Annotated in this window: 56 protein-coding genes (1 of these 56 only partly in view); 31 read left to right on the plus strand and 25 right to left on the minus strand. The window is 72.9% G+C overall.

Annotated elements, in window-relative coordinates; genetic code table 11:
- Positions 1-412: 412 nt before the first annotated feature.
- From A8711_RS10585 to A8711_RS10595, 3 genes are read right to left on the minus strand one after another with little or no spacing between them, the layout of a single operon-like run.
- A complete protein-coding gene (locus A8711_RS10585) occupies positions 413-1,639 on the minus strand; it encodes a hypothetical protein (protein WP_069088103.1) in 1,227 nt (408 codons plus the stop codon).
- 52 nt (positions 1,640-1,691) lie between these two features.
- Complete coding sequence (locus A8711_RS10590; protein WP_069088104.1) at positions 1,692-3,350, minus strand: GTPase; 1,659 nt, start codon at positions 3,348-3,350, stop codon at positions 1,692-1,694.
- A gap of 17 nt (positions 3,351-3,367) precedes the next feature.
- Entirely contained in the window at positions 3,368-5,185 is a 1,818-nt protein-coding gene (locus tag A8711_RS10595) for an ABC transporter (protein WP_069088105.1), read from the minus strand.
- A 211-nt stretch (positions 5,186-5,396) separates the two neighbouring features.
- On the opposite strand from A8711_RS10595, the gene dnaK reads away from it, so the two are divergent.
- From dnaK to A8711_RS10620, 5 genes are all read left to right on the plus strand, one after another.
- Positions 5,397-7,268: a molecular chaperone DnaK gene (gene dnaK, locus A8711_RS10600; protein ID WP_043327583.1), complete on the plus strand. Its 1,872-nt coding sequence runs from the start codon at positions 5,397-5,399 to the stop codon at positions 7,266-7,268.
- Positions 7,269-7,316: 48 nt separating this feature from the next.
- Positions 7,317-8,051: a nucleotide exchange factor GrpE gene (gene grpE, locus A8711_RS10605; protein WP_043327582.1), complete on the plus strand. Its 735-nt coding sequence runs from the start codon at positions 7,317-7,319 to the stop codon at positions 8,049-8,051.
- A 79-nt stretch (positions 8,052-8,130) separates the two neighbouring features.
- Positions 8,131-9,312, plus strand: a complete 1,182-nt coding sequence (gene dnaJ, locus A8711_RS10610; RefSeq protein WP_064447963.1) for a molecular chaperone DnaJ — start codon at positions 8,131-8,133, stop codon at positions 9,310-9,312.
- 24 nt (positions 9,313-9,336) lie between these two features.
- Positions 9,337-9,777, plus strand: coding sequence for a heat shock protein transcriptional repressor HspR (locus A8711_RS10615; protein WP_030500539.1), 441 nt, complete (start codon positions 9,337-9,339; stop codon positions 9,775-9,777).
- A 186-nt stretch (positions 9,778-9,963) separates the two neighbouring features.
- Positions 9,964-10,170 carry a hypothetical protein gene (locus A8711_RS10620; protein ID WP_043327580.1) on the plus strand — a complete coding sequence of 69 codons (207 nt, stop codon included), beginning with the start codon at positions 9,964-9,966 and terminating at the stop codon, positions 10,168-10,170.
- Between the two features lie 70 nt (positions 10,171-10,240).
- Here the strand turns inward: A8711_RS10620 and A8711_RS10625 are convergent, their stop codons facing one another.
- The 4 genes from A8711_RS10625 to A8711_RS10640 form a co-directional block, all read right to left on the minus strand.
- Positions 10,241-10,669 (minus strand): hypothetical protein, encoded by a 429-nt coding sequence (locus A8711_RS10625; protein ID WP_030500541.1) that lies wholly within the window; start codon positions 10,667-10,669, stop codon positions 10,241-10,243.
- 164 nt (positions 10,670-10,833) lie between these two features.
- Positions 10,834-12,051, minus strand: coding sequence for a cation:proton antiporter (locus A8711_RS10630; RefSeq protein ID WP_069088106.1), 1,218 nt, complete (start codon positions 12,049-12,051; stop codon positions 10,834-10,836).
- A 5-nt stretch (positions 12,052-12,056) separates the two neighbouring features.
- Entirely contained in the window at positions 12,057-12,557 is a 501-nt protein-coding gene (locus A8711_RS10635) for a cation:proton antiporter regulatory subunit (protein WP_043327578.1), read from the minus strand.
- Positions 12,558-12,629: 72 nt separating this feature from the next.
- A complete protein-coding gene (locus A8711_RS10640) occupies positions 12,630-12,848 on the minus strand; it encodes a winged helix-turn-helix domain-containing protein (protein WP_030500544.1) in 219 nt (72 codons plus the stop codon).
- Between the two features lie 205 nt (positions 12,849-13,053).
- Here A8711_RS10640 and A8711_RS10645 point away from each other — a divergent pair, with 205 nt between their 5' ends.
- The 16 genes from A8711_RS10645 (at position 13,054) to A8711_RS10720 (ending at position 25,984) form a co-directional block, all read left to right on the plus strand.
- Entirely contained in the window at positions 13,054-13,371 is a 318-nt protein-coding gene (locus tag A8711_RS10645; protein ID WP_083296982.1) for a DivIVA domain-containing protein, read from the plus strand.
- Positions 13,368-13,622 carry a hypothetical protein gene (locus tag A8711_RS10650; protein WP_069088107.1) on the plus strand — a complete coding sequence of 85 codons (255 nt, stop codon included), beginning with the start codon at positions 13,368-13,370 and terminating at the stop codon, positions 13,620-13,622. Before A8711_RS10645 ends, A8711_RS10650 begins: the two co-directional genes overlap by 4 nt.
- 159 nt (positions 13,623-13,781) lie before the next feature.
- Positions 13,782-16,373, plus strand: a complete 2,592-nt coding sequence (clpB, locus tag A8711_RS10655; RefSeq protein WP_069088108.1) for an ATP-dependent chaperone ClpB — start codon at positions 13,782-13,784, stop codon at positions 16,371-16,373.
- A 164-nt stretch (positions 16,374-16,537) separates the two neighbouring features.
- Positions 16,538-16,912: a hypothetical protein gene (locus A8711_RS10660; RefSeq protein WP_069088109.1), complete on the plus strand. Its 375-nt coding sequence runs from the start codon at positions 16,538-16,540 to the stop codon at positions 16,910-16,912.
- Between the two features lie 85 nt (positions 16,913-16,997).
- The gene (locus A8711_RS10665) at positions 16,998-17,636 is read left to right on the plus strand and encodes a DUF4178 domain-containing protein (protein WP_043330769.1); all 639 of its coding nucleotides are present in this window, start codon (positions 16,998-17,000) and stop codon (positions 17,634-17,636) included.
- Position 17,637: 1 nt separating this feature from the next.
- Positions 17,638-18,132 carry a DUF2617 family protein gene (locus tag A8711_RS10670; protein ID WP_069088110.1) on the plus strand — a complete coding sequence of 165 codons (495 nt, stop codon included), beginning with the start codon at positions 17,638-17,640 and terminating at the stop codon, positions 18,130-18,132.
- On the plus strand, positions 18,129-18,554 hold the full coding sequence (locus A8711_RS10675; RefSeq protein WP_043327572.1) for a DUF4247 domain-containing protein: 426 nt from the start codon (positions 18,129-18,131) through the stop codon (positions 18,552-18,554). The genes A8711_RS10670 and A8711_RS10675 overlap by 4 nt, the downstream gene beginning before the upstream one ends.
- 31 nt (positions 18,555-18,585) lie before the next feature.
- A complete protein-coding gene (locus A8711_RS10680; protein WP_043327571.1) occupies positions 18,586-19,008 on the plus strand; it encodes a DUF350 domain-containing protein in 423 nt (140 codons plus the stop codon).
- The gene (locus tag A8711_RS10685; RefSeq protein WP_069088111.1) at positions 19,008-19,781 is read left to right on the plus strand and encodes a hypothetical protein; all 774 of its coding nucleotides are present in this window, start codon (positions 19,008-19,010) and stop codon (positions 19,779-19,781) included. The genes A8711_RS10680 and A8711_RS10685 overlap by 1 nt, the downstream gene beginning before the upstream one ends.
- A complete protein-coding gene (locus A8711_RS10690; protein WP_069088112.1) occupies positions 19,778-21,346 on the plus strand; it encodes a polyamine aminopropyltransferase in 1,569 nt (522 codons plus the stop codon). Before A8711_RS10685 ends, A8711_RS10690 begins: the two co-directional genes overlap by 4 nt.
- A gap of 64 nt (positions 21,347-21,410) precedes the next feature.
- Positions 21,411-22,409, plus strand: coding sequence for a hypothetical protein (locus A8711_RS10695; protein WP_043330768.1), 999 nt, complete (start codon positions 21,411-21,413; stop codon positions 22,407-22,409).
- 68 nt (positions 22,410-22,477) lie between these two features.
- Complete coding sequence (locus A8711_RS10700; RefSeq protein WP_069088113.1) at positions 22,478-23,251, plus strand: hypothetical protein; 774 nt, start codon at positions 22,478-22,480, stop codon at positions 23,249-23,251.
- 71 nt (positions 23,252-23,322) lie between these two features.
- Positions 23,323-24,060 carry a hypothetical protein gene (locus A8711_RS10705; RefSeq protein ID WP_069088114.1) on the plus strand — a complete coding sequence of 246 codons (738 nt, stop codon included), beginning with the start codon at positions 23,323-23,325 and terminating at the stop codon, positions 24,058-24,060.
- Complete coding sequence (locus A8711_RS10710; protein WP_069088115.1) at positions 24,057-24,866, plus strand: SDR family oxidoreductase; 810 nt, start codon at positions 24,057-24,059, stop codon at positions 24,864-24,866. The genes A8711_RS10705 and A8711_RS10710 overlap by 4 nt, the downstream gene beginning before the upstream one ends.
- Positions 24,867-25,009: 143 nt before the next feature.
- Positions 25,010-25,549 carry an orotate phosphoribosyltransferase gene (gene pyrE / locus A8711_RS10715; protein ID WP_043327566.1) on the plus strand — a complete coding sequence of 180 codons (540 nt, stop codon included), beginning with the start codon at positions 25,010-25,012 and terminating at the stop codon, positions 25,547-25,549.
- Between the two features lie 57 nt (positions 25,550-25,606).
- A complete protein-coding gene (locus A8711_RS10720; protein WP_007454255.1) occupies positions 25,607-25,984 on the plus strand; it encodes a helix-turn-helix transcriptional regulator in 378 nt (125 codons plus the stop codon).
- A 173-nt stretch (positions 25,985-26,157) separates the two neighbouring features.
- Here A8711_RS10720 and A8711_RS10725 read toward each other — a convergent pair whose 3' ends face one another.
- From A8711_RS10725 to A8711_RS10740, 4 genes are all read right to left on the minus strand, one after another.
- Positions 26,158-26,997, minus strand: a complete 840-nt coding sequence (locus A8711_RS10725; RefSeq protein ID WP_043327565.1) for a DedA family protein — start codon at positions 26,995-26,997, stop codon at positions 26,158-26,160.
- 23 nt (positions 26,998-27,020) lie between these two features.
- A complete protein-coding gene (locus tag A8711_RS10730) occupies positions 27,021-29,537 on the minus strand; it encodes a polynucleotide kinase-phosphatase (protein WP_069088116.1) in 2,517 nt (838 codons plus the stop codon).
- Complete coding sequence (locus A8711_RS10735) at positions 29,534-31,000, minus strand: 3' terminal RNA ribose 2'-O-methyltransferase Hen1 (RefSeq protein ID WP_069088117.1); 1,467 nt, start codon at positions 30,998-31,000, stop codon at positions 29,534-29,536. The genes A8711_RS10730 and A8711_RS10735 overlap by 4 nt, the downstream gene beginning before the upstream one ends.
- Before the next feature lie 216 nt (positions 31,001-31,216).
- Positions 31,217-32,791: an LPXTG cell wall anchor domain-containing protein gene (locus tag A8711_RS10740; protein ID WP_069088118.1), complete on the minus strand. Its 1,575-nt coding sequence runs from the start codon at positions 32,789-32,791 to the stop codon at positions 31,217-31,219.
- Positions 32,792-32,958: 167 nt separating this feature from the next.
- On the opposite strand from A8711_RS10740, the gene A8711_RS10745 reads away from it, so the two are divergent.
- Complete coding sequence (locus A8711_RS10745) at positions 32,959-33,441, plus strand: SigE family RNA polymerase sigma factor (RefSeq protein ID WP_043327561.1); 483 nt, start codon at positions 32,959-32,961, stop codon at positions 33,439-33,441.
- Positions 33,441-34,487, plus strand: coding sequence for an LCP family protein (locus A8711_RS10750; protein WP_069088119.1), 1,047 nt, complete (start codon positions 33,441-33,443; stop codon positions 34,485-34,487). Before A8711_RS10745 ends, A8711_RS10750 begins: the two co-directional genes overlap by 1 nt.
- Before the next feature lie 13 nt (positions 34,488-34,500).
- On the opposite strand, the gene A8711_RS10755 is transcribed toward A8711_RS10750, so the two are convergent.
- Positions 34,501-34,710 (minus strand): hypothetical protein, encoded by a 210-nt coding sequence (locus A8711_RS10755; protein ID WP_030500565.1) that lies wholly within the window; start codon positions 34,708-34,710, stop codon positions 34,501-34,503.
- A 136-nt stretch (positions 34,711-34,846) separates the two neighbouring features.
- Here A8711_RS10755 and A8711_RS10760 point away from each other — a divergent pair, with 136 nt between their 5' ends.
- Positions 34,847-35,230 (plus strand): phage holin family protein, encoded by a 384-nt coding sequence (locus A8711_RS10760; protein WP_069088120.1) that lies wholly within the window; start codon positions 34,847-34,849, stop codon positions 35,228-35,230.
- 162 nt (positions 35,231-35,392) lie between these two features.
- The gene (gene fbaA, locus A8711_RS10765; protein ID WP_069088121.1) at positions 35,393-36,415 is read left to right on the plus strand and encodes a class II fructose-bisphosphate aldolase; all 1,023 of its coding nucleotides are present in this window, start codon (positions 35,393-35,395) and stop codon (positions 36,413-36,415) included.
- 92 nt (positions 36,416-36,507) lie between these two features.
- Here the strand turns inward: fbaA and A8711_RS10770 are convergent, their stop codons facing one another.
- Complete coding sequence (locus tag A8711_RS10770; RefSeq protein ID WP_210869622.1) at positions 36,508-37,719, minus strand: LOG family protein; 1,212 nt, start codon at positions 37,717-37,719, stop codon at positions 36,508-36,510.
- A 262-nt stretch (positions 37,720-37,981) separates the two neighbouring features.
- On the opposite strand from A8711_RS10770, the gene A8711_RS10775 reads away from it, so the two are divergent.
- Positions 37,982-38,410, plus strand: coding sequence for a DUF3151 domain-containing protein (locus tag A8711_RS10775; RefSeq protein WP_043327556.1), 429 nt, complete (start codon positions 37,982-37,984; stop codon positions 38,408-38,410).
- 51 nt (positions 38,411-38,461) lie between these two features.
- On the opposite strand, the gene A8711_RS10780 is transcribed toward A8711_RS10775, so the two are convergent.
- Positions 38,462-40,546 (minus strand): chromosome partitioning protein, encoded by a 2,085-nt coding sequence (locus tag A8711_RS10780; protein WP_069088122.1) that lies wholly within the window; start codon positions 40,544-40,546, stop codon positions 38,462-38,464.
- 74 nt (positions 40,547-40,620) lie between these two features.
- Positions 40,621-41,619: a diacylglycerol kinase family protein gene (locus tag A8711_RS10785; RefSeq protein ID WP_064447946.1), complete on the minus strand. Its 999-nt coding sequence runs from the start codon at positions 41,617-41,619 to the stop codon at positions 40,621-40,623.
- A 122-nt stretch (positions 41,620-41,741) separates the two neighbouring features.
- Here A8711_RS10785 and A8711_RS10790 point away from each other — a divergent pair, with 122 nt between their 5' ends.
- From A8711_RS10790 to purD, 3 genes are all read left to right on the plus strand, one after another.
- On the plus strand, positions 41,742-43,031 hold the full coding sequence (locus A8711_RS10790) for an adenylosuccinate synthase (RefSeq protein ID WP_043327554.1): 1,290 nt from the start codon (positions 41,742-41,744) through the stop codon (positions 43,029-43,031).
- A gap of 175 nt (positions 43,032-43,206) precedes the next feature.
- On the plus strand, positions 43,207-44,142 hold the full coding sequence (locus tag A8711_RS10795; protein ID WP_069088123.1) for a type IV toxin-antitoxin system AbiEi family antitoxin domain-containing protein: 936 nt from the start codon (positions 43,207-43,209) through the stop codon (positions 44,140-44,142).
- Positions 44,143-44,233: 91 nt separating this feature from the next.
- A complete protein-coding gene (purD, locus tag A8711_RS10800) occupies positions 44,234-45,481 on the plus strand; it encodes a phosphoribosylamine--glycine ligase (RefSeq protein ID WP_069088124.1) in 1,248 nt (415 codons plus the stop codon).
- Between the two features lie 44 nt (positions 45,482-45,525).
- Here the strand turns inward: purD and A8711_RS10805 are convergent, their stop codons facing one another.
- From A8711_RS10805 to A8711_RS10815, 3 genes are all read right to left on the minus strand, one after another.
- The gene (locus A8711_RS10805; RefSeq protein ID WP_069088125.1) at positions 45,526-47,091 is read right to left on the minus strand and encodes an AMP-binding protein; all 1,566 of its coding nucleotides are present in this window, start codon (positions 47,089-47,091) and stop codon (positions 45,526-45,528) included.
- Positions 47,092-47,258: 167 nt separating this feature from the next.
- Positions 47,259-48,473, minus strand: a complete 1,215-nt coding sequence (locus A8711_RS10810; protein WP_064447943.1) for an acyl-CoA dehydrogenase family protein — start codon at positions 48,471-48,473, stop codon at positions 47,259-47,261.
- 1 nt (position 48,474) lies between these two features.
- Positions 48,475-48,927, minus strand: a complete 453-nt coding sequence (locus A8711_RS10815) for an SCP2 sterol-binding domain-containing protein (protein WP_043327552.1) — start codon at positions 48,925-48,927, stop codon at positions 48,475-48,477.
- Between the two features lie 78 nt (positions 48,928-49,005).
- Between A8711_RS10815 and A8711_RS10820 the strand changes: the two genes are divergently transcribed.
- Entirely contained in the window at positions 49,006-49,644 is a 639-nt protein-coding gene (locus tag A8711_RS10820; protein ID WP_030500578.1) for a TetR/AcrR family transcriptional regulator, read from the plus strand.
- A 45-nt stretch (positions 49,645-49,689) separates the two neighbouring features.
- Here the strand turns inward: A8711_RS10820 and A8711_RS10825 are convergent, their stop codons facing one another.
- From A8711_RS10825 to A8711_RS10855, 7 genes are all read right to left on the minus strand, one after another.
- Complete coding sequence (locus tag A8711_RS10825) at positions 49,690-50,313, minus strand: DedA family protein (protein ID WP_043327550.1); 624 nt, start codon at positions 50,311-50,313, stop codon at positions 49,690-49,692.
- A 24-nt stretch (positions 50,314-50,337) separates the two neighbouring features.
- Complete coding sequence (locus A8711_RS10830) at positions 50,338-51,597, minus strand: adenylosuccinate synthetase (RefSeq protein ID WP_069088126.1); 1,260 nt, start codon at positions 51,595-51,597, stop codon at positions 50,338-50,340.
- Entirely contained in the window at positions 51,594-52,553 is a 960-nt protein-coding gene (locus A8711_RS10835) for a hypothetical protein (RefSeq protein WP_069088127.1), read from the minus strand. The genes A8711_RS10830 and A8711_RS10835 overlap by 4 nt, the downstream gene beginning before the upstream one ends.
- A 10-nt stretch (positions 52,554-52,563) precedes the next feature.
- Positions 52,564-53,547: a serine/threonine protein kinase gene (locus A8711_RS10840; protein WP_069088128.1), complete on the minus strand. Its 984-nt coding sequence runs from the start codon at positions 53,545-53,547 to the stop codon at positions 52,564-52,566.
- A complete protein-coding gene (locus A8711_RS10845) occupies positions 53,544-54,302 on the minus strand; it encodes an NUDIX domain-containing protein (protein WP_176722790.1) in 759 nt (252 codons plus the stop codon). Before A8711_RS10845 ends, A8711_RS10840 begins: the two co-directional genes overlap by 4 nt.
- Positions 54,303-54,382: 80 nt before the next feature.
- Positions 54,383-55,450: a MaoC/PaaZ C-terminal domain-containing protein gene (locus A8711_RS10850; RefSeq protein ID WP_255365608.1), complete on the minus strand. Its 1,068-nt coding sequence runs from the start codon at positions 55,448-55,450 to the stop codon at positions 54,383-54,385.
- On the minus strand, positions 55,450-56,808 hold the full coding sequence (locus A8711_RS10855; RefSeq protein WP_069088130.1) for a 3-oxoacyl-ACP reductase: 1,359 nt from the start codon (positions 56,806-56,808) through the stop codon (positions 55,450-55,452). The genes A8711_RS10850 and A8711_RS10855 overlap by 1 nt, the downstream gene beginning before the upstream one ends.
- A 55-nt stretch (positions 56,809-56,863) precedes the next feature.
- Here A8711_RS10855 and A8711_RS10860 point away from each other — a divergent pair, with 55 nt between their 5' ends.
- On the plus strand, positions 56,864-57,054 hold the 5' end (the start) of the coding sequence (locus A8711_RS10860; protein WP_069088131.1) for an acetyl-CoA C-acetyltransferase. Its footprint extends 1,102 nt past the window's final position; 191 of the gene's 1,293 nt are visible here — the first part of the coding sequence; it begins with the start codon at positions 56,864-56,866; its stop codon lies off the right edge, out of view.

Consider the following 57,054-nt stretch of genomic DNA (forward strand, 5'->3'; position numbering starts at 1 on the left):
GAGGGCGCAGGCTGCATGATCAACACCATTACGGGGTGGTGGTGTGGTTCCGGCCGGTCCGATGCAGCCACCTCGCCGAGGTGGTGTGGATCAACCGAGGTCCGGCTGGTCAGGGCATCGGCAGGCGCATGATCGACACCACTTCGCCGTGCTGGTGTCGATCAAGGAGGTTCGGGGAGGCCCCTCGCGCGGGGCACCCAGGGCCGCATGATCGACACCGTAACGCCGTGCTGGTGTGGTTCCGGCCGGTTTGATACAACCACCTCGCCGGGGTGGTGTGGATCAACGAGGGGCGGGGCCACCGAGGGCCGGCGCCCGCATGATCGACACCAGTATGGCGTAGTGGTGTGGTTCTGGCCGGGGTGATGCCGCCACCTCGCCGAGGTGGTGTCGATCATGCGTGTGCGACTGCCTAGGCCGGGTCGTCGGTCAGGCGGTGACGGTTCGCCTCGATCCAGGCGTTGAGCGCCTCCGGGTCGTCCGGGTCCACGCCGTCCGCCATCAGCTGGGCGACCGCCGCGGTGGCCGGGCTGCGCCGCTCACCGGTGCTGTAGAGCCGCGCGAACTCCGGGACCATCTCGGTGATCGCCTCGTCCGTCCGGGCGGACGCCGACTGCGACAGCCCGCGCTGCCGGGCCGCGTACGCCGCCCAGGCGCGCAGCACCCGGGGCAGCATCGCCGCGTCGTCCATGTCCAGCACGGCCCGGCGGTGCACCCAGTCGAGCAGGAACAGCTCGGCGACCATCGGGCTCCACCGCATCGGGTCGGCGTCCGGGAAGCTGGCCGCGTGGTCGAGCAGCAGGCCGAGGCAGAAGTGCAGCGAGGCCAGCTCGCCGTCGGCGACCTCGGGCAGGCCGAACCGGGACGCCTCGGGCGAGTCGAGGAATGCGCGTATCAGGCGGGTGCGCTCCTCGTCGGTGGGCGGCGGCACGACCGCCGGACCGGCCGGCGGGGTCGGCCCGGGCAGCGCGGCCAGCCGTGCGCCCACGAGCGCCCGGTCGGTGGCGAGCGAGCCCTGTGCGGGCAGCTCGGCGAGGTCGTCGGTGACCGCCAGGTGGCGGCTCACCTCGGCGTGCATCCGGGCCGGGTCCTCGGTACGGAACCAGGTGAACTCGTCCTCGGTGCAGATCTCCCGGGCCTGCTCCACGATCCGGGCCGCCGGGCCGCCGACGAAGACGTCCTTGGTGATGCCGATGTTGTGGTCGACCAGCGCCACCAGCGCGTGCTCGGGCCCGCCCTGTTCCTCGTCGTCGTACGCGAACGTGGCGAGGTAGGACGTCTGGTCGCCGTACACGTCGCCGTACGCCCAGGCGCCTGTGACGTGCACCCGGCCGAGCTGGCCGGCCCACGTCGGGGCGTACGCGCCGGGCCGGACCCGGGCGGCGCCCTCGGCGTTGGGCACCAGGGCGGCGAAGACGGCGCGCAGTGTGGTCGCGGCGGCGCTGCGCCGCCGGGACGTGGCGGCGAGGAAGCCGGTGACGAACTCGCGGACGGCCTGTTCCCGGTCGTGCTCCGCGACGGCGTAGACGCTGCCCAGCAACGCGGCGCCGAGCATCTCCGCGTCCAGGGCCGAGTCGAGCCTCGTCACGTCGCGCGCGGCGTGCAGAACCGCGTCGTAGGGGGTCTGTGGCGTGGCCATGCATCGACCCTACGCCGCGCGGGCCGCCCCCACACCGGTCAGCGCGCCGGGTTCAGCGCCGCACGGCTTCGCGCAGCGCCTCCCGGGCCGTGCCGTAGCGGGTCAGCACCGCCCACACCGGGTCCAGCACGTACTTCTCGCCGACGCTGCCCACCGACGTGAGCAGGCGTCGCTCGGCCCGCGCCCGGGCCCGGCGGGCCGCCCACCCGACCACCGGCCGGGTCAGCGCCGCGATCAGCAGCCCGGCCAGCAGGCCACCGAGCAGCAGGACCGTCGGCCACGGCACCACGCCGAGCGTGGGGTGTTCCAGCGGGGGCAGGCCGAGCAGGCGCACCGCGTACCCGAGGAGCAGCCAGACCAGGCCGGCCAGCGCGGCCAGGGTGACCACCCACTGGAGCACGCCGACCACCCGCCACCAGGCCGGCCGGCGGTCCATGCCCAGGTCGGTCGCGGCGACCGCGTGGTCGAGCGCGCCCGGCAGGTCGGCCTGCCGGGACCGGGCCGCCGCGGTCACCGCGGCCGGCCACGGCGCCGGCAGACCGGCGCCGTTCCGGTCGGCCACCGCGCGGATCGCCAGCGTCAGCGCCGAGCGCTGCGTGGCTGTCGGATCGGGTACGGAGGTGGCCGCGACCAGGCTCTCCGCCGGCGCGTCCGGGTCCCGCCCGGGCAGGTGCAGCCGGCGCAGCGGGTCGGGTCGTAGCTTGCGCCAGCTCCGCAGCAGCGGCCAGCCGGTGTTGCTGACGGCCCGGTGCCGGTACGCCCCCTCGACCGCCGCCGCCACAGTCGGCACCCCGGCCGCCCCGGCCAGCGCCCGGTTCAGCTCCTGTGCCGAGGCGTCGCCGGGTTTGCTGCTCGGCGGTTCCGGCCCGACGAGCGGTTCGAGATCGGCCACCACGGCGTCCACGTCGCCGGAGAGCCGGCGCAGGGCGGCCTGCCGTTCGGCGACCGTACGCTCCAGCTCGGCCCGCAGGCCGCTCAGCCCGTTCGGGTCGACCGCTACCGTGGGCAGCAGCGGCACCCCGCCCAGCCCGTCCTCGTCGAGCAGCCGGCGCAGATCCTCGAGGACCTTGGGCAGCTCGGTCGGGTGCAGCCGGTCGGCCTGGTTGAGCACCACGACCGTGACGTCCTTGTGCCTGTGGAACTCGCGCAGATAGCTGGTGTGGATCACGCGGTCGGCGTACTTCTGCGGGTCGACCACCCAGACCACCAGGTCGACCAGGCCCAGCAGGCGGTCGACCTCCAGCCGGTGACCGTGCTGCACCGAGTCGAAGTCGGGCAGGTCGAGCAGGACGAGGCCGTGCAGCGTCGACTCGTCGTCGGCGTCCAGCGGGCTCTCCCGGACGAACCGGTGCCGGGGCAGCACGCCGATCCAGTCGAGCAGCCGGACCGCGCCGTCCAGCGGACCCCACACGCAGGCGTGCGCGACGCCGGTGGTCGGCCGGCGCACCCCGACCGGGGAGAGGTCGAGCCGGGCCAGCGAGTTGAACAGGCTCGACTTGCCGCTGCCGGTCGCGCCGGCCAGCGCGACCACCGTGTGCCGGCCGGAGAGGGCGAGCCGGTCACCGGCCCGCTCGACCACCGTGTGCGCGGCGACCAGTTGAGCGTCGGGCACATCGCCGTCCACCGCGGAAAGGAACCGCTGGATCGCCTGGAGGCGCTCGATCAGCACGTCCGGGTCGACCCGCTGCTCGCCGCGCAGCGCGTCCCGCATCCGTCCGACGACGTTACTCACTGGCGTCCGTCCTGCTCGGGGCTCGGAAACAGACCACTCCGGTGCCGGGCCCGCTCGACCTCCAGGGCGGCCCAGCGCAGCGCCGCTCCCGCGTTGTCGGCCGGGCGCTCGGCCTCGGTGCGGGCCAGGAAGCGCTCGGCCTCCTCGGCCAGCAGCTTGCCGGTCCGGTCGAGCAGGTCGATCCGGGCCTTGCGGGCCAGGTTCCGCACCGCCTGGTCGCCGAAGATCGCCTGGAGCACGGTCTGCCCGGCGACCGCCGTGCCGGTGCCGGCGGCGACCTCCAGCCCGGTGGGGATGAACGCGGTGGAGGCGAACACGCCGATCATGACGGCGAGGCCGGTGGCGTTCACCGCGTACGCCGCGGTGCGGGCCACGAACCGCCGGTCGCCGCCCTCGACCCGGACCAGTTCCAGCACGCCGCGCTGCCAGTCGCGGACCAGCTGCTCGGCCCGCTCCGGCAGGTCGGCCGAGGCGTGGGCCAGGTCCGGCTCCAGCAGCGCCGCGCCGGCCGGGTGCGCCTTCCAACCGGTGTACGCGTTCTCCGCCGCCTCGGCGGCCACGCCGCGCAGCAGCGTGACGAGCTGCGACTCGATCGCGGTACGCAGTTCCGCGGCGGGCGCGGGCCGCCCGGTGACCGCCGCGACGACCCGGTCCCGCAGCCGGCCGATGCGTGCCTCCAGGCCCCGGAAGAACTCGCCGGTGCCGATGAACTCCTGCCAGCGGGCCAGCACCTCGCCGCGCAGCAGCCGGCCGTCCCGGAGCCCCTGGTCGACGCTCCGCTCGGCGCCCCGGTACGCGGCCCGTACCCGTTCGTCCAGCGCGTCGGCCGCGGTGCACTGCTCGTCGGCGGCCTCGGCGAGCGCCTCCACCACCGGGTGCAGCGCGGCCAGCGCGCCGTCGAGCGTCTGCCGGACCACCGCGGCGCGGGCGTCGGCGTCGGCGGCGAGCCGGGCGAACCAGTCACTGAGCGGGGCGGTGATCCGGTCCGGCAGCAGCCCCTGCCCGTCCACCCAGGTCTCCGGCAGCACGAACAGCGGCGCGGCGCCCAGCTCCTGCTCGGCGAGCATCTCGGACAGGTGGGCGGCGACCTCGTCGGCGGCCTCCGGGGGGACCCGGTCCAGCACCATCGCCACTGCGGTGCCCCGGGCGCGGGCGCTGCGCAGCAGCTCCCAGGGGACGGCGTCGGCGTACCGGGCGGCGGTGGTGACGAACAGCCAGAGGTCGGCGGCGGCGAGCAGTTGCCCGGCGAGCGCCCGGTTGGCGTCGACCACCGAGTCGATGTCGGGCGCGTCGAGGAAGGCCAGGCCGGGCGGCAGCGCCGGTGCGGTGACCAGGTGCAGGGTGCCCGGCTGCTCGCTCGGCTCGGTGGTCCGGGTCAGGCCAGGCAGCAGCTCGCCCTGCCGGAACCAGGCCGCGTCGGTCGGGCTGCACACCAGCACCGGGGAGCGGGTGGTGGGGCGGAGCACCCCGGCCGCGCTGACCCGTGCCTGGACCAGGCTGTTGACGAGCGTCGACTTGCCCGCGCCGGTGGAGCCGCCGACCACCACCAGCAGCGGGGCGTCGAGCCGGGCCAGCCGGGGAAGCAGGTAGTCGTCGAGCTGGTCGGTGAGGCTCGTGGCGGCGTGCCGGGCCGGCTCGGCCGAGGGGAGGGCGAGCGGGAAGCGGGCCGCGCCGATCGCCGACCGCAGGCCGGTGAGCGCGGCGGGCAGGCCCTCCGGGGCGTGCGCAGGCTGGTCGGCGCCGGTGGTGGCTCCGGTGCGGGCTGCGACGGCGGGCGCGCCGGCACGGGTGGCGGAATCGCCATGCGTCGTCACCGCTAAAGCGTGCCCGACCGACGCAAGGTAAGACAACCGGACAGTAGTAACGGTCGGGTTGCGCCGGGTCGGCTCAACCTCGACTTGCGGATTGGCGATGGCGTGGCACTATTGAGTCAAGTTCACTCAACTTGTGGTGCGGTCGCTTCCGGGCGGCCCTCCCGGGCAGGCCGTCTGACCTGCTCACCCGTTACGAAGCGAGGAAGCGAACATGGCACGTGCGGTCGGCATCGACCTCGGCACGACGAACTCCTGCGTCAGCGTTCTCGAGGGCGGTGAGCCCACCGTCATCGCCAACGCAGAGGGCTCGCGTACGACTCCCTCGATCGTCGCGTTCGCCCGCAACGGCGAGGTGCTCGTCGGTGAGGTCGCCAAGCGCCAGGCGGTGACCAACCCCGACCGGACCATCCGCTCGGTCAAGCGGGAGATCGGCACCAACTGGACCGTCGACATCGACGGCAAGAAGTACACCCCGCAGGAGATCTCGGCCCGTACGCTGATGAAGCTCAAGCGGGACGCCGAGGCGTACCTGGGCGAGCAGATCACCGACGCGGTGATCACCGTCCCCGCCTACTTCAACGACGGGCAGCGCCAGGCCACCAAGGAGGCCGGTGAGATCGCCGGCTTCAACGTGCTGCGGATCGTGAACGAGCCGACCGCGGCCGCCCTGGCGTACGGCCTGGACAAGGGTTCCAAGGAGCAGACCGTCCTGGTCTTCGACCTCGGTGGCGGCACCTTCGACGTGTCGCTGCTGGAGCTGGCCGAGGGCGTGGTGGAGGTCAAGTCCACCAGCGGTGACAACCAGCTCGGCGGTGACGACTGGGACCAGCGCATCATCGACCACCTGGTGAAGACGTTCCGCGGTGAGCACGGCATCGACCTCTCGCAGGACAAGATGGCCATGCAGCGGCTCAAGGAGGCGGCCGAGAAGGCCAAGATCGAGCTGTCCGCCGCCACCACCAGCAACATCAACCTGCCGTACATCACCGCCGGCTCGGCCGGCCCGCTGCACCTCGACGTGACGCTCAGCCGCGCCGAGTTCCAGCGCATGACGCAGGACCTGCTGGACCGCTGCAAGGGCCCGTTCGAGCAGGCCGTCAAGGACGCCGGCATCAAGATCTCCGACGTCGACCACGTCATCCTGGTCGGCGGCTCGACCCGGATGCCGGCCGTCACCGACCTGGTCAAGCAGCTCACCGGCCGGGACCCGAACAAGGGCGTCAACCCGGACGAGGTCGTCGCCGTCGGCGCCGCGCTCCAGGCCGGTGTGCTCAAGGGCGAGGTCAAGGACGTCCTGCTGCTCGACGTGACCCCGCTGAGCCTGGGCATCGAGACCAAGGGCGGCATCTTCACCAAGCTCATCGAGCGCAACACCACCATCCCGACCAAGCGCTCCGAGGTCTTCACCACGGCCGACGACAACCAGCCGTCGGTGCTGATCCAGGTGTTCCAGGGTGAGCGGGAGATCGCGGCCTACAACAAGAAGCTCGGCACCTTCGAGCTGACCGGCCTCCCGCCGGCCCCGCGCGGCGTGCCGCAGATCGAGGTCACGTTCGACATCGACGCCAACGGCATCGTGAACGTGCACGCCAAGGACCTGGGCACCGGCAAGGAGCAGAAGATGACGATCACCGGCGGCTCCTCGCTGCCGAAGGACGACATCGAGCGGATGCGCCGGGACGCCGAGGAGCACGCCGACGAGGACAAGCGCCGCCGCGAGGAGGCCGAGACCCGCAACGTGGCCGAGGCGCTCCAGTGGCAGACCGAGAAGTTCCTCGCCGAGAGCGGCGACAAGCTGCCCAGCGAGAACCGTGACCAGCTCAACGAGGCGCTCGGCGAGCTGCGCAGCGCGCTCGGCGGCCAGGACATCGAGAAGATCAAGTCCGCGCACGAGAAGCTGGCGCAGGTCTCCCAGCAGGCCGGCTCGCTGCTCTACGCCCAGCAGCAGGAGGGCGAGCAGGCGGCGCCGGGTGGCGCGGCCGGGCCGGGCGCCGGCGCGGGCGCGGGCGCGACCGGTGGCCCGAAGGCCGGCGGCGACGACGACGTGGTCGACGCGGAGATCGTGGACGAGGACAAGAAGTGACATCCGGTCCCGGACACGATTCGCACGGCAGAGGGATGAGGTAACCGCATGACGGACAAGCCACGCGCGGCCGACCCGGGTGCCACCGGGTCGGCGGGCGCCGGCAAGGACGCCGGCGACGAACCCCGGGTCGTCATCCGCGACAAGCGCAAGCTCGGCAAGGTGACCGAGCAGCCGGCGAACGACGCCTCGGCGGCGGACGCCGCTGCCGACGCGCCCGCCGAAGGGCTGGTCGAGGAGGCCGAGGTCGTGGTCGACGAGATCGGCGGCGAGGCCGAGGTCACCGGGCCGACGGTGGTCGATTCCCCGGCTGAGCCGAGCGGGGAGACGGAGGCGACCGCGCCGCTCGGTGCCGAGCTGGAGTCGCTCCGCACCGACCTGGAGGAGCGCACCCGCGACCTCCAGCGGGTCACGGCGGAGTACGCCAACTACCGCAAGCGGGTCGACCGGGACCGCAACCTGGTCCAGGAGCAGGCCACCGGCACTGTGCTCAGCGCGCTGCTGCCGATCCTGGACGACCTGGACCGGGCCCGTGAGCACGGCGATCTGGTGGGCCCGTTCGGCAGCGTGGCCGAGCAGCTCACCGCCGCGCTGGGCAAGTTCGGCCTGACCGCGTTCGGCGAGAAGGGCGACCCGTTCGACCCGACCCGGCACGAGGCGGTGGCGCACCAGACCTCCGCCGACGTGACCGAGTCGACCTGCGTACAGGTCATGCGCCGCGGTTACCAGCTCGGCGAGCGGCTGCTGCGGCCCGCCATGGTCGCGGTCGCGGACCCGGAGTAGTGCCGACCCGTGACGTCCCGCCCGCCCCCACCGGGCGGGCGGGACGGCCGGGCTTCGACCCGTGGAAGGGGGTGGACCGGTGAGTTCCAAGGACTGGATCGAGAAGGACTACTACGCCGCGTTGGGCGTGGAGAAGTCCGCCTCCTCGGACGAGATCAAGAAGGCGTACCGCAAGCTGGCCCGGGAGTCGCACCCGGACCACAACCCCGGCGACACCGGGGCCGAGGAGCGGTTCAAGACCGTCTCCGAGGCGTACGCGGTGCTGGGCGACGAGAAGAAGCGACGCGAGTACGACGAGATGCGCTCGCTGTTCGGCTCGGGCGCCTTCCGCCGCAGCGCCCGCGGCGCGGGCCAGCCGGGCGGCGTGCCGTTCGACGTCTCCGACCTGTTCGGCGGCGGCGCGGGCGGCGGGGACACCCGGTTCGGCGGCGGCGGTTTCACCGACCTGTTCAGCTCGATCTTCTCCGGCGGCGGGGGTGGCGCGGCGCGTCCGCGCGGTCCGGCGCGGGGCCGGGACGTCGAGACCGAGGTGGCGCTCGATTTCGAGGATGCGGTACGCGGCGTCACGCTGCCGCTGACGCTGCGCGCGCCCGGCGTCTGCGACACCTGCCACGGCAACGGCGCGAAGCCGGGTACCCAGCCGGTGGCCTGCCCGGTCTGCCACGGCGCCGGCGTGACCACCCGCAACCAGGGGTCGTTCAGCTTCTCCGAGCCGTGCCGCAACTGCCAGGGCGTCGGCACGATCGTCGAGGAGAAGTGCCCGGAGTGCCACGGCACCGGCGGTGTCACCAAGACCCGCACGCTGAACGTGCGCTTCCCGGCCGGGGTGGCCGACGGGCAGCGGATCCGCCTGGCCGGCCGGGGTGAGCCCGGTGAGCGGGGCGGCTCGGCGGGCGACCTGTTCGTGCAGGTGAAGGTCCGCCCGGACGAGCTGTTCGGGCGTACCGGGGACGATCTGACCCTGAACGTCCCGATCACGTACGCCGAGGCGGTCCTCGGCACCGACCTGCGCGTGCCGACCCTGGACGGGACGGTGACGCTGCGGGTGCCACCGGGTACGCCCAGCGGGCGGGTGCTGCGCGCCCGCGGCAAGGGCGTCGTACGCAAGGACGGCCGCGCCGGTGACCTGCTGGTCACGCTCGACGTGGTGGTCCCGGCGAAGGTCTCGGACGAGGCGCGGGCGGCGCTGGAGACCTTCGCGGAGCAGACTCCGCCCGCCGCGCGGGAACATCTCGACGCGCGGGTACGTCGATTCAGTTGACGGCGGCAGCGGAGGTGAGCGGGCATGTCGGAGGAGTACGTCGGCTCGGGTGACCCGGCCTACGAGGCCAAGGTGTTGATGATCTCGGTGGCTGCGCGGATGGCGGGGATGCACCCCCAGACGCTGCGCCAGTACGACCGGCTGGGCCTGGTGCAGGCGGGCCGGGCGTCCGGCGGTGGTCGCCGGTACAGCGTCCGGGACGTGGTGCTGCTGCGCGAGGTGCAGCGGCTCAGCCAGGACGACGGGATCAACCTGGCCGGGGTCAAGCGGATCATCGGGTTGGAGCGGCTGCTCGAAGAGGCACAGCAGCGGGTGGCCCGGCTGGAGGCGGAGCTGGACGCCGCGTACCGGCGGATCGCCGAGTTGGAGTCGCTCGGTGGCTTTGCCCGCGGCGACCTCGTGCCGACCAACCGCACGTCCACCGCGCTCGTCGTCTGGCGACCACGCCGCGCTCCCGACCGCTGACCTTTCACCGGAAGGCCGGCGCGCCCCGCTCCCCCGGGGCCGCGCCGGCCTTCGTACGTCCGGCCCTCGTGCGTCCCTGGTTCGGGGCGCTCGTCGGGGAATGCGGGATGCGGCAGGGCGCTGTCGACTAGGCTCGCCGGTAGGGCCAAAACCCCTAAATCGGACGCCGAGTTGGCAGGGGGAGCCATGGCGGAACCGGCTAAGAAGGTGGCGGAACGCGCCGAGGAACGGCTGGAGAAGGTGGCCGAGAACGTCCGCGAGCGGTTCGACCGGGTCACCGAGGGACGCTTCAGCGACAAGGTCAAGGAAGGGCGCTTCGCCGACCAGACGGACCACGGCGTGGACCGGGCCCGGGACGACGAGAGGCGCAAGAAGCAGGGCGGGTCGACCTGACGATCCGCCGACGTGCGGGCCGGGATCCACGGGGGATCCCGGCCCGTTCGCCGTTCAAGCCGGCGACGTGTCAGAGGCGGCGGTTCTCGCGGACCAGGCCGCCCTCGCACCAGTCCCGGTAGACGAACAGGTCGGGCCGGGCGAGCAGCACGCGGCTGTTGTGCGCCCAGTTGCGCATCAGGTCGTCACCGGCGCGTTCGGCCTGCTCGACAAGCTTGCGGAACCGGCGTTTGGGATGGGCGCGGAAGTTCGTCCGGATGCCGTCGGCGGCGTAGATGTAGAGGCAGTGCAGCGCGAACCGCCGGGCCGGGCAGCGCTCGTCCATCGCCAGGTCGAACAGCGTCTGCACCAGATGGTCACCGGCGACCAGCAGGTCCCAGTCGGGCGGCATCGAGGTCAGCGGCACCGAATCCGGTTGATAGGCCCACGCCCGGAGTTCGGCGGGCGAGGGATCGACCGGATTGGCGAAGCCGTGGAACGTATCTTCCTGCACGCTCACCGGCCGACCTTCCGCTTGCGCTGGCGGGGGCACCGGCCACCCGCGGACCCTGGCTGCTGGGCCGAAACGTTAACGCGGCTGAGCGGAGCAGTGGTAGACCTTCCGGGGATCAATTTGACAACGCCGGGCCGGATCTGCCTGTGGCAGGTCCGGCCCGGCGCGGGTCAGTCCCCGGTCGGCGCGGGCAACGCCGCTGCCGCACGGGCGGCGGYGGCGCGGGAGCGCAGCCACTGCTTGAACCACTGGGTGTCGGGCAGCCGGGCGAGCAGCGGCCCGGTCACCACCGTGATCAACACGTACGCGGTGGCGAGCGCCGCCAGCTTCGGGTTCACCGGGTAGGCGGCCGCGACGGCCAGTCCGGCGATGACGATGGAGAACTCGCCGCGCGGGGTCAGCGCCAGGCCGGCCCGCCAGCGACCGGGCTCGGCGATCCCCGCCCGGCGGGCGGCCAGGTAGCCGGTGGCCACCTTCGTCGCCATGGTGACCACTGCCAGCACCAGCGCCGGCAGCAGCACCGGCGGCATGTCCAGCGGGTTGGTGACCAGCCCGAAGAACACGAAGAAGACAGCGGCGAAGAGATCCCGCAGCGGGGAGAGCAGTTCGGTGGCGTGGTGCGCCACCGGCCCGGACAACGCGATGCCGACCAGGAACGCGCCGACAGCGGCGGAGACCTGGAGTTTGGCCGCGATACCGGCGACCAGCAGGGTCAGGCCGAGCACCCCGAGCAGGAGCGCCTCCGGGTCCTTGGCGGAGAGCGCGGCGGAGATCAAGTGGCCGTACCGGATCGCCACGGCCAGCACCACGACGACGGTGAACACCGCGATGGCGAGCGCGATGCCGCCCTTCATCAGGCCGACCCCGGCGAGCAGCGCGGTGACCAGCGGCAGGTAGAGGGCCATCGCCAGGTCCTCGATCACCAGGACGGAGAGGATCACCGGCGTCTCCCGGTTACCGACCCGGCCCAGGTCGCCGAGCACCTTGGCGATCACGCCCGACGACGACACCCAGGTGACGCCTCCGAGCACCACTGCGGCGACCCAGCCCCACCCGAGCAGCAGCGCGAACCCGAAGCCGGGCAGCGCGTTGAGCACCGCGTCGATCAGACCGGCCGGCGCGGCCGAGCGGAGGTTGCCGACCAGTTCGTTGGCGCTGTACTCCAGGCCGAGCATGACCAGCAGCAGGATCACGCCGATCTCGGCGCCGACGGCGAAGAACTCCTCGCTGGCGTTGAGCGGCAGCAGGCCACCGTGCCCGAACGCCAGGCCGGCGAGCAGGTAGAGCGGGATGGGCGAGACACCGACGCGACGGCTCAGCCGGCCGAGCAGGCCGAGCAGGAGCAGCAGCGCACCGACCTCGATGAGCAGGATTGTGGTTTCGTGCATACGCGTCAGACGTCCGGGTCGGTCTCGGCGAGGATCGCGGTCACGCCGTCGAGCCCCTGGCGGGTACCGACCACGACGACCACGTCGCCGGCTTCGAACCGGAAAGTGGGATCCGGCGAGACGTTCACCGTGCCCTGACGCAGCACGGCGACGATCGACGCGCTGGTCCGGGTCCGGGCCTTGGTGTCACCCAGCCGCTTGCCGACGTACTTCGAGCCGGCCGGAATGGCGATCTGCTCGGTCAGCAGCCCGGCGGCCTGCTCGCGCAGCCCGGAGAGCTGACCCAGCATCAGCGACGCGCCGAGGATGTCGGCGAGCGCCTCCGCCTCGTCGTCCGTCAGGGGGATGTCGTGCTGACAGGAGTCGGGATCGTCCGGGTCGTAGAGGACCAGGTCGCGACGGCCATTGCGGTGGGAGACCACACCGAGCCGGCGGCCGGACTCCGTCATCAGGTCATGACGTACGCCGATACCCGGCAGGGCGGTCTGTTCGACACGTACTCGCACGCGGGTGAGGCTACTCCGGGCGCGCACCTGCTGCGTCCGGGGTCGAACTACAGGCTGGTCGATGCGACTCGTCTAGGCACGTTCGGCCACGAACACGCCGACACCTTCGAGTGTCTCGGTGAGGCCGGTTGCCCGCAGGATCATCATCGCCTTGCCGACGACGGTGTCGGAGACGCCGTATTCCTTGCAGAGTTGGGCACGGCTCGGCAGCTTGGTGCCGGGTGGCCACTCTCCCGAATCGATCTTGCTCTTCAGCTCGTCTGCGAGCACCTGGTACTGCTGCTTGGGCATACACACTCCCCGGATGGCACGCCCATTCGACCATGCACCCACCTCCAACCTCAAGCAATTGTGGGTCGATCGTTGACCTACGACTGGTACCGATTGTAGGTTGCTGACGAACGCTCCCGGATGGCACCTGGAGCATTCCCGGGTCGGGGCGGGCATCCCCCGTGGCTCGTCCCGACCCCCGTCCTCTGCGAGAAGGGACAGTGTCGTGCGCAATCTCCTGCGAATACGTCCGAAGCGGCGGAACGCGCGCCCGCCCGACTCCGCGCCGGGCGCCGCGTACCGCTCCGCGTCGTACCTTCCGCTCCGGCCCTGGCAGGTGCGGGGCCGCCGCTTCGCGACGCGCCGCCGGGGGCTGGACCCCGCCGAGGTCGCCGCGTTCCTCGACCGCGTGGCCGGTGACCTCGCCGCCGCGTACGCCGAAGTCGCCCGGAGCCGTGAGGAGACGGCGCGGATCAAGGGCGCGTTGCGCGAGTGGCGGTCCCGTCAGGCTCCCTCGATGCGCGACCTGGCCGGGCGGCCGTGACCGGGCGGTACGTGATCCATCTGCCGGTGCGCGCGGCGGATCTGGTCCGGGCGAAGATGCTCGGTCGCACGGCCGGCCGGTCGTTGGCGTTCCTCGCGGTGGTGGAGTTGGGCGGGATCACCGTGTCGACGGAGGACGACCAGGCCGTACGCCATTGGGTTTTCTGCGACCGCAAGCTGGACGGCGGCCGGCGTTGCGTGCTGCGCGCCGACCACGAGACCCCTTGCCTCACGCGCCTCCCGCGTCGCTGAGATCTTGGTACGAAAGGGCCCCTATGAGGGCCGTTTCGTACCAAGACCTACCCGGCCTCGCCGCCGGAGGGTGACTCAGGTCACAGGGGTGGAGTTGAGCGGAATAGACTCAACTCTGGTTGTGTCATGTCCAGTGGACACGCCGATCCGGGGGAGCCCATGAACACGGAACGTCTCACCACCAAGAGCCGCGAGGCCATCACCGGTGCCGTCGCGCTGGCGAACCAGCGCGGTCACGCCACCGTGGAGCCCTGGCACCTGCTGCTGTCACTGCTGGACACCGAGGGCTCGACCGCCGCGGGCCTGCTGCGCGCCGTCGGGGCCGACCCGGCCGAGCTGCGCCGCGTCGCCCTGCGCTCGGTCGACGCGCTGCCCGCCGCGCGTGGGTCGAGCATCGCCGAGCCGACGCTGGCCCGCGAGTTCGTCAACGCCATCGGCGCCGCCGAGCAGATCGCGCGGCCGCTGGGCGACGAGTACACCTCCACCGAGCACCTGCTGGCCGGGCTGGCCCGGGTCGGCGGCGCGGTCTCGGTCGCGCTGAAGAACTCGGGCGCCACCGAGGAGAATCTGGTCGCCGCGTTCCCGACCGTCCGGGGCGGGGACCGCCGGGTCACCACCGCCGACCCGGAGCAGACCTACCAGGCCCTGGCCAAGTACGGCGTGGACCTCACCGCCAGCGCCCGCGACGGCAAGATCGACCCGGTGATCGGCCGGGACTCGGAGATCCGCCGGGTGATCCAGGTGCTGTCCCGGCGTACCAAGAACAACCCGGTGCTGATCGGCGAGCCGGGCGTCGGCAAGACCGCGATCGTGGAGGGCCTGGCCCAGCGGATCGTGGCCGGCGACGTGCCGGAGTCGCTGCGGGACAAGAAGCTCGTCTCGCTCGACCTCGGCGCGATGGTCGCCGGCGCGTCGTACCGCGGCCAGTTCGAGGAGCGGCTGAAGTCCGTGCTGGAGGAGATCAAGAACTCCGACGGCCAGGTCATCACGTTCCTCGACGAGCTGCACACCGTGGTCGGCGCCGGCAAGGGCGAGGGCTCGATGGACGCCGGCAACATGCTCAAGCCGATGCTGGCGCGCGGTGAGCTGCGGATGGTCGGCGCGACGACGCTCGACGAGTACCGCGAGCACATCGAGAAGGACCCGGCGCTGGAGCGCCGCTTCCAGCCGGTGCTGGTCGGCGAGCCGACCATCGAGGACACCATCGGCATCCTGCGCGGGCTCAAGGAGCGCTACGAGGTGCACCACGGCGTACGCATCACCGACGCCGCCCTGGTCGCCGCCGCCGCGCTCTCCGACCGGTACATCACCGACCGCTTCCTGCCGGACAAGGCGATCGACCTGGTGGACGAGTCCGCGTCCCGGCTGCGCATGGAGATCGACTCGCGCCCGGTCGAGGTGGACGAGATCGAGCGGGCGGTACGCCGCCTGGAGATCGAGGAGATGGCGCTGGCCAAGGAGCCGGACGCCGCGTCCGCCGAGCGCCTGGAGCGGCTGCGCAAGGAGCTGGCCGACAAGCGCGAGCAGCTCACCGCTCTCTCCGAACGCTGGCAGACCGAGAAGAGCCACATCACCAAGCTCTCCACCGCCAAGGAGGAGCTGGAGCGCCTCGGCGGCGAGGCCGAGCGGGCCGAGCGCGACGGCGAGCTGGAACGCGCCGCCGAGCTGCGGTACGGCCGGATCCCGGCGCTGCGGACCGAGCTGAAGCAGGCCGAGGAGGAACTGGCCCGGCTCCAGGCCGACGGCGCGATGCTCAAGGAGGAGGTCGGCGCGGACGACATCGCCGCGGTGGTCGCCTCCTGGACCGGCATCCCCGCCGGCCGGCTGCTCGAAGGCGAGACCGCCAAGCTGCTCCGGATGGAGGAGTCGCTGCGGGCCCGCGTCGTCGGCCAGGCCGAGGCGGTGGGCGCGGTCTCCGACGCGGTACGCCGCGCCCGGGCCGGCGTCGCCGACCCGGACCGCCCGACCGGCAGCTTCCTGTTCCTCGGACCGACCGGCGTCGGCAAGACCGAGCTGGCAAAGGCGCTCGCCGAGTTCCTCTTCGACGACGAGCGGGCCATGGTCCGCATCGACATGAGCGAGTACGGCGAGAAGCACTCGGTGGCCCGCCTGGTCGGCGCCCCGCCCGGATACGTCGGGTACGAGGAGGGCGGCCAGCTCACCGAGGCGGTACGCCGCCGCCCCTACTCGGTGATCCTGCTCGACGAGGTGGAGAAGGCCCACCCGGACGTCTTCGACGTACTGCTGCAGGTGCTCGACGACGGCCGCCTCACCGACGGTCAGGGTCGCACCGTGGACTTCCGCAACGCGATCCTGATCCTCACCTCGAACCTGGGCTCGTCGGTGATCAGCGACCTGACGCTCACCGAGAACGAGCGCCGGGAGGGCGTGCTCGCGGTGGTCCGGTCGCACTTCAAGCCGGAGTTCCTCAACCGGCTCGACGACATCGTGGTGTTCGCCGCGCTCCAGGGCGAGGACCTGCGGTCGATCGTGGACATTCAGCTCGACCGGATGCGCCGCCGACTGGCGGACCGTCGGCTGGGCCTGGAGATCACCGAAGCGGCCCGGACCTGGCTGGCCGAGCACGGGTACGACCCGATCTACGGCGCCCGCCCGCTGCGCCGGCTGGTGCAGTCGGCGATCGGCGACCAGCTCGCGAAGGCGCTGCTGGCCGGTGAGATCCGCGACGGCGACACGGTCCGCGTCGACCTGTCCGACACCAAGGAGTCCCTGGCGGTCACCGCCGCCTGACCAGCTCCTGCGAAGGCCCGGCCCTCTTGGCCGGGCCTTCGCCGTTCCCGGCCGCGCCCTGCTCGTGGAGGTTGTTAACAAGGGGCCCTTCCTCTACCGGAGGCGTTAAAAGGGGGCCCTTCCTTGCGGTTGGAGGGGGTGGCGGGGTGGGCACATAGTGGGGCATGAGTGCGTGGGAGCGGGAACTGGACGAGGCGGCGCGGGAACTCGACGGCGCGGACACCCTCGCCTTCGGCGGGGTGGGACTGGCGGGGCAGGTGCTGCCCGCGACCGAGGCGTACCGACGGCTGGAACAGGGGTTGCGGGAGCACCCGGAGGCGGCCCGCAAGCGGGTCGACAAGCTGCTCCGCAAGGGTTCCCCGGCCGGCCGGGCGTACGCGGCCACGTTGCTGGAGGCGGTCGACCCGGCCGCCGGGCGGGACGCCTGGGCGCGGCTGCGCGACGACGACGGCGAGTTCACCACGTTCTCCGGCTGCCTCATGGGCCGCGCCACGCTGGGTGAATACGCCGCCGACCGGCTCGCCGGCGGCGAGCAGTAGCTGACCGCACACTCAGCGAACGGGACTTCAGAAGGCGTGCATGCGGTTGTTACCGTTCCCGCCTAGCAGGTTGGGGGAGGCGGTCGTGAACGGTTCGTTGGCGTACGTGGTGACCACGCTGGGGTGCCTCGTCGGGGTGGCCGGTGTGGTGATCGCCGTGATCGCGGTACGGAAATCCCGGTCGGAGTCCCGCCCGAAGACGAAGGCGGCGCCGGGTGACCCGTTCCGGGACCGGGACGCGGACGCGCTGCGCGGCGACCCGCGCGCGCTCAAGCCCGGCGACATCGTCGAGATCCGTACGGTGCCGTACACCGTGCGGGGCTCGGTGCACCTGGTCGAGGGTGGCTGGAGCTGGGCGGAGCACCTGCTCGACGACGCGGGCGGCGTGAAGCGCTGGCTCTCCGTCGAGTCCGACCCGGACCTGGAGCTGGTGCTCTGGACCAGCGAGCCGGGGGCCACCGTCACGCCGGGCGCCCCGACGCTGGAGATCGCCGGCCGCCGCTACAACTGGGACGAGTCGGGCCAGGCCCGGTACACCGCGACCGAGGGCACCGGCCTCGATCCGCACGGCACCATGCGCTACTACGACTACCAGGCGCCGGGCGGCGCGCGGCTGTCGTTCGAGGCGTACGGGGAGGCCGGCTGGGAGGTCAACCTCGGTGAGGAGCTGCGCCGCGCCGAGGTGATGATCTACCCGCAGGGCGGCCCGGAAACGGTGCGCTGACGTGCTCGTCTGCCTGGACACGCCCTACGTCGACACCAGCGCCGCCGATCTGAGCCTGGCCCTGGGCGGCCCGGAGCTGCCGGCGCTCGCCGTACGCGACATCGACCTGCCCGGGCTGCCCCGGCTGCGGCTGCGCCTGCTCGGCGCCTCCCACCAGGTGGTGCTCGGCGGACTCACGGAGACGGTCGCCTGCCTGCCCGGCCGCCCGCCGCACCTGCCGGACGCGCTGCACGACGAAACGACCGGCTACCGGTTCATGGCCACCGTGCTCCGGCCGGAGGGCGACGGCCTGCGTACCCGGGTCGCGGCGCTGCGCGCCGAGCTGGCCGAGGACCCGTACGCGCTGATCGGGGTCTTCCCCGGCGACGAGGACGCGGTCACCGCGCTCTCCGTCCGGCCCCGGCCGCCGGACGGCGTGCTCGCCTGGCGTACCTGGCACGTCTACCCCCAGACGAACGAGCTGGTCCTGACCGAGACCGTGGTGGAGGAGCTGTGACGTACCGACGGTGGTTCGTGGTGGGCGTGGCGGTCGCCGTCATCGGCGCGCTCATCGCCACCTTCACGATCTTCTACGGCAACTTCTCGCCCCGGGGCTACGTGGAGGACAACTTCTCCCGCGCCTCCGGGCGGGACATCGGCTCGAACGCGATCGCGTACACCTCCCGGAAGACGCCGAGCGAGGTGTCCAAGCAGATCACCGACGCCTGGAAGCCGGCCGACCAGTACGTCGACGGCAGCGGGGTCTACCTGCGCTACGACGACGACTCGGTGGTGATCCTCCCGCTCGCCGTCGGCTCGGTGATCCTGCTGGAGAAGATGACCACCGCCTACCCCCGCTACCACACCGTCGTCGGCAACAGCTGGGGCTGGGGCCGAGGCAGCACGGTCCGGGGCGGCGGCCCCGGTTCCGGTAAGTAGCCCCCTTCGCCCCCTCACCCTGGAGTCTTCTGTGCAGCATCTCGTCACCGATCTGCTGGTCACCCTCGCGTACGGCGTGGTCGGCGTCGTACTGATGGCCATCGGTTACGTCCTGGTCGACGTGGCCACCCCGGGCAAGCTTCACGAGCTGATCTGGGTCGAGCGCAACCGCAACGCGGCGCTGTTGCTCTCGTCGAACCTGGTCGGGGTGGGCACCATCGTGGTGGCCGCGATCGTGGCCAGCGACAACGACTTCAGGCTGGGGCTGATCGGCGCGGGCGCGTACGGCATCCTCGGCCTGGTGATCATGGCGGTGGCGTTCATGCTGCTCGACGCCGCCACTCCGGGCAAGCTCGGTGAGCTGCTGGTCGACCCGGAGCCGCACCCGGCGGTGTGGGTCTCGGCCACCGTGCACCTCGCCACCGGCGCGATCATCGCAGCCGCAATCATCTGATGAGCGGAAAGCCCGCACAGCATTCGGCGGGGAAGGACAAACGCACCCAGACGGTGATCTGGTCCGTGGTCGTGGGGGTCGTGGTCGTCGTCTGCGCCGTCGGCGCGTTCAGCGGTGACTCGGACACCTCCGTCCCCGCCCCGGCCGCCGACGAACGCTCCGGCACCGTGCCGATCCTCCGGGCCGCCGCCGACAGCCAGGGCATCTGCTACGGCTGGGAACTGCTCGACGTGTACGACGAGGTGAGCGTCGGCTCCAACCTCGGCGACGGCACCACAGTCGTCGACGCGCCCGGCTGCGCGCGCTGGATCGCGGTCTCCGCGAACGTCAGGTACACCTCGTCCAGCAGCGAGTCGGAGGACTCCGCCACGATCCGGATCAAGGGGTCGGACGACATCGAGTTCGCCGACCTCGCCGCGATCGAGACCCGGCTGGGTCGCTTCGGGCTGGACGAGGACGCGTTCCTCGACGACCCGGGCTGGGCCGTCACCCGGGCCGCCACGATCCTGCCGCTGCTCGCCGCCGAGCGCGGGCTCGCCGAGCCGGCCGCGACGCCCACCGCCGCGCCGTCCACCGCTGCCGCGCCGCTGCCGGACGCCGGCAACGACTTCTGGCGGGACCGCTGGGCCTACCTCCTCAGCTCGGTCGGACTGTTCCTGCTCGCCGCGCTGTTCATCGCCGTGGGCGTGCGGCAGCGCCGCAGCCACCGGGGACGGGTGCCCGCGCAGCGCGCCGGGGCGGGAGCCGCCGGACGTACCCGGAGCAGACGGTGACCGCCGACGTGGCCGCACGGCCGCGGTGGCGCCTGGCCCGCGCGGCGGTCCTGCTCGCGGTCTTCGTCTGCGCGGCCTGCGGCCTGGTGTACGAGCTGGCGCTGGTCGCGCTCGGCAGCTACCTGATCGGCGACACGGTCGGTCAGGCGTCGATCGTGCTCGGCGTGATGGTCTTCGCGATGGGCGTCGGCGCGCTGGTGGCGAAGCCGTTGCAGTCCCGGGCGGTGGTCTCGTTCGCGGTGATCGAGCTGACGCTGGCGCTGCTCGGCGGCCTGTCCGTGCTCGGCCTCTACGCCGCGTTCGCCTGGCTCGACCTGTACGGCCCGGCGCTCGTCGGCACCGCGTTCGTGCTCGGCCTGCTGATCGGCGCGGAGATCCCGCTGCTCATGGTGATGCTGCAACGCATCCGGGAGCAGTCCGCGGGCAGCGCGGTGGCCGACCTGTTCGCCGCCGACTACGTGGGCGCGCTGCTCGGCGGGCTGGCCTTCCCGTTCCTGCTGATCCCGGTCTTCGGCCAGCTCAAGGGCGCGCTCGTGGTGGGCGCGGTGAACGCGGTCGCCGGGGTCGCGCTCGTCTTCACCGTGTTCCGCGCCGACCTCAGCCGCCGGGCGCGGGCCGCGCTGGGCGTGGCCACCGCCGTGGTCGGCCTGCTCCTCGGGTACGCCTGGGTGACCGCCCACGACTTCGAGGTGACCACCCGCCAGCAGCTCTACCGCGACCCGGTGGTGCACGCCGAGCGCAGCCGCTACCAGGAGATCGTGCTGACCCGCTCGGTGCCCGAGCCCGGCCGCTCCGACACCGACCTGCGGCTGTTCCTCAACGGCGACCTGCAGTTCAGCTCGATCGACGAGTACCGCTACCACGAGGCGCTCGTGCACCCGGCGATGCGCGGGGCGCACGGCGACGTGCTGGTGCTCGGCGCCGGGGACGGGCTGGCCGCGCGGGAGATCCTCAAGTACCCGGACGTGCGTTCGGTGACGCTCGTCGACCTCGACCCGGCAGTGGTCGAGCTGGCCCGCCGCGAGCCGCAACTGCGCGAGCTGAACGGCGGCTCGCTCACCGACCCCCGGGTACGGGTGCTCAACCTTGACGCGTTCGCCTGGCTGCGTACCGCCACGGACCGCTTCGACGTGGTGATCGCCGACCTGCCCGACCCGGACGAGACGGCCACCGCGAAGCTCTACACGATCGAGTTCTACACGCTGATCCGGCCGGTGCTGGCCCCCGGCGGGCGGCTCGTGGTGCAGTCCGGGTCGCCCTACTTCGCACCCCGGTCGTACTGGTCGATCGAGCGGTCGATCCGCGAGGCCGGCTTCGCCACCGTGCCGTACCACGTTGACGTGCCGAGCTTCGGCGACTGGGGATTCGTGCTCGCCGCGCCGGGTGACGTGGCGCCGGAACTGGCGCTGCCGGACGACCGGCCGCCGCTGCGTTTCCTCACCCCGGAGGTGGTGGCCGCCGCCGCCACGTTCCCCGCCGACCGGGCCCGGCTGGACATGCCGGCCAACACGTTGTTGCGACCGAGGGTGCTGGACTACGCCCGCGAGGAGTGGCGCGGCTACTAGGTTTCGGGGCATGCCACCCGAATCGCCGCGCTACCGGCCGGGGATCGGCTGGCTGGTCCGCCGGCTGCCGACCCGGGCGATCCAGGCTGCGTCCTACCTCCAGGCGTTCGTGCTCTCCGGCGTGGTCACCGTGCTGGCCGTACGCGCGTACCTGAAGGCCGCCGACTATCCACAGCTCGGCGGCGGCGGGCTGCACATCGCGCACGTGCTCTGGGGCGGCCTGCTGCTCGCCGTGGGTCTGGGCATCCCGCTGGTCTTTCTCGGCGGCGGCGCCCGCAGCGGCGGGGCGGTGATCGGCGGCATCGGGTTCGGCCTGTTCATCGACGAGGTGGGCAAGTTCGTCACCACCGGCACCGACTACTTCTACGCCCCCGCCGCCGCCATCATCTACGTCGCGTTCGCGCTGCTGGTCCTGCTCACCCAGGCGGTACGCGGGCGCACCGGCCGCTCCCGGCTCACCCCCGCCGAACGCACCGCCAACGCGCTGGACGTGGTGCTCAGCGGCCTGCCCGGCGGATTGACCGACAGGCGGCGGATCGCCGTGCTGCGTCTCGTGCAGGGCACCGGACCGGCCACCGAGACGGCGGTGGCGCAACTGCTGGACGCCGTACCCCGCCGGGAGCCGCCGCCGGTGCGGTTCTGGCAGCGAGCGGCGGACCGGGCCCGGCGTCTCGCCGTCTGGGCGGCCGGACGCCGCTGGCTCATCTGGCCGGTGGTGGTCTATCTGGTGGTGGAGCCGGTGCTCACCGTGCTGGCCGTGTTCCTCGACGGCGTGACCGGGCACCTGGGCGAGGAACGGGAGTGGGGTGCGATCCTCGGTGTCAGCGCCAGCGCGCTGATCACGGCCGTGCTCGGCCTGTGGGCCGCCTGGCTGCTGCGCCGCGACCGGGCCGAGGCGTTCCGGCTGTTCAAGCTGGCGCTCCTGGTCGACCTGCTGTTCGGGCAGGTCTTCAACTTCACCGTCAACCAGTTCGGCGCGGTCTCCGCGGTCGCGCTCGACCTGGCGCTGCTCGGTGTGGTCACCGCCGAGCACCGCCGGCTGCGCCGCGCCGCGGACCGGTGAGCCGTTCCGACATGCTGACCTGGTGCGAGATCGCTACGGTGGTCACCTGATCCAGGAAAGGGAGAATCATGGCCGATGCTCCGGGCACCGCGCCCCGCGCGCGTCCCAGTGTGGTGACGCTTTCCAGCTGGCTGCTCATTCTCGTCGCCGCGATCCAGGTGGTGAACCTGATCGTGGCGCTGACCGTCGCGGGCACCGTCCGCGACGTCCTCACCGACGCGTACGCGGGCTCCTCGGCCGAGGGGGCCGCCGACATCGCGTACGTGTTCAGCATCGTCACGGCGATCGTGTCGCTGCTGATCGCGGCCGGGCTCGTCGTGCTCGCGCTGCTGAACAACAGGGGCAAGAACGCCTCCCGGATCACCACCTGGGTGCTGGGCGGCATCCTGCTCTGCTGCACCGGCGGCGGGCTGCTCACCGGCCTCACCGGTGGCATGACCGGCGGCACCGCCACGGGTGACATGCCCAGCCCGGACGAGATCCAGCGCCGGCTCGACGACGCTCTGCCGTCCTGGTACACCCCGGTCAACCTGCTGCTGGGCCTGGTGGCGCTGCTCGCCCTGCTGGCCGCGCTGATCCTGCTGGCGCTGCCGAAGGCGAACGAGTTCTTCCGCAAGCCCAAGGCCGGCTGGGAGCCGCCGGTACCGGGCGGCGCGTACCCGGCGGCCCCGGGGCACGCGGGTGACCCGTCGTACCCGTCGTACCCGTCGTACCCGCCGGCTCCCGGCACCCCGCCGCCGTCCACGCCGGGCGGTCCGCCGCCGTCGGCCGGTCAGCCGCCGGCCGGGCCGGCCGGTCAGCCGGGCGAGCGCCGCGACCCGGAGCCGCCATCCGGAAGTTGACGTCCGGATTGAGGCGACGCCGACGATCCCTCCGAGTAGGTTGCATCCGACGCCTACCGGAGGGATCAGTCGTGTCGTACCCCGATCGGGCCGCCCCCCGCCGGCCGGGCGCCGTCCTCGCCGCGGTGGCGGTGCTGCTGGCGATGGCGGTCGGCGCCGTGGCGTACGCGGTGGCGAACCTCGCCGTCACCGGCGGCACGGTGGACCGGTTCCGGGCCGCCGCGGCGGACGAGACCGGCGCGAGCGGCGGCGACATCGACCAGGTGGCCGGCCTGCTGCGCGCCTCGACCTACCTCGCCGCCGTGCTCGGCGTGCTGGCCGCGCTGCTGCTGGTCGGGCTGGCGCTCGGCCTGCTCGCCGGCCGGTCCGGGGCCCGCGTGGGAACCTGGGTCGTCGCCGGCACCGGCCTGCTCTGCGGCTGTTGCGGGCTGGCGTTGCTGGTCGGCCAGCGGGCCGCCCCGTTGCAACTCGGCCCCGAGGACCGGATCACCGCCGACCTGCTCGGGCTGGTCGGGGACGCCTACCCGGGGTGGTGGATCCCGGTGAACGCGGTGGTCTCGGTGGCGCAGATCCTCGGCTATCTGGTGGTCGCCGCGCTGCTCACGTTGCCGTCGGCCGGCGCGTTCCTGCGCAGCGGCACCGGACCGGCGCGGCCGTCCGGGTACGGCGCCACCGTGTCCGGCGCGCCCGTCTCCGGGCCGACGCCCTGGGGACCGCCGCCCGGCCTGCAACAAACGTCCGCCCCGCCCGCGTCCGCCCCGCCCGCGTCGCCGTGGGCCGCACCGCCGCCTCCCGAGGACCGCCCATGACCGGTGACACCCACCCCTCCCGGCGCCGTGCCCTGGTCACCGGCGCCAGCCTCGGCATCGGCGAGGCGTTCGCCCGGCGGCTCGCCGCCGACGGCTGGGACCTCGTCCTGGTGGCCCGGGACGCCACCCGGCTCGACGCGCTCGCGACCGAGCTGACCGGCCGGCACGGCGGCGACGCGGAGACGATCGCGGCCGATCTGTCCACCGAGGACGGTTGTGYGACGGTCGAGCGCCGGCTTGCYGACGGCCCACCGGTCGACCTGCTGGTGAACAACGCGGGGATCAGCTTGAACACCTCGTTCGTCCGGTCGCCGGTGGCCGACGAGGCGCGGCTGGTACGGCTCAACGTGCTCGCGGTGCTGCGTCTGACCCACGCCGCGCTCGGCCCGATGATCGAACGAGGGCAAGGGGCAGTGATAAATGTCTCTTCCGTTGCGGGCTTCGGTGTCCCCATGCCGGGATCCACGTACTCGGCCAGCAAGGCGTGGGTGACGAATTTCAGCGAGTCGATCGGCCAGTCCGTCGCGCCGCTCGGCGTACGGGTGATGGCGCTCTGCCCCGGCTACACCCGCACCGGCATCCACGAGCGGGTCGGCATCGACATGTCGCGCCTGCCCGCCTGGGCCTGGCTGCGTGCCGACGATGTGGTCGCCGAAGGGCTCCGTGACCTGCATAAAGGCAAGTTCGTGAGTGTCCCGGACTGGAAGTACAAGGTGGCGGTCGCCGGGCTGCGGTACGCCCCGAAGCGCCTGCTGCGGGGCTTCCGCCGGGACACCCGGGGCGCGGTCGACCGGCGACGCGGCTGAGCGGCGGCGGGGCCGGTCGGCGGCCGACCTCGATGGACGGTCGCGCAGCGTAGCCGCTCATCGCCACCCATCGGTCGCCCACTGGGTTGACCAGGGCGGACCCCGAGCACGGCTCTCAGACTTGCGAAGTACTCTCTTGGGCCATGGGCGACCGCGACGACCTGCGCAAATTCATCAGTGACCTGGCTGTGGTCCACGGCCGGGTGGTGCTCTCGTCGGGCCGCGAGGCGGACTGGTACGTGGATCTGCGCCGGGTCACGCTCCATCACGAAGCGGCTCCGTTGATCGGTCGGGTCATGCTCGATCTGACCGCCGACTGGGCGTACGACGCGGTTGGTGGGCTGACCCTGGGCGCCGATCCGGTGGCCGCCGCCATGTTGCACGCCTCGGCCGGCACCGACGGCGCGGTGGACGCGTTCGTGGTCCGTAAGGAGGGCAAGGCGCACGGCCTCCAGCGCCGGATCGAAGGTCCGGACGTGGCCGGTCGCCGGGTCCTGGCGGTTGAGGACACCTCCACCACTGGCGGAAGTGTTTTGACGGCGGTCGAGGCATTACGCGAGGCGGGGGCCGAAGTGGTGGGTGTGGCGGTTATTGTTGATCGAGGCGCCGGCGACGCGGTGCGAGCCGCCGGATTGCCCTATCGGGCGGCCTATACGTTGGCTGACCTCGGCCTTGTGGCGTAAAAGTCTGCCGATTCGGATCTGCTGATATGCAGGCGGATCGATGCTGCTGGTGGAAGGATGGAATACGTGGGAACTGCGTTGGCTGAAATGACCATGCCTCAGATCTCGCCGCTTGCCGGCGAGCCGATCGAACGCGCCGACGCCGAGCGGCTTGCGGGGGTCCTCAAGGCCCTCGCGGACCCCGCACGGCTGCGGCTGCTCAGCCTGATCCAGTCGGCTCCCGAGGGGGAGGCGTGCGTGTGTGACCTCACCGCGCCGCTCGGCCTCTCGCAGCCGACGGTCAGCCACCACCTGCGAATCCTCACCGAGGCCGGCTTGCTGGAGCGGGAGAAGCGCGGGGTCTGGGCGTACTACCGGCTGGTGCCGTCCGCGATCGCCACGATCGCGGATCTGCTCACCCCGCCGCGGAAGCGGGCCACCAAGAAGGCTCGCTGAAACCTTTCGGGCCGGCCCGTAGAGGGTCGTCCCGGCCGGGTGCCCGGTGGCGTGCGAGGGGTGGCGCCATCAGCGCACGATGACGGCTGCGGCCGTTCGTGTGACCCGGTTCGATCAGTCATGCCGAAGGCCGGTCCTCGCCCGAGGGCCGGCCTTCGGTGTCTGAACCGTGCTCAGCGGCGGTGCTGCCCGCCGTCTCCGTGGCCCGGCCGGTGCTCCTCGATGCCCTCGCGAGCCGCCTCCACGGTGCCGGCCACGGTCGCCGCGGTGATCACCGCGACCGCCTCGCCGCGCTTGCGCGCACGCCGGTCCCGCAGGAACTCGAAGAAGATCGGCAGCACCGAGATCACGATGATCAGCGCGACCACCGGCAGGATGTACCTGTCGATCTTGTCGCCGATGGCGTCGTAGATCTGCCGGGCCAGCAGGTAGCCGATCAGCAGGATGCCGTCGACCCAGAGGACCGCGCCCACCACGTTCCACACGAAGAACTGGCGGGCCGACATGCCGAGCACGCCGGCCACCGGGTTGAGGAACGTCCGCACGATCGGGATGAACCGGGCCAGCACCACCGCCTTCGCCGGCCCGAACTTCTGGAAGTAGTACTCGGCCTTCTCCACGTACTCCCGCTTGAACAGACGGGAGTTGGGCTTGTCGAACATGCGGCGGCCGTACCGGGCACCGAGCCAGTGCCCGAGCTGCGCGCCGACGATGGCGCAGAGCGGCCCGCCGATCAGCAGCCCGGCCAGGGACAGGCGGGTGCCGTCGCCGAAGATGGCGTCGGCCACCGGGGAAGCGGCCACCCCGGCCAGGAACAACAGCGAGTCGCCCGGGAAGAAGAAGCCGACCAGCAGCCCGGTCTCGGCGAAGAGAATGACCCAGACGCCGATCATGCCGAAGGTGTGGATGAGGTCCTTCGGATCGAGCGGGTTCAGCGCCACGCTCTCGGAGAACATCCGTGTCTTCTCTGCTGTGTCCACGGCCACACAGGGTACCCCGGCCCGGTCCGGCATTTCGGCCGGACCGGGCGTCCTCGTCAGAGGCGGGGATCGACGGGCTCGGACTCGCAGGCGAGGATCGCGAACACCAGCTCGTGGCGGCGCCAGAGCGGCGCGTCCTCGGCCAGGGCGTCCAGCGCGGCCAGGCCGAGGCCGTGCTCGCGCAGCGCGAGCCCGCGCTTGCGACCCAGCGAGCGCCGGCGCAACGCGGCGAGCTGACGTGCGTCCGTGTAACCGGGACCGTAGATGATCCGCAGGTACTCGCGGCCCCGGCACTTGATCCCCGGCTGCAGCAGCGGGCCCTTCGGACCACGGGCGGCCAGGCCCGCGTACGGCTTGACCACCATGCCCTCGCCGCCGGCCGCGGTGAGCGCCAGCCACCACTGCGTCGCGTCCGCCACCGCCGACTCGTCGGACAGGTCCACCACCCGCCGCCGGGTCGGGGTGAAGAACTCCGGGTCGGCGGCGCAGAGCCGGTCGGCCAGCGCCAGGTGCCAGCCGTGGTCGCGGTCGGCGTAGCTCACCCCGGCCCCGGCCAGCACCGCGAACGGTGCCAGCGTCACCCCGCGCAGCCCGTCGGTCGGCCGGACGTACGCCCGGTAGGCCGCCGAGTAGGCGGTCACCTCGGCGGCCCGCTCGGCCATCCGGTCACGCAGCCCGTCCACCGGCAGCCCGCGCGCGGCGGCCGAGTCCAGCGCGGCGAGCACCGGCGGCAGCGCCGCCCGCCCGGCCGCGCCCACCCCGGCGTACTGCTCGCGGATCAGCCCGCTCGCCTTCGCCGACCAGGGCAGCAGCTCGGCGTCGAGCAGCAGCCAGTCGGTGCCCAGCTCGGCCCAGAGACCGGCGGTGGTGACCGCGGCGCGCACCCGGGCCAGCAGCTCGCCGTCGAGCGGCGGACCGAAGAACGGCCTGCCGGTACGGGTGTGCACCACCCCGCCGTCGAACCGGCCCGGCTCCCGCTCCACGAGCACCACCGCCCGCGAGCCCATGTGCTTCTCCTCGCAGACCACCCGGTCGACACCGGCCGCCCGGTAGTCGGCGAACGCCTCGGCCGGGTGCTCCAGGAACCCCTCGACAGTCGACGTGGAGCAGGGCGCCATGGTCGGCGGCAGCCACACCAGCCGGCCCGGGTCGACAGCGAAGCGGCTCATCACCTCCAGCGCGGCGGCGGCGTTCTCGGCCGGCACTGTGAGCGACCCGTACGGGTGGGTGACGTGGCGTCGCCCGGTCACGTCGGCCAGGTCCAGCACGGTGTCCGGCCGCACGGGCGCGACCGGGACCAGCGGCCGGGCCGGGGCGTACCACTCCTTCACCGCCGGTACGGCGACCAGCTCCTTCTCCGGGTAGCGCAGCGCGGTCAGCTTTCCGCCGAACACGCAACCGGTGTCCAGGCAGATGGTGTTGTTCACCCACTCCGGCTCGGGAGTCGGCGTGTGCCCGTACACGACCATCGCCGAGCCCCGGTAGTCGCGCGCCCACGGGTAGCGCACCGGCAGGCCGTACTCGTCGGTCTCGCCGGTGGTCTCGCCGTAGAGCGCGAACGACCGCACCCGGCCGGACGCCCGCCCGTGGTACGCCTCCTTCAGCCCGGCGTGCGCCACCACCAGCCGGCCGCCGTCGAGCACGAAGTGGCTCACCAGGCCGTCGATGAACGTCTCCACCTCGGCGACGAACTCCGGCGGCTCCGCGGCGAGCTGCTCCATCGTCTCGGCCAGACCGTGGGTCAGCCGGACGTCCCGGCCGCGCAGCTTGCGCTGCAGCTTCTGCTCGTGGTTGCCCGGCACGCTGATCGCGTGGCCGGCCGCCACCATGCCCATCACCAGGCGGAGCACGCCGGGGGAGTCCGGGCCGCGGTCCACCAGGTCACCGACGAACACCGCGGTACGCCCCGACGGGTGCTCCGCGTCCACCGGGCGGCCCGCGTCGTCGCGTCGCAGCACGTAGCCGAGCCGGGACAGCAGCGCCTCCAGCTCGGTACGGCAGCCGTGCACGTCCCCGATCACGTCGAACGGGCCGGTCAGCTCGCGCCGGTCGTTGAACAGCTTCTCGTAGCGGATCTCCGCGGCGTCGATCTCCTCCACGCCGCGCAGCACGTGCACCTTGCGGAAGCCCTCGCGGGCCAGCCGCCCGTACGACTGCCGCAGGTCGCGGCGCATCCGGTTGAGCACCTGCCGGCCGAACGTGCGGTCGGTGCGCGCCTCGGTACGCTCCCAGGCCACCGCCTCCGGCACGTCCAGCACGATCGCCACCGGCAGCACGTCGTGCTCCCGGGCGACCCGGATCAGCCCGGCGCGGGCGTGCGGCTGGAGGTTCGTCGCGTCGACCACTGTCAGCAGGCCGCGCCGCAGCCGGATGGCGGCGACGTGGTGCAGCGCGTCGAACGCGTCGGCGGACGCGGACTGGTCGTTCTCGTCGTCGGCGACCAGGCCGCGGAACGTGTCCGAGGAGAGCACCTGGCTGGGCGCGAAGTGCCGCCGGGCGAACGTGGACTTGCCGGAGCCGGAGACGCCGACGAGCGCCACCAGTGCCAGCTCGGGGATGTCCAGGACGGTCATCGGTTCGTCGCCTCCTTTCGGTCGTCGCTGGTGTTCTCGTTGCGGTCGGCGCGGGTGAGCACCGCCATCTGGGTCGGCGCGCCCACCTCCGGGTCGTCGTCGCCGACACCGCCGACGACAGCCGTGTAGCCGTGCGCCRCCGCCACCTGATCCACCCAGGCCGCGAACTCGGCCCGGGTCCACTCGAACCGGTGGTCCGCGTGCCGGAACCGGCCCGGCCCGAGCCCCTCGTAGCGGACGTTGTACTCGACGTTCGGGGTGGTCACCACCACCGTGCCCGGCCGGGCGTGACCGAACACCGCGTCCTCCAGCGCGGGCAGGCGCGGCGGATCGAGGTGCTCCACGACCTCCATCAGCACCGCCGCGTCGTACCCCCGGAGCCGGTCGTCGCGGTAGGTCAGCGCCGACTGCCACAGCCGGATCCGGTCCCGCTGCCGCTCCGGCAGCCGGTCCAGGCGCAGCCGCCGGGCCGCCAGGCCGAGCGACCGGTCGGACACGTCGACGCCCACCACCTCGGTGAAGCGCCGGTCCGCGACGAGCGCGGTCAGCAGCGCGCCGCCACCGCAGCCCAGATCCAGCACCCGGCTCGCACCGCTGTCCCGCAGCGCGGCGAGCACCGCCTCGCGCCGCCGTACCGCCAGCGAGGCGCGGCGGACGTCCTCCACCACCGGCGCTTCTCCGGGCGCGGGGTCGATGCTGTCGTCGGCGGGCGGCTCGTCGGCCAGGCGCAGCTCGGTCAGGCGGGCCATCGCCACGCCCGCGAGCGCCCGGCGGTGCGCCAGGTAGCGCCGCGTGATCAGGGCCCGCTCCGGATGACCGGCCAGCCAGCCGGCGCCCGCGCGCAGCAGCTTGTCCACCTCGTCCGGCGCCACCCAGTAGTGCTTCGCGTCGTCGAGCACCGGCAGCAGCACGTACAGGTGGTTGAGGGCGTCCGCGAGCCGCAGCGTGCCGGTCAGCGTCAGGTCGACGTAGCGGCTGTCACCCCACTCCGGGTACGTCTCGTCGAGCGGGATCGGGGTGGCCGTCACGGTCCAGCCCAGCGGGGCGAAGATCCGTACCGCCAGCTCCGCGCCGCCCCGGCAGCGCAGCACCGGCACCCGTACGGTCAGCGGGATCGCGGTCGCGGCCAGTTCGGGACGGTCACGCGACTCGCCCCGCAGCGCGGAGCGGAACACCTTCGACAGCGCCGACGAGAGCAGGCTGGAGGCCGCGTACGGGCGGTCGTTGACGTACTGCCCGAGCGCGAAGCCCTCCGGCGCGCGGTTCTTCCGGCCCCCGCCCAGCCTGAGTGGATCGACCTCGACCAGCAGCGCCGCCGTGCAGCGCGCCTCGTCCGCCTCCGGGTAGAACACATGCGCGGCGCCGGCGGGCAGATCGAAGGTCTGCACGCGGTCCGGATGCTTCACCAGGAGGTGGCCGAGGTCGGTCGCGGGGCGGTGGGTCGTGGTCAGGGTCAGTAGCACTTGTCGATGATCTCGTTGTTTTCTGGTTTTTGTCGTGGGGGTTTCCGGGGGAGCCCGGCCCGCTCCGGGCGGTCAGGCTTGATCCCTGCGCAGGCCGGGCTCCCCCGGAAACCTGACGTGGTACCCGTCGCGTCGACCTGTGCTGCTTGGTGGTTCTGCTTCTATGTGGTGGTGCCCCGCCGACCTGCGGTCGGCGGGGCACCTTTGTGCTTCTCGTCAGGCTACGAAGCGGGTCTTGCGGCGGCGGGTCAGCACGTAGCCGACCGCGCCGGCGGCGAGCAGCAGCGCACCGAGGCCGGCGATCAGGCCGGTGGAGGAACCGGTGATCGGCAGCGTGCCGCCGTCACCGCCGCCCTGGCCACCGTCGCCGCCACCCGGCGCCGCGTTGACGACGACCTTGGCGGTGTCGTTGGCCGGCTTCAGGTCACGGTAGAAGCCGCCGTCGCACTCGCACGGCACGTTGATCTTCACGAGGCCGGTGTCGTTGGCGATCACCTTGTCGATCTTCAGGCCGAACTCCAGCTTCACGGTGTCCCCGGCCTTCAGGAACGAGTCGAAGTAGCAGCGGTAGTGACGCGCGCCCGGCTTGCCCGGCTCACCCCACTCGTCGCCCTTCACCGGGAAGCAGTTCTCCGGCACGGCGGTCGTGGTGGTGCCCTTCGGCACGTCGAAGGTCAGGTACGTGACCGAGCTGCCGGAGCGGCTGTAGTCGAGCGTGGCCGGGCCGTTGTTGCGCAGCCCCACCGTCGCCTTGACGGTCGCGCCCGCCTTGCCGGTGACCGACGCGCCGAGCGCCTCCAGGTCGGTGCTGTTGTTGCCGGTGACCTTCACCTGCAGGTACGAGGCGTTGTTCTCCGGCCGCGGGTCGGCCTGGAAACCCCGCGCGGCGGCGCGGCCGGCGGCCTCGGCCAGCGTCAGCTTGCCGTCGGTGCCCGGCTTGCCGATGGTCACGTCGTAGTTGCCGAGGTAGTTCTCGAAGTCCTCGAACTCGTCCGGCGTCATCCAGATGATCTCGCCGTACCGGTTGCCGGGCGCCATGGTGTCCGCGCCGAGCGCGTACGGCAGCGTCGCGCCGAACGTGCTGCCGCCGGGGAGCTCCTCGTCGAACCGGCAGGTGCGCAGCTCGTCACCGACGTACGTGCAGTTGCTGTAGTGCTTGGCGGCGTTCATGCCGTAGTCGTTGTAGAAGACGACGGCGGCGCCCTTGGCGGTGGTCTCGCCGACGTTCGTCACCTTCAGCGGCGCGGTGAAGCCCTTGCCCGGAGCGGCCGACACCGTGGTCTCCGGGCCGGCGGCCAGGTCGACGCCCTCACCGACGCGCACCTTGGCCTCGTGCGAGACGCTGTCGACGCCGTTCGCCGACAGCGTCACCTTGAGCGTGCCGGTGTCGCCGTCCTGGGCCTTGCCGGTGGGCTTGATCTGCACCGGGAAGACGCCGGACAGACCCCACTCGTCGAGCTCCACCTCCCAGGGCGTCGTGCACACGAGCACGTTCGCCGACGGCGAGGTGCAGTCCGTACCGGTGTTCTCCTCCTCGCCGACGGTCACCTTGCCGGCGAGGCCGGTGAGGTCGTAGCGGACGGTGAGGTCGTGCAGCACGACCGAGGTCGAACTGCGGATGATGCTGTAGTCGATCTTGCCGTCCGAGTCGGCGGCGATCGTCGTGTCGCTGAAGTAGACGCCGAGCTTGACCTTGGGGTCAGCCGCGAAGCCGGGTGTGGCGGAGGCRGCGACGAACGCGCCTGCGACGCCCAACCCGGCGAGCAGACGCCGGCTGGAGTTGCTGAGCATGTGGAGGGTCCTCCCGTGGGGGTGATCAGGTGGAGCCCACGGAGCTTAAAGATTCCTTAAGGGATCGCGTTGTCCCAGATGATGAATATTGACCGAACGGATGATCGTCGCCGCCGCAATGTTCCAGCCGCCCGGGACCGTCCTTCAAACGGACACCGGGAGGTGCAGTGACGTACGAGGAGTTCGCCGACGCGCGGTTGGGCGCCCTGCTGCGGTACGCGGTCATGCTGACCGGAGACCCGCACCAGGCCCAGGACCTGGTGCAGGACACCATGGTCCGGGTGCAGCTGCACTGGCGGCGGGTGGCTCGCAGCGACGCCCCGGAGCGATACGTGCGACGCATGCTCACCAACCAGTTCATCGACTGGCGGCGCGGCTCGTGGGCCCGGCGCGTGCTGCTGCGCGGCGACGTCGACGACTCGGTGCCCGCGTCCGCCGACCACGCCCAGTCTGCAGTCGACCGGGACCAGGTCCGCTCCTGGCTGTCCCGACTGCCCCGGCGGCAGCGCGCCGCGCTGGTGCTGCGCTACTACGAGGACCTGCCGGACGGGGAGATAGCCGAGATCCTCGGCTGCGCCGTGGGCACCGTCCGGTCCAGCATCTCGCGCGCGCTGGCCACCCTCCGAGCCGAACTCGTGGAGGTCTCCTGATGATCGAGGACGAGCTGCGGGCCGCGTTCGCCCGCCTCGAGGAGTCGACCCCGCCCGTCGGCCCGGTCCGGGCCGCCGTCGACCGGGCGGTGATCACCCGCCGTCGACGCCGTCGGCGCGTACGCCTGGCCGGCACGGCGCTGGCGGTCGCCGCCGTCGCGTTGGTCGGCTTCACCGCCATGGCGCCCCGGCCACCGGCGCCCACGGCGGCGCCCCTGCTCGCCACGCCGGATCCGGAGCCCGGCGGCGCGCTGAACCTGCTGCTGCTCGGCGTCGACCAGTCGGCCGGCAGCCGCCGTGCCGACTCGGTGCTGCTGGTGCACGTGCCGGCCGACCGGAGCCGGCTCTACCTGGTGTCGCTCCCGCGTGACCTGCTGGTGCCGGCGCCGGGCGGAACGGAGAAACTCAACGCGACCTTCTCCCGCGCCACCGGTTCGGGCACCGACCTGGCGGCCGGCTACCGGGCGACCCGCCAGGCGGTCGCCCGGCTGACCGGGGTACGCGTCGACGCGGGCGCGGTGCTCACGTACCCGGGGGCCCGTGACCTGACCGACGCGGTCGGCGGCGTGCCGGTCTGCCTGCCGGAGCCGGTTCGCTCGGTGCACACCGAGCGGCGCTTTCCCGCCGGATGCCAGCGGCTCGACGGCGCGGCGGCGGTGGACCTGCTGCGGCAGCGGTACGGCCTGCGCGACGGCGGACTGGACCGCGACCGCAACGCGGCCCGCTACGCCGCCGGCCTGCTCCGCCAGATGCGTGAGCGGGGAACGGCGACCGATCCGGCGCAACTCAACCGGCTGCTCATCCGGATCGGCCCGGCCGTCACTGTCGACGCCGGTGACCTGTCGTTGCCGGCGCTGGTGGGCGCGACCGCCCGGGCCGGCGCCGCCGAGCCGGTCGCGGTCGCCTTCCCGGTGCTCGCCGAGTGGAACGGTCGCGGGTACGAGGCGGACCCCGAACTCACCCCGGGGTTCCTGGACGCGCTGCGGGCCGACCGGCTGGGGGAATGGGCCGCCGCCCATCCGGCCCGGGTCACCGGCCTGCGGTGACCCGGGCGCCGGATCAGCGGTAGTCGTCCTCGTCGGCGGTGACGACGCGGGCCTGCTCCATGGCGTCCCAGTCGTCGACCTCCAGGCCGCGGTGCGGCTCGCCGTCGCTGTCGTCGGTCACCGTGGTGGCCTGCTCGACCGCGTCGGCCGGCTCGGCCTCCAGGTCCCGCTCCTCCGGGGCGAGGTGGTCACTGGGCGCGAAGTCCTCGTCGGGCTGACCCATCGTCCCTCCCTGTCTCCGTGCGGGCATCGTCCCCACCACCGTACGGGCTGGTCCGGGTCGCCGCCCGGCGGCGGGCGGAACGCGGAGTCGGCGATTGTCCCGCTCCTGGCGCGCGGCCGGTGCCAGGATGGTTGCCATGGGCTTTCTGATCCGACTGGCGATCACGGCGGTCGCGTTGTGGATCGCGACGCTKATCGTGCCCGGGGTGGAGGTGAGCGGCCGTAACACCGGCAACAACGTGCTCACCCTGATCGTGGTGGCGCTGGTCTTCGGTGTCGTGAACGCGGTGCTCAAGCCGCTCATCAAGGTGTTCGGCTGTGTGTTCTACCTGCTCACGCTCGGCCTGTTCGCGCTGGTGGTGAACGCGCTGCTGTTCATGCTGACCGACTGGATCGCCGGTCTGCTGAAGCTCCCGTTCCACGTGGACGGGTTCTGGRCCGCCTTCTGGGGCGCCATCGTGGTGGCGGTGGTGAGCTGGCTGATCRGCGTCGTCGTTCCGGACCGGCTGGAGAATCGGTGAGCAGCGCCCGGGCCGGTTGTGCCCCGTGCGCGCTCCTACGGGATACTGCCCGCGGTGGACAGCGCGGTCCGGCGCACCCGTGGACGTGAGCGACCGGAACGGTCGCGCCCATGGAAGACAGCGGCCTGCACGGCCGAGAGCGGTAAGTAAGGAGCGTTCGACATGCCCATCGCTTCCCCTGAGGCTTACGCGGAGATGCTGGACCGGGCCAAGGCCGGCCGGTACGCGTACCCCGCGATCAACGTGACCTCCTCGCAGACGCTGAACGCGGCGCTCAAGGGCTTCGCCGACGCGGAGAGCGACGGCATCATCCAGGTCTCCACCGGCGGCRCGGAGTACCTGTCCGGCCCGTCCGTGAAGGACATGGTGACCGGCGCGGTGGCGTTCGCCGCGTACGCCCACGAGGTCGCCAAGAAGTACCCGGTGAACATCGCGCTGCACACCGACCACTGCCCGAAGGACAAGCTGGACAAGTTCGTCCGGCCGCTCATGGCCATCTCGCAGGAGCGCGTCAAGGCCGGCCAGGAGCCGCTGTTCCAGTCGCACATGTGGGACGGCTCGGCCGTGCCGGTGGCGGAGAACCTGGAGATCGCCGAGCAGCTCCTCACCGAGGCCGCCAAGGGCAAGATCGTCCTGGAGATCGAGGTCGGCGTCGTCGGCGGCGAGGAGGACGGCGTCGAGAACGCCATCAACGACAAGCTCTACACCACCGTCGAGGACGGCCTGGCCATGGTCGACGCGCTCGGCCTGGGCGAGAAGGGGCGTTACATGGCGGCGCTGACCTTCGGCAACGTGCACGGCGTCTACAAGCCGGGCAACGTCAAGCTGCGCCCCGAGGTGCTCAAGCAGATCCAGGACGCGGTCGGCGCCAAGTACGGCAAGGACAAGCCGCTCAGCCTGGTCTTCCACGGCGGCTCCGGCTCGCTGCTCTCGGAGATCCGGGAGGCGCTGGACTACGGCGTGGTGAAGATGAACATCGACACCGACACCCAGTACACCTTCACCCGCCCGGTCGCGGACCACATGTTCCGCAACTACGACGGCGTGCTGAAGGTCGACGGCGAGGTCGGCAACAAGAAGATGTACGACCCGCGCGTCTGGGGCAAGGCCGCCGAGGCCGGCATGGCCGCCCGCGTGGTCGAGGCCTGCGAGCACCTGCGCTCCACCGGCACCACCATGAAGTGACCCTCCGCGTGTAAGGAAGGGCCCCTTGTTAACGCCGTGCGTTAACAAGGGGCCCTTCCTCTACCGGAGGCGTTAAAAGGGGGCCCTTCCTTTCACTGCACCAGCAGGCGGACGGCGTCGCGTACGTCGTCGGTCAGGTGGATCGTGTGCGACAGGTCGCCGAACGGGGACGCGGCGAACAGCGGCCGCAGCAGCGACTCCACCGGCAGCTCCGTGGTCCAGTACGCGCGGTCCAGGAACACGTACGCCCCGCTCGCCCCGTCGGTGCCGTAGAACGTCTTCGTGGCCGCCTGGAACACCTCCTGCACGGTGCCGGCCTTGCCTGGTGCGAACACGATCCCGCCCCGGGCCAGCCGCAGGATCGTGTCCTCCCGGATGGCGTTGGAGAAGTACTTCGCGATCCGGCCCGCGAACAGGTTCGCCGGCTCGTGGCCGTACAGCCAGGTGGGGATGGCCAGCCCGCCGGACCGGGCCCACTCGGTGCCGGGCGCCGACGGACGGGGCGACGGCAGCGACGGGCCGTCCGCGTACCGCTTGCGCACCGCCAGCGCCGCCGCCGTGTACCGCTCGTGGTCGGTGAAGTCCGGCGCGACGGCGAGCGTGTCGATCGCGGCGGACAGCTCCTCGGCCGGCCACGCCGCGAGGAACGCGCCGAGGTTCGCCGCCTCCATCACGCCCGGACCGCCGCCGGTCACCACCAGGCGGTCGGCCCGCGCCAGCTCCCAGCCCAGCACCGCCGCCATCCGGTACGCGACGCTGCCGCGCGGCACCGCGTGCCCGCCCATCACGCCCACCACCGACTGCGGGCCGTGCGCGGCCAGCCACGACCGGGTGGCGTCGGCCAGCGCGTTGTCCACACCGTGGTCGTGCAGTCGCTGCCCGAGCGCCTCGCGTACGTCCGGCAGCGCGCCGCCGTGCGCCCGGAAGTGCGCGTACACCCGGGTGTCGTACATCCCGGCGAACCCGCTCTCGGCGAACCCGGCGGCCAGCTCGTCGGCCGTGTAGAGGTGCGACGGCTGGGTCGGGTAGGGCAGCCCGGAGAACGGCGGGACCACGTTGGCGCCCCGCCGGACCAGGTCCGCGCCCACCTCGCGGCCGGCGAACCGGCAGCCCACGAAGAGCGTGCCGGTGACGTCGACGTGGCGCAGGTCGGGGACCGGGTCGAGGTCGAGGCGGAGGCCCTGCACGGTCAGCCCGGCCAGGGTCCCCCCGGCCAGCCGCTGCTCGAACGCGGTGCGGGTCTCGATCTCGTTGACGTGGGGCGCGTGCGGCTCGATGACGTCCGCGGGTGGTGGGGTCGGCACCCCGTCATCCTGCCTCCGCACGGCAAGTGCCGAAACCGGGGGCGGGAACGACAGGAGCCCGGCGGGCACGCCGCCGGGCTCCTGCGTAACCGGGTCCTGGGGAGGCTCCGGATCTGTATTTGTAGTGCAAGAACCACGTCGGCGGCATGGGCCGCGGGTACGTGTGCTCCCGCCGCAGGCGTGACGAAACCCTCAGCCGTTCAGCCAACCGTACGGGCGAGGCCCCTCGCGTACCCGATGGCGAAGCGGGTTGAATGGGGCGATGCAGAACCTGTTGCCTGAGCCACCGGCCACCCTGCTCCCGGCCCACGAGGAGGCCGACGCCGCGCTGGCGGCGGCGGCCGAGCAGGGCACCGACGAGGCGTACGCCGAGGTCGCGGCCCGCTTCCCGACCTACAGTGCGGCCTGGGCCGCGCTGGCCGGCCGCGCGCTCGCCGCGGGCCAGGTCGTCACGGCGTACGCGTACGCCCGCACCGGCTACCACCGGGGCCTCGACCAGCTGCGCCGCAGCGGCTGGAAGGGCCACGGCCCGGTGCCCTGGTCGCACGCGCCCAACCAGGGCTTCCTGCGCTGCCTCTACGTGCTGTCCCGCGCGGCGGGCGAGATCGGCGAGGCGGACGAGGCGGCCCGGTGCGCCCAGTTCCTCCGTGACTGCGACCCGGCCGCCGGAGACGCGCTCTCCGGCGACTGACCACTGCCGCGACGGCCGGTCCCCACCCGGGTACCGGCCGTCGCGCCCGTCCTACAGCCCTTCCGCCACCGACGCGGCGATCTTCAGCCAGGCGTCCCGGGTGGCGGAGGAGAGCTGCCCGTACCGCAGCGGCTCGCCGGTGTCGATGAGCCGCTCGTACGGCGCCAGCAGCACCGCCCGGGTCCGCGCCGCGAAGTGGGCCTGGATCGCGGGCAGGTCGATCTCCTTGCGCGACGGCGGCATCGACACCACTGTCACCGCCTGCCGGACCAGCCGCTGCCGGCCGCTCTGCTCCAGGTGGTCGAGCATCCGGGCGGCGGTCTCGGCCGAGTCGTTCCGGGCCGACATGGTCACCACGAGCTGGTCGGTGGCGTCCATCGCGGCCTGCCAGTTCTGCGCCCGGACGTTGTTCCCGGTGTCCACGAAGATCAGCTTGTAGAAGCGGCTGACCACCTCGCGGATCTCCGCGAACGCGGCGGCGGTGAGCATCTCGCCGCCGGTCGCCGACTCGTCCGAGGCGAGCACGTCGAACATGCCCTCGCCCTGCGAGCGGACGTACTGCGACAGATCGCCGACCCGGCCGTGCGGCCCCTGGAACTGCGCCAGGTCGCGCAGCATGTCGCGCACCGTACGGGCGTGGAAGTCCTGCTGCGCCCGCATGCCGAGGGTGCCCTGGGTCTCGTTGTTGTCCCAGGCCAGCACGTATCCGCCGCGCTTCTGGCCGAACGTCATGGCGAGCAGCAGGATCGCCACCGTCTTGCCGGCGCCGCCCTTCGGGTTGACCACAGTCACCTGGCGCAGCCCGCCGAAGTTGCGGCGGACCATCTCGATGTCGCGCTTCACCTCCTGCTCGTGCCGCCCGGGCGCGAGCCGGACCAGCCCGATCTTGTTGACCACCGCGCGTACGCCCATGGTGGCCACCGGGTCGACCGGCCGGGCCTGGCGGCGGCGGGCGAAGTCCTCGGCGGTCGGGGGTACCGCCTGCTGCGGCGTCCAGCCCTGCTCCGGGTACGCCGGCTGCTGTGGTGGCTGGGGCGCGGCCGGGCCGGACACCGGCGGCGCGGGCACGTGCGGTGGCACCGGGGCGCCGGTCTGCGCCGGCCCGGTCTGCGCTGGGCCGTTGTGCGCCGGGCCGTTGGGCGCCGCGACTGCCTGCGTCGGACCGGCCTGCGCCGGACTGGCCTGCGCCGGACTGGTCTGGGTCGAGCCGGTCTGGGGCGGGCCGGGCTGTGGCGTCCAGCCGGGCGGCGGGTACCAGCCGGGCTGGCCGGGTTGCGGCTGGTAGCCGGCCTGCGGGTAGCCGGCCTGCGGGTAGCCGTTGCCGTAGGGCGACGGCGGCGCCGGCACGCCCGGCGACGGTGGGAACGGCCCGAGACGCGGCGGCTCCGGCGCCGGCTCACCCGTGCCCGGCGACGACGCTCCGGTGACCTGCGCCCGGCCGGTCACCGGGGCGGTGTCGGGCGGCGGGAGCGCAGTGCCGGCGACCGAGGCCCGGCCGGAGACGGCGCCGTCGGCGTGGACGGCCCGCGCCGGGTCGGTGCCGGACCCCGGCGTGTCGCTGTCAGCGGGAACGAGGTCCGGTGCGGAGTCGGCGGTGGCCCGCTGCGGCGGCTGGGCCCACGGCGACGCGGCCCGGCCGTTCCCGGCGGCCTCGCCGTCCGCGTCGGCCGATGCCCGCGCGTCGGCCGAGCGCGCCGTTGTCCGCGTGTCCTCCGGGTCGGCTGCCGTCTGCGTGTCAGCCGGGTCCGGCAGTGTCCGCGTGGCGGCCGGGTCGGGAGCGGGCGCGCCCTGCAACGAGGGATATGCGGCGGCCGGATCCGGGCCGGGCGCTGCCTGCGACGCGGGAGGCGTGGCGGCCGTGACCGGTGAGCCCGGCTGGGCCGGCGCCGCGCCGGCAGGCGGCTGGTCGAGCGTGAACGGCAGGTCCAGGTCGACCGCGGGCGCCGGTGGCACCGGGGCGTCCGACGCCGACGGCGTGGGGGCGTCGGCCGGCGGAAGCGGCCAGGGCACGGCCGCCCAGGGCGGGGCGGTGACCACGCCGTCGGTCTCCTCCGGCGGCCAGAGCGGCTCGACGTCCCGCTCCGGCACCTGCCCTCGACCCGGCACGTGGGCCCGGTCGTCGTTGTCGTGCACCACGGTTCCTCCCCATTCCTTCCGCCGAGGATAGGCGGTACGGCCAGCGGCGCGAGCCGGACGGGGATCGACCGAGGTCAGCCCGTCCAGACCGCCCAGGCGCCCGGCTCGGTCCACCAGGAGCGCTTGCGGCTCAGCTCGCCCTCGACGCCGTCGTCGAGGAAGGGCACCTTCTCGTCGCGGGGCACCACCGCCACCGCACGTCCCCGCGCCCGCCGTACCTCCAGGCGGACCTTCTTCCGGCCCAACGCCGACCGGGTCACCACTGGTACGGCGACGCCGACCGTCACCCGTCCGTCGGCCGGGTCCGGCCCGCCCAGCAGGTCCACCTCGCCGAGGCGCGCGTACCCGCCCGCGTTGCCGATCGCGCACGCGGTGATCGGCTCGGCGCCGTCACTGAGCACCGTGCCGTCGACCTCGACCCGGGCCCGCCAGTGCAGCGGCCGGCCGGCGTCGTCGGCGGCGCCGAGCAGCGCGCCGTCGAGCGTCACCGAGCCGCCGTCGTTGCGCAGCAGGTCCAGCCGCCGGGCCGTGCCGTCCAGCACCGCCGCGGCCACCCCGGCCGGATCCCGGGGCAGCCCGAGCTGCGCGGCCAGGTCACGCGCCGTCCCGGACCGGGCCGGATCGAGCGGGAGTACGCCGACCGGGGGCAGGTCGGGCACCGTCCGATTGTCGGCCAGGTCAGCGGGGCGGCGGCTCGGCGGCGGAGCGTACCGGCGCACCAGCCGGCGCAGGACGGCGCGCAACTGACCGTCACTGGCCGTGGCGACGATCAGCCGGGTCTTGCCGTCGGGATCCGGCCAGGTGAGGCCGTCGGCGCGCGGTGGGCCGTCGAGCCGGGCCAGCACCTCGTCGATCTCGGCGTCCGACCGGGCGGTCACCGTGGTCACCCGGGCACCCCGGGCGGTCAGCTCGTCCGCGCAGGCCAGCACCGGTACGCGCGGCGTCTCGCAGCGCTCCTCGCCGCTCTCGGCGGCGGTGTCGTCCGCGCCGCCGCAGCAGGCGCCGCCGCTGCCGCAGCCACCACCGGGAGCGTCCCGCTCCGAGCCGAGGGTGAGCAGCACCACGTCGTACACGAAGGAGCCTCCTGCTTCTCGACCAACCCCTGCTGGTCCCGCCGTCACTACTTGTTAGCCTGACACCCCGGGCTCGCAGACCGGTCGCCACCTGGCACCCGAGCCTTCTGGAGGCGGAAGAGATGCCAGCGATCGTGCTGCTCGGCGCCCAGTGGGGCGACGAGGGCAAGGGCAAGGTTACCGACCTGCTGGGTGAGCGGGTCGACTACGTCGTGCGCTACTCCGGCGGCAACAACGCAGGCCACACGGTGATCACGCCGGACGGCCAGAAGTACGCGCTGCACCTGATGCCGTCCGGTGCGCTGTCACCGAGCGCGATGATCGTGATCGGCAACGGCGTGGTGGTCGACCCGAAGGTGCTGCTGCAGGAGATCGACGGGCTCGCCGAGCGCGGCGTGGACGTGTCCCGCCTGCGCATCTCCGGCGACGCGCACCTGATCATGCCGCATCACCGGGCGCTGGACCGGGTGGTCGAGCGCTACCTCGGCAGCGCCCGCATCGGCACCACCGGCCGGGGCATCGGTCCCGCGTACGGCGACAAGGTCGCCCGGATGGGCATCCGCCTGCAGGACCTGCTCGACCCGGGCATCCTGCGCAAGAAGCTGGAGCTGGCGCTCCGCGAGAAGAACCAGCTGCTGTTCAAGGTCTACAACCGCAAGGCGATCGACGTCGAGGAGACGGTCGAGGAGTACCTCCAGTACGCCGAGCGGCTGCGCCCGTACATCGCCGAGACCCGGGTGATGCTCTGGGACGCGCTCGACCGCGGCGAGACCGTGCTGCTGGAGGGCGCCCAGGCCACCATGCTCGACATGGACCACGGCACCTACCCGTTCGTCACCTCGTCGAACCCGACGGCCGGCGGGGCGTGCGTGGGCGCGGGCATTCCGCCGACCGCGATCACCAAGGTCATCGCGGTGAGCAAGGCGTACACGACGCGGGTGGGCTCCGGCCCGTTCCCGACCGAGCTGTTCGACGACAACGGGCAGCACCTGCGCAAGGTCGGCCACGAGTACGGCACCACCACCGGCCGGGAGCGCCGCTGCGGCTGGTTCGACGCGGTGGTGGCCCGGTACGCGTGCCGCCTCAACGGCGTCACCGACCTGGTGGTCACGAAGCTGGACGTGCTGACCGGCCTGGCAAAGGTGCCGATCTGCGTCGGGTACGAGATCAACGGTGAGCGGTTCGACGACATGCCGATGACGCAGACCGACTTCCACCACGCCACGCCGATCTACGAAGAGCACGACGGCTGGTGGGAGGACATCACCAAGGCGCGCACCGAGGACGAGCTCCCGGAGAACGCGAGGCGCTACATCGCCCGCATCGAGGAGCTGACCGGCACCCGGGTGAGCGTGGTGGGTGTGGGCCCGGGCCGAGAGGAAAACGTCCTCCGCCACCCCCTCCTCCCCTAACCCCACCCTTTGTCGTTGATCAAGGAGTTTGTGTCCAGTCCGGCGTCGGATCCGTACACAAACTCCTTGATCAACGGGGCGGTCGCGGAGTGGCCACCGGGAGAGTAGGTCTGTTTATCCACAGGGTTGTCCACAGGGGTTTCGGCTGTGGAGTGGCGCGGGGGAGCCTGCGCGTGTGGGTGAATTCGACGAGCTGACGCGGCTGGCTGCCGGGCAGGGCGGGTTCGTGACGGCGGGGCAGGCGTTGCGCCTGGGCCTCGGCCGGGAGCAGATCCGGTACCTCGTCCGGGCCGGACGATGGACGCGCGTCTCGCGCGGCTGCTACCTCCCGTCCGCAGGGCCGACGGCGGTGGCGCTGCGACGTGTCCGCACCCGCGCCGCGATCGCGAGCCTGGGGCCGGGCGCGGTCGCCGTACTCGACACCGCCGCCGAACTGCACGGCATCGCCGGCCTTCCGCCGGCGGCGGCGATCCACGTCTCGGTGCCGCCGGACCGGCCGCACGTGCAACGCCGGGCGGAGCCGGGACTGACGGTGCACCAGTTGACGCTCGCCGACGCGGACGTGTGCCAGGTCGAGGGCGTGCCGGTCACCACACCGGCGCGGACCGTTGCCGACGTGTTGCTGCGGGCTCGGCGCTACCCGGCGGTGTGCGTTCTCGACTCCGCGCTCAACCAGGGGATCCTGGCCGAGGACGACCTGTCCCTGGTGCTCGCGCATTTCGCCGGACGCCGCGGGGCGGTCGCCGCCCGGGGGTACCTGGCCGAGGCGGACGGCCGGGCACAGTCACCCCTGGAGACCCGCACCCGGCTCCGCTGCGTCGACGGCGGCGTGCCGCCGGACACCCTCCAACTGCCGGTCCGGGACGAGGACGGTTACCTGCTCGGCATCGGGGATCTGGCATGGCGGGGCGAGCGCCTGATCGCCGAGGCGGACGGCCGGGCCCCGCACCTGACCCCGGAGGCCGTCTACGCCGACCGCTTCCGGCAGAACCGCCTGGTCAACGCCGGCTGGCGGATCCTCCGCTTCACCTGGTCCGACACCCTCCGCCCCGACTACATCCCCCAGACGGTCAGACGAGCCCTGCGCCAGAGCCGTCACCCACCCAGTTGATCAAGGAGTTTGCGGCCGGAAAACCCCAAATCTGGGACGCAAACTCCTTGATCAACGGGGTGGGGTGGGGTGGTCAGTAGGATGCGGGGTCGTGCGCGTACTTCTTGTGGGTGGTGGTGGGCGGGAGCACGCTCTCGCGCTCGGACTCGCCGGGGATCCGGCTGTCGAGGCGCTCGTCGCAGCGCCGGGGAATCCGGGGATCGGCGAGGTCGCCTCGCTTCGGGAGGTGACACCCACCGACCCGGCGGCCGTGGCGGCCCTCGCCGTCGAGGTCGCGGCGGACCTGGTGGTCATCGGCCCGGAGGCGCCGCTGGTGGCGGGCGTCGCCGACGCGGTACGCGCCAAGGGCATCGCGGTGTTCGGCCCGAGCGCGCAGGCGGCCCGGCTGGAGGGCTCGAAGACGTTCGCGAAGGACGTGATGACGGCTGCCGGTGTCCCGACCGCGCGCGCGTACACCTGCGAGGACGCGGCTGCGGTGGCGCGGGCGCTGGACGAGTTCGGCGCGCCGTACGTGGTGAAGGACGACGGGCTGGCCGCCGGCAAGGGCGTCGTGGTCACCGACGACCGGGCCGCCGCCGAGCGGCACGCCGCGGAGTGCGGCCGGGTGGTGATCGAGGAGTACCTGTCCGGTCCCGAGGTCTCCCTGTTCGTGGTGACCGATGGTGAAGCGGCGGTGCCGCTGCTGCCCGCGCAGGACTTCAAGCGCGTCGGCGACGGCGACACCGGCCCGAACACGGGCGGGATGGGCGCGTACGCGCCGCTGCCGTGGGCCCCGCCGAACCTGGTGGACGACGTGATGCGCGACGTGGTGCACCCGACGCTCGCGGAGCTGCGCGACCGGGGCACCCCGTTCGCCGGCCTGCTCTACGTGGGCCTGGCGATCACCCCGTCCGGCCCGCGCGTGATCGAGTTCAACGCGCGCTTCGGCGACCCGGAGACCCAGGTGGTGCTCGCCCTGCTGGAGACGCCGCTGGGTGGGCTGCTGCACGCCGCCGCCACCGGCACGCTCGGCGCGCACCCGCCGCTGCGGTGGCGCGACGGCGCGGCGGTGACAGTCGTGGTGGCGGCCGAGGGCTACCCGGCGGGCCCGCGTACCGGTGATGTGATCACCGGCGCGGACCGCGCCGGGATCATCCACGCCGGGACCCGCCGCGACGCCGACGGCACGTTGCGCTCCGCGGGCGGCCGGGTCCTCTGCGGTACGGCGACCGGCCCCGACCTGGCCGCCGCGCGCGACGCCGCCTACGAGTTGGTACGCGAGGTCGAGCTGGCCGGCTCCCACCACCGCACCGACATCGCGGCGGGTGCGGTGGAGGGCCGGATCACGATTCCCGGCTGACGGACGGCGCCCGGCGGCGGGACCGGTTCGCGGGGCGCCGTCCGTCAGTCGAAGTAGCGGCGCAACTCCCGGCTCAGCACCTTGCCGGTGGCGTTGCGCGGCAGGTACTTGACGAACACCACGTCCCGCGGCACGGAGAAGCGGGCCAGGTAGCGCCGGACGTACTCGCGGACCGCGTCCGGGTCGAGCGTCTCGCCCGCCCGCAGCGCCAGGAACGCGGCCAGCCGCTGGCCGTAGTCGGGGTCCGGTACGCCGATCACCGCGACCTCGCGGACCTGCGGCAGCCGGGCGATCAGGTCCTCCACCTCGGACGGGAACACGTTCTCGCCGCCGGAGACGATCATGTCGTCCGCCCGGCCGTCCACGAAGAGCAGGCCGTCGGCGTCGAGCCGGCCGAGGTCGCCGGTGTCCAGCAGGCCGTCGCGGCTCTCCCGCCCGACGCCCGAGGTGTAGCCCTCGAAGAGCATCTCGTTGCCCACGAAGATCCGCCCGACCTCGCCGTCCCGGACGGGGCGGCCGTTCTCGTCCAGGATCGCCAGCCGGGTGCCGTGCGGCGGCCGGCCCGCGGTGGTGGGCGCGGCGCGCAGTTCGCGTGGGCCGGCGATGGAGGCCCAGGAGACCTCGGTCGAGCCGTAGAGGTTGTACAGCACGTCGCCGTAGCGGTCCATGAAGGCGGTGGCCAGGTTGCCGGGCAGGGCGGATCCGCTGACCGCGACCACCTTGAGCGGGGGCCGGGGCAGCGGCGGCTCGACCTCCATGAGTCGTTGCAGCATCACCGGTACGGCGAACATCGCGTCGCACCGCTGGGCGACGAGCGCGGTCAGCGTGGCGGCGGGGTCGAATCGGCGGTGCAGCACGACTGTGGCGCGCAGCGCGAACGAGACCTGGAGGGCGGCGTACCCCCAGGTGTGGAAGATCGGCGCGGCGATCATGGTGGTGTTCCGCGCGTGCAGCGGGATGCGGTCGATGATGGACACCAGCGGGCCGAAGCCGTGCGGGGTGGGGCGGCGGGCGCCCTTGGGCGCGCCGGTGGTGCCGGAGGTCAGCACTATGGTGCGGCCGTCCCGCTCGGGCGGCTGGAGTTGTTCGCCGGGGACCGCGGCGGCGATCAGCTCCTCGTGCCGCCGTTCGTCGACCCGGTGCACCTCGGCGGGGAGGCCGAGGACGCGCTCGGTGAACTCGCCGTCGTGGACCAGGACGCGCAGGCCCTGTTCCTCGGCCACGGTGCCCAGCTGAGCCGCGGACAGTCCGGTGTTTACCAGGACGGCGTCCGCGCCGAGCAGCATCGCGGCGACTATCGCCTCGATCAGGCCGTGGTGGTTGCGGCAGAGCACGCCGACCCGGTCGCCGGCCTGGACGCCGAGGTGGGACCGGAGGGAGCGGGCCAGCCGTTCGGAGCGCTCCAGCAGTTCCTGGTACGTCATGGTGGCGCCGCGCTCGTCGACCACCGCGACGCGGCCGGGGTCGCGGGCGGCGGCCTGGCGCAGCTCCCCGGCGAGGCTCCAGCCCCACCGGCGCAGCGCGTTGAGCTGCGAGACGACCCGGATCGGGCGGCCCGGGGTGAGCAGTCCACGGCGGGTCAGCGTGGCGGCGATGAACGGCAGGTCCAAGGCGCAACTCCTTCGCGTTCGTGGTTCGTCGACCAGGCTCCGGACGGATCGGCCGTCCGGTTTTGCGTGATCTTGCGCCCGATCGCGGGTCGGGTCGGCCAGGCGGGGGCGCCCGGCCCGCGACGGCGCTGCCTGTCGTCACGGGCCGGGCGGCGTGCCGCCGGCGGTCAGCGGATCTGCATGCCGGAGATGGCCCGGGAGATGACCAGCCGCTGGATCTCGGAGGTGCCCTCGAAGATGGTGTAGATCTTGGCGTCGCGGTACCACCGCTCGACCGGGTGGTCGCGCAGGAAGCCCGCGCCGCCGAGGAGCTGGACCGCCTTGTCGGTCACCGAGACGGCCACCTCGCCGGCCTTGAGCTTGGACATCGAGCCTTCGCCGGCGGCGAACGGCCGGTTGTTGCGGCCCATCCAGGAGGCGCGCCAGACCAGGAGCCGGGCGGCGTCGATCTCCATCTTCATGTCGGCGAGCGCGAACGCGACCGCCTGGTTGGTGATGATCGGCCGTCCGAACTGGACCCGTTCCTTGGCGTAGTCCAGGGCGTACTCGTAGGCGGCGCGGGCCACGCCGAGCGCCTGCGCCCCGACTGTCGGACGGGACAGCTCGAACGTCCGCATCGCCGCCTGGCCGGAGGCGCGCTGCCCGGACCGGGCGCGGGCCAGACGCTCGTCGAGCGCGTCCTTGCCGCCGAGCAGGCAGCGGCCCGGCACCCGGACGTCGTCGAGGAAGACGTCCGCGGTGTGCGAGGCGCGCAGCCCGAGCTTGCGCAGCTTGCGGGTGGCGGTCAGACCGGAGGTGCCCGGGGGTACGACGAACGCGGCCTGCCCGCGCGAGCCCAGCTCGGGGTCGATCGAGGCGGTGACCACGTGCACGCCGGCGATGCCGCCGTTCGTGGCGTACGCCTTCTGCCCGTTGAGCACCCACTCGTCGGTGGCCTCGTCGTAGACGGCGCGGGTACGCATCGATCCGACGTCGGAGCCGGCTTCCGGCTCGCTCGTGCAGAACGCGGCGACGGCCGGGGAGTCGACGTCGCCGAAGCACTGCGGCACCCATTCGACGAGCTGGTCGGGGGTGCCGGCGCCGTAGATCGCGGCGACCGCGAGCGAGGTGCCGAAGATGCTCAGGCCGATGCCGGCGTCACCCCAGAAGAGTTCCTCGCTGGCGATCGGCAGGGAGAGGCCGGTGGGGTCGGCCCAGCAGGTGGCGAGGAACTCGAAGCCGTACAGGCCGACCTTCGCCGCCTCCTGGATGATCGGCCACGGGGTCTCCTCCCGGGCGTCCCACTCGGCCGCGGCCGGGCGCACGACCTCGGCTGCGAAGCCGTGCACCCAGTCGCGTAGATCCCGCTGTTCCTCGTTCAGGTCGAGCGAGAACTCGGCCATGTCAGGCCTTGGGGATGTCGAACAGGTTGGCGATGTTGGCAGCCAGGCCCAGGTCGCCCTTGGCCTTCAGCTTGCCGGTCATGAACATCATCACCGGGTTGGCGCCACCGGAGACGATCTTCAGGAACTCGACCGGGCCCATGGTGAGGCTCAGCTTCGGGTCGCGGGTGGCGGTCTCCGAGACGGTGCAGGCGCCGTTCTCGATGACGATCTCGTACGTGTCGGTGCCACCGTCCGGGCGGCCGGTGATGTTCCAGTGGATGACCGCGTTGGTGGCACCGGCGCGGTCGGCGCGGAACAGCGTGGGCATCCGGTTGAAGACCTCGCTGAGGATCTTGCCGCGCGACTCGCCGGACATGATCTCGGCGATCTTGGCGTCCGGCGTGGACTTGACCAGCTGCGCGAACTCCTTGGGGCCGACGTTCGCGAAGTTGGCCGGGTCGAAGTCAGTCATCAGGAAATGCACCTCTCGGGCGGGGCCAGCTTGGTTACTCTGGCGTAACCCTACGCACGGGTAGGTATGCTCGCAAGAGTGTCCAGCACGCCGACCTTCAAGCGCCTCCCCCGAGCCGTACGCGAGCAGCAGATGCTCGACGCGGCGGTGAAGGTGTTCTCCCGTCGCGGCTTCCACGCCGCCAGCATGGACGAGATCGCCGACGACGCCGGCATCTCCAAACCGATGGTCTACGCCTACCTCGGCACCAAGGAAGAACTCTTCATCGCCTGCCTGCACCGCGAGAGCACCCGGATGATGGAGGCCATCGCCGGCGCCGCCGCCCCCGACCTGCCCGCCGACGAGCGGCTCTGGCGCGGGCTGCGCGCGTTCTTCGGCTTCGTCGGCGCGCACCGGGACGGCTGGGCCGTGCTCTACCGGCAGGCCCGCGGCTCGCAGCCGTTCGCCGCCGAACTCGCCGCCATGCGGGGACGGCTGGTCGAGGTGGTGGCCGGGATGCTCGACCACGCGCTGCGCGCCGCCGGACGGGAGGTCGGCGCCACCGACCTGGAGGTGGTCTCGTACGCGCTCGTCGGCGCCTCCGAGTCGCTCGCCGACTGGCTGGCCGACCACCCGGAGGCCGATGCCGGCAAGACCGCGACCCGGATGATGAACGTGGCCTGGCTCGGCGCCGACCAGCTGTTGCGCGGCGCCACCTGGCACCCCGGCGCTGTGTAAGGAAGGGCCCCTTCTTAACGCCTCCGGTAGTGGAAGGGCCCCTTTTTAACAGTCGCGGCGCGCGGCGGCTCGCCGGTGTGCCCGCCGCCGGCCCCAGCGGGCGGCCTCGAACAGCCCGGTGACCGCGAGCGAGATGGCGACCCCGGCGAGGAGCCCGGAGACGGGGTTGTGCTCGAACGCCAGGCCGCCGAAGTAGCCGAGCAGCGTGCAGTAGATCCCCCAGGTCGCGCAGGCCAGCGCGTCGTACAGCAGGAACATCCGCACCGGATAGCGGACCGCACCCATGGTCAGCGTGACGGCGGTGCGGCCGCCGGGGACGTACCGGGCGGTGGTCAGGATCATCCCGCCGCGCCTGTCGACGGCCCGGCGGGCCCACTCGGAGCCGGCCCGCCGCCGGCTGTCCGCCGGGAAGCGGGCCAGCCGGTGCGCGCCGCCGCCGCGCCCGATCGCGTAGGAGACGTGATCGCCGACGAGCGCGCCGAACGCGGCGGTCACGATCACCAGCGCCAGGTCCGGCTCGCCGCCCGCCGCGAAGACCCCGGCCGTGATCACCACGGTCTCGCCGGGCACCGCCGGGAAGAACGCGTCGACGGCGGTGACCGCGATGATCACCAGGTACACCCACGGTGAGGTCACCGTGTGGTGCAGCAGGTCGAGCGCGTCCCCCATGCACCCATGCTCGGTGGTGCGGTGTTAAGCAGGGGCCCTTCCCATACAAAAGGCGTTAACAAGGGGCCCTTCCTTCTCCTCGGCCGTGGGCCCGCGCGACGTGAGCACCACCGGCGCCCCCAGCGCCTCCGAGACCGCCCCCGCCCAGTCGGCGGGCGCCGAGTCCAGCACCGGCCGGGCCCGCAGCAGCCGCTGCGTGAGCGCCGCCTGCCGGTCCAGGTCACCGGCCGGGCCGGGGACGAGCCGGTCCAGGCCCTCGTACCGGCGGCAGATCCGCAGCTCGGACCCGGCCAGGTCGAGGTGGGTCAGCGCCAGCCCGTCCACCCCACCGGCGACCTCCAGCGCGTACCGGTGGGCGACCGCGTCGAAGTGCCCGAACCGGAACCGGCCCTGCCAGGGGTTCGTCCCGTTGTGCCGGTCGCGGAACGGCAGCGCCGCGTCCTCGGTGACCAGCGGCCCGGGACCGTGCCGGGTGGTGGTCGTGCGCAGCACGCCGAGCCGCTGCGCGGTCCCGGCCATCCCCGCCTCGGCGAGCAGCGTCTCGGCGTTGGCGAACGTCGTGGTGCTCCACGTCGTGTACGGGTGGAAGCCGTGCCACTCGTCCAGCAGCACCCCCTGCGCGCCCTCGAACACGCAGGTGCCCTCGCGCAACGCGGATGCCAGCCAGGTCCGGTCGACGATCGCCACCCGGCGCGCGAAGGCCGCGTACGCGGGCAGGCAGTCCTGGACCGGCGGCGCGTCCAGCGGGCCCAGCTCGGCGGTGAGCCGGTCCCGCAGCGCGGTCAGCCGCCGGCGCAGCACCGCCGGGCGGCGGCAGTCCGCCACCCGGGGTGCCTCGTCGGGGTGGGCGAGGCCGTACGCGACCGCCTCGCCCACCCCGAGCCCGCAGGAGCCGTGCCGGTCGGCTCCCCGGGCGATCTCCCGGGCGCGGTTGGCGGCCCGGTGGTACGGGGTGGCGAGCAGCGTCTCCCCGTCCACAGTCAGACGGTCGAGCGCGTCTGGAACGCCGACCGACGCGAGGTGGTCGGCCTCGGCTGCCAGCGCCAGCGGGTCCACCACCACGTGCCGCGCCAGGTGCGTCCGTACGCCCGGACGGAACGTCCCGGCGCCGAACTGCGCGAACGTGTGGTGCCGCCCGTCGCGCAGGACGACGTTGTGCGCCGCCTGCGCGCCCCCGTTGAACCGGACCACCGTGTGGACCTGCCGGGTGGCGCAGAGCAGGTCCACCACGGTGCCCTTGCCGGCGTCGCCGTAGCCGAGGTCGACCACCATCACGTGGTTCACAGCCGGGTGACCCCGCTTCCGCCCTCGGCCGGGCTGAACGGCAGCGTCGCCACCGCGCGGCGGCCGGAGCCGAGCCGGGCGAGCGCCTTCGAGACGGTCCGGGTGGCGGTGGAGCCGGCCCGGTCCAGGTCGCGCAGCCCGGCGTCCAGGTCGATGGCCTGCTCGCCGAGCCCGACGGTGAGCGCGATCGTCTCGCAGACCGCGTCCAGGTCGTCCAGCTCGACCGCGTTCTGCCCGAGCAGGCCGCGCCAGAAGTCCAGCACCTTGCGGTTGCCCGCGTAGTGGCTGCCGGCGGGCAGCAGGTAGTAGGTGTCCCAGCGCGCGGTCACCTCGTCCACGATCTGCCGGACCGGCACGTCCTCGCTCAGGTCGTCGCCGATCAGCCGGGCCACCTCCGCGCGCTTCACCCCCGCGTACGCCAGCTCGTCGCCGATGATGAACAGGTAGCCGCGCCGGCCGCGCTTGTCCCAGCTGTCGGTGGCGGTRTGCCGGGCCATGAAGTACAGCGCCAGCTCGTACGACTCCATCATCTGGCCGCCTCCGCCGCCCTCCAGCACGATCCGGCCGAGGTCGTCGTCCATCCGGTTGTCGGACTCGAACTGCCCGATCTGCAACGGCACCCGGTCGCAGGTGGCGTCGCCGATCGCGCCGAACATGATCTGCGGGTCGCTCGCGTACCCCTGGCGCAGCAGCAGGCCGAGCAGCTGCGGCAGCTTGCTCTGCAGCACCCGGGGCACGTGCCCCATCGAGCCGGTGACGTCGAACAGCACGGCGATCGGCGTCGACTGCGGGTGCTCGGCCGAGTCGCGGCTCTCCCGCAGCGCGTCGCGCGGGTCGAGCGCCGGGTGCACCTTGCGCGCGCCGCTGTCGCTGTACGAGAACGCGCTCTTGCCGGTGCGGCGCCGGTAGCGGTCGGCGGCGTCGTACACGTCGGTGGACCAGATTCCACTGCCCATGGCAGCCTCCCTACGGGTTGAGGGTGAAGGGTCGGAAGGTGCGCGGCCCGTACAGCCGGTGCAGCACCTCGTCCAGTTCGCGCAGCAGCCGCCAGGCGTCGTCGGGCCGGGTGGCGAGCGCGGCGCCCTGGCAGCCGTCGGCGAAGGCGCGCAGCTCGCGGGGCGCGCGGTCGCCCATCAGCCAGGTCATGCAGCGGGCGGCCAGCGCGATGTCGGTGCCGGGGCCGCACTGCCGCTTCGCGGCGACCTCCGGCGGATACCAGTCCTCGTGGCCGGGCACCAGCGCCGGCACGAGCCCGCCCGGCTCGGCCGAGAAGCACCAGTCGACGAGCACCAGGCCGTGCGCGTCCGGCTCGATCAGCACGTGCCGGGGCAGCACCGCGCCGTGCACCACGCCCGCGCGGTGGGCCAGGCCGAGCGCCACGAGCAGCCGCCGCCACATCCAGGCCGCGTCGCGCGGGTCCAGCCCGTCCGGGTACGCGCGGCGCACGTCGTCAAGGCTGCGCAGCCCGGGTACGGTCACCAGCTCGTTGACCTGCCGCTGCACGCCGGTCGACGGGTCACGCGCCGGGTAGGAGTCGACGAGCTTCGGCACGTACGCGAGGTGTCTGGCGTCGCCGCGCTCGGCGATGCGGCGCAACGCGCGCGCCTCGCGGGCCATCAGGTCGTTGTCGCCGGGGTGCCGGGCCACCTTGGCCAGGTGATAAGAAGGGGCCCCTCCTCTACCGGAGGCGTTAACAGGGGGCCCTTCCTTTCGTTCGTGCAGGGTGGCGACGTCGCCGGTGTACGCGGGGGCCGGGGTGCGCCAGCGGGTGGTGACGGTGACGAGTGCTTCGGCGGCGGCGGCGCGTACGCCGGGGTCGGCCGCGCCCAGCCGGTCGGGGTGCAGCGCGCCGACCAGCTCGCGGTAGCGGCGGGCCGGCTCGTCGGCGCCGAACAGGTCGGCGTCGGTACGCGCGGCAGTGACCAGCCGGATCGCCTCTTCGGTCCTCACCGCACCGTCTCCTCCCGGGCGGGGCGCAGCAGCGCCGGGTGCAGCAGCCGGGCGTCTCCGGCGCGGTAGAGCTTGGCCCGGGGGCCGCCGCGCGCGCCGCCGCGCTCGGTGCTGGCGCCGGTGCTCTCCACGAAGCCGGGCACCGAGAGCACCTTGCGGTGGAAGTTGCCGGCGTGCAGCGGGTGCCCCCAGACCGTCTCGTAGACCTCCCGCAGCTCGGTGATCGTGAACTCGGGGGCGAGGAAGCGGGTGGCCAGCGGCGTGTACTCCAGCTTGGAACGGGCGCGCTCCAAGCCGTCGTCGATGATCCGGCCGTGGTCGAAGGCGAGCTGCCGGCTGGTCAGCGCGGTGACCGGCAGCCAGATCGCCTCGTCGGCGTCGGTGTCGGCGACCGGGTCGGGCAGGTCGGGGGCGAACGCCAGGTGCGCGACCGAGACCACCCGCATGCGCGGGTCGCGGTCCGGGGCGCCGTAGCTGCCGAGCTGTTCCAGGTGCACCCGGCGCAGCCGCTCGCCGCCGAGGCCGGTCTCCTCGGCCAGTTCGCGCCGGGCGCCGGCGGTCAGGTCCTCGTCCGGCTGGACGAAGCCGCCGGGCAGCGCCCAGTGCCCCGCGAAGGGCGGCGCGCCGCGGCGGATCAGCAGCAGGTGCAGCGCGCCCTCGCGGATGGTTAGCGCGACCACGTCGACGGTGACCGCGACCGCCGGGTAGTCCCGCGGGTCGTACCCGGCGAGGAAGTCCTGCTCGTTCACGGTCACTCACTCTCTCAGGTTGAGAACAACTCACTCTGAGAACAACTTAGCGCCGAAAAGAGGGGACGGCAAGTCCCCTCTTTTCCTCAGCGCACCGAACCGGTCAGGTGCGGCCTCCCGTCCCGGGCGCTGTGCAGCGCGAAGTCCCAGTCCGCGCCGTTCGGCGAGGCGCTGAACGCCACAGTCGACGGCAGCGGCACCGGCAGCTTGAACGCCACGTCCACCGTGTACGCCTCTGGTAGCCGGGGTTCCAGCGCGGCCAGGCATCGGGCCTTGCTCCACATGCCGTGCGCGATCGGGCGCGGGAAACCGAACAGCCGCGCGCCCAGCTTCGAGGTGTGGATCGGGTTGTGGTCGCCGGAGACGCGCGCGTAGTCAGTACCCACGCGGGGCATCACCCGCCACTGCGCGGAGAAGGCCGGCGGTTCCGGGCGGTCAGCCCGGTCGCGCCGCGGGCCGCCGCCGGACGCGCGCTCCTTCCCGAGGTACGTGGACACGCCGCGCCACACCTCCTCGCCGCCGATCGAGCCGACAAGCACCACGTCGAGCTGGCGGCCCCGCTCGTGTGGGCGCAGGTTCTCCGCGTACGTGTGGAAGTCGACGCGCTCGCCGACCTCGACCGGCCGGCGCACGGTGATCCGGTTGGCCACGTGCACCACACCGGTGAGCGGGATGGGGAAGCCCGGGCTCGTCATCAGCCGCAGCGACAGCGGAAACCCGAGCACGTGCAGGTACGTCGCCGGCAGCCGGTCGGTCAGCCGGAACCCGCACACCCGGTCGTAGTCCGCCAGGTGCCGCTGATCCACAGAGACCCCGCCAACGGCGAGTTCCAGCCCCGGCACGTCAGCCCCGCGCCGCCCCCCAACCCCCGGAACGACCCCGAGTAGCGCCCGCCGATAAAGCGCCCCACTGGCAGGCAGCCCGTCCAACTCCACCCGCCGCCGCCCCACCGCTCCTTCACCCCGTCGATCATGAGGTTGGCTGCCTTGTGGATCTCCAGAAGTGCCGTCAACTTCATGATCGTCGGAGGTGGGGCGGGCGGCGGCGTTGGTGCGGGCCAGGGCGGCGGCTCGGGCGGCCGTGAGGTCGCGGGTGGGGCCCTCGATCAGGTCGTGCAGGGTCAGGTCGTCGTCCTCGTGGTCACGGGGTGCCATCACGCCCCCAGGAGGCTCTGGCCGCAGACCCGGACCACGTTGCCGCTGACCGCGCCGCTCGCCGGCCAGGAGAGCCAGCCGATCGTCTCGGCCACGTCCACCGGCAGGCCGCCCTGGGCCATGCTGTTCATCCGCCGTCCCGCCTCGCGGATGGTCAACGGGATACGCGCGGTCAGCCGCGTCTCGATGAAGCCCGGCGCCACCGCGTTCAGGCTGATCCCGCGCTCGCGCAGCACCGGGGAGAGCGAGTCGACCAGGCCGATCACGCCGGCCTTGCTGGTCGCGTAGTTGGTCTGCCCCCGGTTGCCGGCGATCCCGGCGATCGACGAGACCGAGACGATCCGGCCGCCGGCCGGGATCAGGTCGCGTTCCAGCAGTACGTCGTTGATCCGCTCCTGGCTGGACAGGTTCACGTCGATCACCGAGTCCCACCGGTCGGCGTCCATCCGGCCCAGCGTCTTGTCCCGGGTGATGCCCGCGTTGTGCACCACCACGTCGACCCGCCCGTGCCGGGACGCCAGGTGCTCCGCCAGCCGGGTCGGCGCATCCGGCGCGGTCAGGTCGAGCTGCACCGCGCTGCCGCCGATGTCGTTGGCGACGGCGGCCAGCTCGTCCCCGGCCGCGGGGATGTCCAGCGCCACCACCTGGGCGCCGTCGCGGGCCAGCACCTTCGCCAGCGCCGCGCCGATGCCCCGGGCCGCGCCGGTCACCAGCACCACCTGCCCGTCGAGCGGCCGGTCCCAGTCGGCCGGCGCGACGGCGGTGCCGGCGCCGACCCGAATCACCTGGCCTGAGACGTACGCGGACCGGCCGGAGAGCAGGAACCGGAGCGTGGACTCCAGGCTCACCGGGGTACCGGCGTCACCCTCGCGTGTCACGTAGACCAGTTGGGCCGTGACGCCCCGGCCGAACTCCTTGCCGATGCTGCGGGTCAGGCCCTCCAGCGCGCGCTGGGCGGTAGCCTCCCGAGGGGAGCCGCACTCGGCCGGCGGCGTGCCCAGCACGATCACCCGGCCGCTCGGCACCAGCGAGCGGGCCTGCGGGTGGAAGAAGTCGTACAGCTGGCGCAGCCCGGTGGAGTCGGTGACGCCGCTGGCGTCGTACACCAGGGCCGCGAAGCGGCGGTCGGCGTCGTGGGCGGCGACCGGATCGGCCAGCTCGACCCCGGCGGCGGTCAGGATCTTCCCGGCCTGGTCGGCGATCCGGCCGCCGGCCGAGGAGCCGAGCAGGACCGGCCCGGGAACGAGCGGGTCGCCCGGCGTGTGCCGGCGCAGTCGAGGCGGATCGGGCAGCCCGAGGCGCTTGACCAGCGCGCGACCGGCCCCCGTCTGGACGAAGCTCGCGTACCTGTCGGTCATAGGCGTAGCCTACTGGCGAGTAGGGTTCGGGCAACAGTTTCGAGGGAGGCCGATCGTGCAGAGTGTCCGGCGGGTCGCGGTCATCGGGGGCAACCGCATCCCCTTCGCCCGGTCCAACTCGCGCTACGCGCACGCGTCGAACGCCGACATGCTCGGCGCGGCGCTCGACGGGCTGGTCGCCCGGTTCGGGCTGGCCGGCGAGCGGGTCGGCGAAGTGGTGGCCGGCGCGGTGCTCAAGCACTCCCG

It is taken from the genome of Micromonospora sp. II (genome assembly GCF_001709195.1).
GTDB lineage: Bacteria > Actinomycetota > Actinomycetes > Mycobacteriales > Micromonosporaceae > Micromonospora > Micromonospora chalcea.

Bases quoted from the DNA above. Each gene is read 5' to 3' on its own strand.
- A8711_RS10730 (WP_069088116.1), bottom strand. From the start codon at position 29,537: ATGACCGTCCTGGACATCCCCGAGCTGGCACTGGTGGCGCTCGTCGGC.
- A8711_RS10825 (WP_043327550.1), bottom strand. From the start codon at position 50,313: ATGGGGGACGCGCTCGACCTGCTGCACCACACGGTGACCTCACCGTGG.
- A8711_RS10855 (WP_069088130.1), bottom strand. From the start codon at position 56,808: ATGACCGACAGGTACGCGAGCTTCGTCCAGACGGGGGCCGGTCGCGCG.
- A8711_RS10810 (WP_064447943.1), bottom strand. From the start codon at position 48,473: ATGGCCGAGTTCTCGCTCGACCTGAACGAGGAACAGCGGGATCTACGC.
- A8711_RS10660 (WP_069088109.1), top strand. From the start codon at position 16,538: ATGAGTGCGTGGGAGCGGGAACTGGACGAGGCGGCGCGGGAACTCGAC.
- pyrE (WP_043327566.1), top strand. From the start codon at position 25,010: ATGGGCGACCGCGACGACCTGCGCAAATTCATCAGTGACCTGGCTGTG.
- A8711_RS10615 (WP_030500539.1), top strand. From the start codon at position 9,337: ATGTCGGAGGAGTACGTCGGCTCGGGTGACCCGGCCTACGAGGCCAAG.
- A8711_RS10590 (WP_069088104.1), bottom strand. From the start codon at position 3,350: ATGCGGGACGCGCTGCGCGGCGAGCAGCGGGTCGACCCGGACGTGCTG.
- A8711_RS10640 (WP_030500544.1), bottom strand. From the start codon at position 12,848: ATGCCCAAGCAGCAGTACCAGGTGCTCGCAGACGAGCTGAAGAGCAAG.
- A8711_RS10790 (WP_043327554.1), top strand. From the start codon at position 41,742: ATGCCAGCGATCGTGCTGCTCGGCGCCCAGTGGGGCGACGAGGGCAAG.
- A8711_RS10700 (WP_069088113.1), top strand. From the start codon at position 22,478: ATGGCCGATGCTCCGGGCACCGCGCCCCGCGCGCGTCCCAGTGTGGTG.
- A8711_RS10750 (WP_069088119.1), top strand. From the start codon at position 33,441: ATGATCGAGGACGAGCTGCGGGCCGCGTTCGCCCGCCTCGAGGAGTCG.
- A8711_RS10775 (WP_043327556.1), top strand. From the start codon at position 37,982: ATGCAGAACCTGTTGCCTGAGCCACCGGCCACCCTGCTCCCGGCCCAC.
- A8711_RS10720 (WP_007454255.1), top strand. From the start codon at position 25,607: ATGGAATACGTGGGAACTGCGTTGGCTGAAATGACCATGCCTCAGATC.
- A8711_RS10725 (WP_043327565.1), bottom strand. From the start codon at position 26,997: ATGCCGGACCGGGCCGGGGTACCCTGTGTGGCCGTGGACACAGCAGAG.
- dnaK (WP_043327583.1), top strand. From the start codon at position 5,397: ATGGCACGTGCGGTCGGCATCGACCTCGGCACGACGAACTCCTGCGTC.
- A8711_RS10620 (WP_043327580.1), top strand. From the start codon at position 9,964: ATGGCGGAACCGGCTAAGAAGGTGGCGGAACGCGCCGAGGAACGGCTG.
- A8711_RS10815 (WP_043327552.1), bottom strand. From the start codon at position 48,927: ATGACTGACTTCGACCCGGCCAACTTCGCGAACGTCGGCCCCAAGGAG.
- A8711_RS10850 (WP_255365608.1), bottom strand. From the start codon at position 55,450: ATGGCACCCCGTGACCACGAGGACGACGACCTGACCCTGCACGACCTG.
- grpE (WP_043327582.1), top strand. From the start codon at position 7,317: ATGACGGACAAGCCACGCGCGGCCGACCCGGGTGCCACCGGGTCGGCG.
- A8711_RS10755 (WP_030500565.1), bottom strand. From the start codon at position 34,710: ATGGGTCAGCCCGACGAGGACTTCGCGCCCAGTGACCACCTCGCCCCG.
- clpB (WP_069088108.1), top strand. From the start codon at position 13,782: ATGAACACGGAACGTCTCACCACCAAGAGCCGCGAGGCCATCACCGGT.
- A8711_RS10585 (WP_069088103.1), bottom strand. From the start codon at position 1,639: ATGGCCACGCCACAGACCCCCTACGACGCGGTTCTGCACGCCGCGCGC.
- A8711_RS10685 (WP_069088111.1), top strand. From the start codon at position 19,008: ATGAGCGGAAAGCCCGCACAGCATTCGGCGGGGAAGGACAAACGCACC.